The following is a 56,583-nucleotide window of genomic DNA, read 5'->3' on the forward strand; positions in this document are numbered from 1 at the left end:
ATTAAAAGGACAGCCACTTTTAAATTGCAAAATCCATCCCATTTTCCTATAATTACACTCAAGTTAACCTTTTAACCGGAGCCCAACCATGACCCGTGCCCGCCAACAGCTTATTTCATTATCCGACACGCCTTGGTATCATCTGGTGAACCGCTGTGTTCGTCGTGCGTTTTTGTGTGGGGTGGATTCGATTTCAGGGCAGAATTATGAGCATCGCCGTGAATGGATCGAGCAGACGATGTTGAAGCTGGCCTCCGTGTTTGCGGTGGATATTGCCGCCTTTGCCGTGATGAGCAACCATTATCATTTGGTGGTGCGGATTGATCAAAAGCGCGCCCAGGCCTGGTCCGATGACGAAGTGCTTGAACGTTGGACACAGTTGTTTAGCGGGCCGGTGTATTTACAGCGTTATTTAGCCGATAAAGACCAAGCCGAACCGGCTATCGTCAAACAAGTCCAACAACTCGCCCAAACCTATCGTGAACGCCTGTATGATCTATCCTGGTACATGCGCGTGCTCAATGAAACCATTGCCCGTATGGCGAACAAAGAAGACGGTGTAAAAGGGCATTTCTGGGAAGGGCGGTTTAAAAGCCAAGCGTTATTGGATGAACAAGCGATTTTATCGGTGATGGCTTATGTTGATTTAAACCCAGTGCGCGCCAATATCGCCAACGATTTGTCAGATTCAGAATTTACCTCGATTCAACGCCGCATCGAACAAACCCAAGGCATTGAAAAACAACCCATCTCCATGCGAACCAGCCCGTTGTTTGATACCCTTGGTGAAGAAGCGCAACAGTTTCTCACCAAGCTTGATGCCTTGCCTCATGCCAAACTGATGGCATTTGATCCCCTCGAGCACAGTCAAAAAACCCAACCCGTGATTGCCTTCGCGTGGAAAGATTACCTTGAGTTCGTTGATTATCTCGGTCGTGCGGTGCATCCCAATAAATCCGGCTTTATAAACAGCGCACAGCACGCACAACCCGTACAACCCGTTCAACCAAAGCTGATGCAGCAACTCCAGCTCAGTGAGGACTTAGTCGATAGCTTCTGCCAAGGCAAACTACTCAAAAGCTTTGGTCACGCCATCGGCAACACAACCGACCTCAACCAATACAAGCAAGCACACAACCAACAACGCCAACGTGGCCAATACACCGCCATGCGACTATTTGCGTGAAGCTAAAAACGCACGGTGAAAAAACCAGTCTGTGATAAACTAAAACCCTACAAATGAAACACAGCAGGGCCAGCGCATGAAAGAAAAATACCTCAACCTGTTCACCGACTACGGCTTCAAACGCCTATTTGGCGAAGAAGACTCAAAAGAAAACCTGATCGCGTTTCTCAATACCCTGTTGCCGCAGAAACACCAAATCCAAGCACTCAACTTCACCCATAACGAAAAACTCGGCGCCACCCAGCTGGATCGCCGCGCGGTGTTTGATCTGAATTGCACCAGCCCATCCGGTGAACACTTCATCGTTGAAATCCAAAAAGCCAAACAAAAGTTCTTTAAAGACCGCAGTGTCTACTACGCCAGCTTCCCGATTCAACAACAAGCCGAACGCGGTAACGACTGGGATTTTGAACTCGATGCGGTCTATACCATCGGCATCTTAGACTTTGAATTCGACGAAGACAAATCCGCTGGCAACAAAGATGTGGTGCATACCGTACAACTGAAAAACCAACACAACCAAGTCTTTTATGACAAATGCATGTTCATTTACCTCACTATGCCCAACTTCACCAAAACCGAAGACGAACTCGACACCGATCAGGACAAATGGCTATTCCTATTCAAAAACCTACACAAACTGCACGACATCCCACGCCGACTACAACAACAAATTTTCCTACGCATCTTCGAAAAAGCCAGCATCGCCAAGTTCACGCCCGTAGAGCGCCAAACTTACGAAGCCAGCCTAAAATACTACCGCGACATGAAAAACGTGATTGATACCCATGTTGAGGAGGCTGAAATCCGCGGCGAGGAGCGTGGGATTGAAAAAGGCATTGGTATAGGCATCGAAAAAGGTCGTGAAGAAGGTGGATTAGAAAAAGCCCTTGAAATCGCAACCAACTTGCTTGATGTGCTGGATAATCAGACCATTGCACTTAAAACCGGTTTGTCCGTTGACCAAATCCAAGCCCTACGCAAATGAAATAAACTGGTTATTGTGCGTCAGCGACGCGGCAATCTCCAGCCAACCGCACACCCCTCGAATGTTAAAAGCAATGTTAAAAGGACAGCCACTTTAAATTGTGTGATTGCCTTCGCGTGGGAAGATTACCTTGAGTTCGTTGATTATCTCGGTCGTGCGGTGCATCCCAATAAATCCGGCTTTATAAACAGCACCATTAAAAGGACAGCCACTTTTTAAGCCCTTTTAAAGAATGAAAGAAATAAAAATCGGCAACATAACCAGGCCTGCTTTATTCCTCGGTGTAATTAAAAGGACAGCCACTTTTAAATTGCAAGATCCATCCCATTTTCTTATAATTACACCCAAGTTAACCTTTTAACCGGAGCTCAGCTATGACCCGTGCCCGCCAACAGCTTATTTCATTATCCGACACGCCTTGGTATCACTTGGTGAACCGTTGTGTTCGCCGCGCGTTTTTGTGTGGCGTGGATTCGATTTCCGGGCAAAGTTATGAGCATCGCCGTGAATGGATAGAGCAGATGATGTTGAAGCTGGCCTCCGTGTTTGCAGTCGATATTGCCGCCTTCGCGGTGATGAGCAACCATTATCATTTGGTGGTGCGGGTTGATAAAGACCGCGCCCAGGCCTGGTCGGATGACGAAGTGCTGGAACGCTGGACACAGTTGTTTAGCGGGCCGGTGTATTTACAGCGTTATGTAGCCGATAAAGACCAAGCCGAACCGGCTATCGTCAAACAAGTCCAACAACTCGTACAACAATAATCAATGAAACCATTGCCCGTATGGCGAACAAGGAAGACGGTGTAAAAGGGCATTTCTGGGAAGGGCGGTTCAAAAGCCAAGCGTTATTGGATGAACAAGCGATTTTATCGGTGATGGCCTATGTTGATTTAAACCCGGTGCGCGCTAATATCGCCAACGATTTGTCCGATTCAGAATTTACCTCGATTCAACGCCGCATCGAACAAACCCAAGGCATTGAAAAACAACCCATCTCCATGCGAACCAGCCCGTTGTTTGATACCCTTGGTGAAGAAGCGCAACAGTTTCTCACCAAGCTTGATGCCTTGCCTCATGCCAAACTGATGGCATTTGATCCCCTCGAGCACAGTCAAAAAACCCAACCCGTGATTGCCTTCGCGTGGGAAGATTACCTTGAGTTCGTTGATTATCTCGGTCGTGCGGTGCATCCCAATAAATCCGGCTTTATAAACAGCGCACAACCCACACAACCCTCACCACCAAAGCTGATGCAGCAGCTCCAGCTCAGTGAGGACTTAGTCGATAGTTTCTGCCAAGGCAAGCTACTCAAAAGCTTTGGTCACGCCATCGGCAACACAACCGACCTCAACCAATACAAGCAAGCACACAACCAACAGCGCCAGCGCGGTCAACACACGGCCAAGCGACTATTTGCGTGAACTTAAAATGCGCCGTGCAAAACCAGTCTGTGTGCGTGTCAAGTAGCACATCATTAAGCATTTTGTGGCATAATACGCCAACAACTTGGAGGTTAAAATGCAACTGACACCGCAACTAGAAAAAGTGATTGCAAGCAAGGTAGGTTTGAGCATAGAGCAGTTAAGGCAAGCCAACCCTGTTGATATTGCCAAACGCATTGAGCAACGCACCCATAAAAAACTCACGTTTAGTAGCCAGTTTCCATTTATTGGGCGTGGCAATGTATTACCTGATGGCGTGATGGCGTGATGGCGTGATGACGACCGAACAAATCAACAAGGACATCGACAGGCTACTAGAAGGTGGACTGGGCAAAAAACCAAACCTTTAAATGGCTAACAAAGACCTAATCAAAGGCTTTGTGGTCGGTATATTTTCAGGCGCAATATCATCCTATTTGATTTGGTGGCTAACAAACTAATGCAAACTTATAACAAAGTATAAGGCTCTGGCCTAAATGCCCTAAGGGTTATGCCATGTTACAAACTTTAGAAGCGGTTATTACGCAAAGCGGGTGGGTGAAGTTTAATGAACTGTTCACACTAGATCATTCGGTGAAGGCTTATGTCACGATTTTGCCAAATACGACCGATGAGTCGCCTGAGTCGTCATCGGGCCAAAATTTGTTGCAACTATTAGAGTCAGCGCCTTTTGGGGAAAGCGATAGCATGGAAAAGCACATTCAAACCAACCGTAACGCTTGGAATGACTAAATCCGATAGATTTTCGTGTGCAGGGTTTAAAAACACCGGATGCGATTCATGTGGCATGTGCACAGCACCTTGAATGTGATCAGTTTTGGACAAATGATAATCGGCTGGTGAATTAAATGCCTGGCTGGACAGTCAATGTTTGTTAAACCGACGCTTGAAGTGTTTAAAGTCGTGGTTTAGACCCCTACTTCAATGGCGGTATTTTGGTAGCCTCGATACAAAAGACACCATCCTCGCCAAAGAAATCAAAACCTGCAACATAACCAGGCCTGCTTTATTCTTCGGCGATAGCAAATACAATTACTAAGCCTCCCAAACCGCAGGCTAGACTTTATCTTCCGAACCCAATGGACAGAGAAGTAAAAGACCACCAGGCCTGGTGCAAAGATTTAGGTTTGGATGTTGAGTTAAGTTTAATGTCGCTGGCGTAGATTCTCTAGGGTTTTATTTAAGGTTTTGTCATGTCTATTGATCGCGTTCTACAAATGGCGCTGCGTTCATTGTTTAACGCTTATGCCCATCGTTTATCCACCCGCACCTTGATTATTTTGATTGTTGCGGTGTTGGTTTTGTTGTTTTTTGGTGCGTATTTGTTGGAATTTTTGCCATTTTCAATCGTGATGAAGTAGGTTGTAGGTATGTCAATGCAAGCTGTTTTATTTTTAAGAGGGTTGGTTGTTTGAAAATTTACGCTCATCGTGGTGGTGCTGGTTTTTTTGTTGAGAACTCGCTTGCGGCATTTGAGTTTGCGCTTGATCTAGGCTGTGATGGCGCTGAGTTAGATGTTCATTTGACGAAAGATAATCAGGTGGTGGTGCATCATAATGCTAGGCTGAATCATTTTTATACCTGCAATTTGGATGGTTCATGGCTTACTAAGGCTGATGAGCAGCCCATTTCTTGCTTGATGCTTGATGAGTTGCAGTCTTTTCGTATAGGTAAGCCAAATCCGCACACTACTTATGCTGAGAAGTTTTCTAAGCTACAAGCTGTCGAAAGCCAATCGATTCCTACTTTAGCTGAGGTGGTTCGTTTAGCTAAGCAAAAGTCTGACTCTTTTAGGCTGCTTATTGAAATTAAAACGGATATTTTTTCTGATAATAACCAGGCCTGGTTGGCTTTGGTTGAAGCTGTATTGGCTTTGGTTGAGCAGGAAGGATTTGTAGATCGTGCGGAGTATTGTAGTTTTGATTGGCGCGCTTTGATGGAGATAAAGGCGCGTCAGCCTAGTGTGAAAACTTGGTTTACAACGCATCCGTTGGATTGGCTGGTTGATTACGGTAATGAAGATTTGTCGTTGCCTTGCACGAAGGGGCGTTTGAGCAAGTTGCGTAAGGCTTTCGCAAGTGGATCTGCTCCCTGGTATGGTGGTTTCCAGCCCTTGTCTATTGATGATTTTGCTGAAAAGATTAGGCTGGCTGGGGGTGATGCGTGGTTTGGTTATTGGTTGAGTTTTTCAGCGGAAACCATCTCGCGTGGCCATCAGGCCGGTATTGAGGTAGCGGGATGGACGAATAACTTGAACAAGGCGGCAGACTATGTTGCGCTTAATACATTATCCTTGGATGCGCAGTGTGTTGATTATCCGTTTGATGATTTTTTAAAGGATTGAATTTGTTTTTATTTTCGGGGGAAGTCATTTGAGAATTTCAGTTTTGGGTGCAGGTGCGTTTGGGTCGGCATTCGCGTCGCGTTTGGCGATGAATAAACGTTTGGATGTTACGTTGTTTGCGCGTGATGAAAAGGTGGTTGATGAGGTAAATAAGAAGAACAGTAATAAGAAGTATTTGTCTAATTTGGTGTTGTCTAAAAAGTTGCGTGCTTCTATTGATTTGCGTGAGATGGCTGAATCTGATTTGGTATTTCTATCTATTCCTTCTTCACAGATGCAACCGTTTTTTTCAGACGTGGAACGCTTGGCTTTAGTGGCAAGTTGTGCACATGTTTGCAACCTTTCTAAAGGTTTTATTGGTAATGATGGGCATGTGTTGATAACGGATTTTTTGCAGTGTATCTTACCTGAAGGTGTAATTTTGTCGTCTGCTAAGGGTCCTACGTTTTCTAATGAGTTGTTGACTTCGCCGCATTCGGCTTTTTCTATTGCGTCATCTGATGGTAGGGGGGTAAAGGATTTAGGTCGTGTTTTGAAAAAGGCCAAGTTGGTGTTTGATGTTAATCATTCGTTGGCTGAAATTGAGCTGTTGAGTGTGTTAAAAAATATTTATGCGATTGCGATTGCGGTGGTGGATGGGCGGTTTAAAAATCCGAATTTAACGTCTTTGGTTTTTTCAAATGCGTTGTTGGAGATGCAGCGTTTATCCATGTTGTTGTTAGGGCGAGAAATTAATGTGGGTTGTTATGCGGGTGTTGGGGATTTGTTGTTGACATCCATGAATGATCAGAGCCGTAACCGTACTTTAGGCTTGATGTTAGGAAAACGATTTTTATCACCTAGCAATCAGTTAAGCGGGGTTGTGCTCGAAGGGGTGCGATCGATTAATTATATTGATTTATTATTACAAAGCAAAACAGATAAGTCAGAGCTTGCAATCAAACGTATGGCGAAGGACTTTAAAATCTTATTTTCGTTATCGGCATTTTTAAAAAGCGAGTTGGATTTGGATAGGTTTATTCGAAAGATTGTTTAGGGGAGTGTTTAAAGGTGTTGGAATTTAAAATAAGTTTAAATGTAACTATTCAGCCACTACATGTGGTCCCAATAATGTATTTTTGACACTACCTGTTGTAAAAACATCTTCAAGAAAGCATCGAAAAATAGATTTTTTGGTGATTTTTTTGATTGAAAAAAACATAAGTCACTGTTTTCAATGGTTTATATTTCCAAGAAACGTGCTGAATAGTTACGTTTAAATTTGCTTTTCAATTTTAAAAGCGCGCCAGGCAAAAATCAGTCTGTGATAAACTCAGTTTATAGATCGTAGCATTTATTACCCCAACTTCTCAATCCAACAGCAACTAACATACTGTGAATACGTTAAGTTCACGGCGGGGAGGATGTCAAGTCACTTTTTTGTTTAGAGCAAGTAATATCGTAGATTTATAATTTTAATGGAGAGTTGGTTTCTTGAATTGTTTTTTTTATTATTACACTTGGTTGCGTTGGAATAAGTCCAAGAATTTTTTTCGTCAGTTAAGTATGTGCGGGTCGTGCAAGCGAATTTACTCACTTAAGGAAGCCTTGGATTTAGGCCTTAAATCCGGTGATACCGTATTTTTTTGGGGCAAAAAGCAGGATGCCGCGTTGTTAAATTGGGCAAGAGACCATGATGTCAACGTAAGGTTTGTTGAGGATGGGTTTATTCGTTCTTTGGGTTTGGGTTCTGCGCTGTCTAAGCCTATTTCCTTGGTTATGGATTCTCGTGGGATTTATTTTGATCCTACTGGTTCCAGTGACCTTGAGCATATTTTAAAAACCACTGACTTTACGGATAAGGATCTGTCCGAGGCGGCGGCGCTGATTAGCTATATTAATACGGCTAATTTGACCAAGTATAATCATTTGGCGGATGTGCGTGATTTGGATATTGACCCTAAGCCTGGTCAAAAAATTATTCTGGTACCGGGCCAGGTGGATGATGATATGTCGGTTAAGTTTGGGGCATTTGGGTTAAATAATTTGTCGTTGCTGGAAAAAGTGAGGGCGTTAAGGCCTGATGATTTTATTATTTATAAACCTCATCCTGATGTGTTGTCGAAAAACAGGGTGGGCTTGATGCCCGATGAAGAGATATTGCGTTTTGCCGATAAGGTTGTAAAAAAGGTCGGGATTGGTTCGGTTTTAGCGCATGTTGATGAGGTGCATACTATGACGTCTTTAGTGGGGTTTGATGCCTTGTTGCGCGGTAAACGGGTGTTTACGTATGGTTTACCCTTTTATGCTGGATGGGGGTTAACGCAAGATAGCCATGTTTCAGAGCGGCGCGGACGGGCTTTAACTTTAAACGAGCTGGTGGTTGGGGCGCTTATTTTATACCCTTTGTATTTAAACCCAAAAACGCAATCTTTTTGTTCTGCCAGCGAGGCGCTGGAGTATATGGCTGAACAAAAAGCGCAGCTTAATAAGAACATTTTAAAGCGCGCTATGTTAAGTTTTTATGGCTATCTTTTTCCTAGAATTCGAAACGGTATAAAGAAGATAATCGGCAAATCCTAATTTACCGGAGTTTATATTCAATCGGAACACTGTGTGTCCAGCGGTCGCGGGTGATTTCGGCGGGGAAGGGTAGGAATTGTTGTTGCATGCGCTCGATAAAGATGCTGATGGCGGCATCATCCAGCATTTTTCGTCCTGACGAATCGGTGATTTCAATGTCGATGATGCGGCCATCACGCAGTAGGGTAAAGCTGACGATCACTTGGCCTTGCCAGCCTCGGCGTTGTGCCATCCTCGGATAGCTGTCTTGAGCATGGCGAATGAGCGTGCTTGAGAGTTCATTCAGGTAACGTTGTTCGGCGGCTTGGATTTGCGCTTGACTTATTTGCGGTTCAAGCGGCATCGGCTCGGGTTCAATTTGTGGCTCTTGAATGACAGGCTCTGCCGCTGCTTCAGTAGCCGCTTGTTCTGCAACAGGCTCCGGAATCGGCTCAGGCTCTGGCATCGGTTCAGGCTCTGGCATCGGCTCAGGCTCCGGAATCGGCTCAGGCTCCGGAATCGGCTCAGGTTCTGGAACCGGCTCAGGTTCTTGCATCGGTTCAGGCTCTGGTATCGGCTCAGGTTCTGGCATCGGTTCAGGCTCTGGAATTGGTTCAGGCTCTGGAATTGGCTCAGGTTCAGGGATTGGTTTAGGAGTCGGTTGAGGCGGTGGGGCAAACATGGCTAGGGTAACAGGGACGGTGCGTTCATTTGAAACGGGTGGTTCAGGAGTGCGTTGCCAAAACCATGCCGCGATGGCGAGCGCGACAGATATATAAATAACCAGTGCTAATACAAAGCCCTTGGAGGAGTCAGAACGCCACATTAACTTTTGCGTTCCGTCAGAATGCTGATATTGTCATGTTGGTGTTTTTTAACAATATCCATCAGGGTAACGAAAAAATGGAACTCCACGGCTTGGTCGACCCGAAGCTGAATCAAGGTGTTGCGATCGAGTTGCGCTATTTTTTGGTTCAAGTCATTCGTTTGAATCGCTTCACCATCCCAATACATCTGGCCGGAACTATCGAGCGAGAGGTTAAGCTTTACCCTGTCTTCAGGGTTAAAACTGGTGGTGTTTTCCGTTTTAGGTAATTGGATATCAATTTTGTCATGCACAATAAACGAGGCGGTGAGCAACACGATGGCTAATAAAACCAGCATCACGTCAATCAGCGGAATTACATTCATCGAATCAAAGCGTTTCATGGTTTAATCCTTGATAGCTGTCTGGGCTTTGGGCGATAGGTCCTGATAAACGCGGTACTTGGCTTGAAGTTCTTCGACTTTACGCAAGAGTCCGTTATAAAACATTAGGGCGGGGATGGCAACCGCGATACCGGCGGCGGTGAGTTTAAGCGCCAAAGCGAGACCCGTCATAATCACCGAGGTTTCAAGGCTGTCATTCATTCCAATTTCATAAAACGTAATTAAGATACCAATAACCGTGCCCAATAGACCGACATAAGGTGCGTTTGCACCTATCGTAGACAGAGTGGTCAAGTTGCGAGTGATGTCGATATTGAGCAATTCAATATGCGCATAGTCTTCAATATTAATCCGTTTGAATAAGAATAGCCGTTCAAAGGTAATCCATAGCGCGATGAACATCATTAGGCCTAAAATGCTAAAAAAGGTAAGGTCTAGGTAAAGTTGAATATTTTCCATGTATTATTTGGTCTCTTAATGATAATCATTTTAAAATTAATAAGACGCATTATGAATAGCTGAGATGCCAATGTCAAGGGAGCGGTTTTAAAGTTTGCGGTTTAAAAAAAGCAACCAGGCCTGTTCGTTGTGGAAGATGAAGTAGGCCTGGTTTTAATTACTTTAGTTGCGCTGAATCAATGAGCGCTTAAATAGGTTTAACCAGCTGTCGTTCATTTCAGCTTGGTGTAGAACCTTTACGGATGCTTGTTCGCCATTCGCTTGTAGCGCGACTTGGTGGATGAGCATCATGCCATCGTTCGGGTTAATGGTGAGCGCAAACATATTTTGTTTGGCGCTGAGGTAGGCTTTGATCGCGGCATCTTCCGCTGCGATTTTTTCTAGCATTTTGGGTGCCCAGACGGCCACGTGGTAAAAAATAGCGCCTTCGTAATTGGCTTTAGCCAGTTCAGAAAGGGTGGCTTTGGCTAGCGCATAGTTTTGTGGAGCCGGTGTTTGACCACCAAATACAAGTGCCACAGCGTCTTTGTCCATCATGCGGGTCGCCTGTTTGGCTGCATCAGCTGGTTCGTTTAGGGCTATTGACAGGTAAACATTATTATTTCGGTTGTGGGCAACAGCTTCTGCGCCAATCGCGGCGGCCAATGAGGTACAGATAGAGCTGGTGTTTTGCACTATATTGAGGCTTTTGATATCGAGTTGATTGGTTAGCGCTAGGCCGACTGCTTGACCCGTGTAGGTGCGCAACGCAAAGTGTTCACCCAAGTTTAGCGGCTGTTCAATGAGGTTGGCATAGGGGTCTGGACTGATTTCAGTTGTGGGTTTATCGCCCATGGCAAAAGCGATGGAAGAAGTTAGAGTGAAGCCAGAGACGAGTAAAGCTTGTTTGAGTGTTGTATTCATTATATTGCTCCAAATGTGAGTAATGTCATTAGTTTATTTAATGCCCGCATTAAGGATACCTATTTTATAGATCTTTGCAAGTGTCAAATGTGAAGCTATTGTTGTGTTTGGTTGCAGTTTTGTGAACCAGCGAGTAATATTGCAATGTAATAGTTTAACAAGCTTATAAGAGAGGATAGCTTATTATGATGAAAAGACGTGATCTATTTAAAACGGCTCTGAGCGCGACAGCGGGTTTAGCCAGTTTTTCGGTGTTAAAGCCGCTGTATGCGGCGGATGATTTTGTGTTTCGTGGGCCAGATGTGCCTAATGTACCTGTGACTAAGATAGCCGATCGTACTTTTTATTTTCTAGCGGTCGATCCGGAGCCTGCGCCAAGTAATTTTGGTTTCTTTAGCAACCCAGGTTTTGTGGTGACTTCTGAGGGCGTGGTGGTGGTCGATACCGGTGGTTCGGTGCAAATTGGTGAAATGCTGATTCGTCAAATTAAAACCGTGACCAATAAACCTGTTGTGGCGATTTTTAATACCCATATCCATGGTGATCATTGGCTGGGTAATCATGCCTTTGTGGATGCCTATCCGAATGTCAAAATTTATGCACACCCTAAGGTGATGGAGCATGTTAAAAATGGCGCGGGCGCGGTTTGGAATGGCTTTATGAGCCGTAACACCAATGATGCGAATGCGGGCACTGTGATTACGCCACCGACGCTTGAGGTGCAAGGTGGTGATGTTATCAAGGTGGGTGATGTTGATTTTAAAGTTCATTATATGGGCAAAGTACATTCAGATTCAGACATAGCTATCGAAGCGGTGCAGGAAAAGGTGATGTTTGTCGGTGATATGGCGATGCGTCGGGTTGCGAACATGGCAGATGGAAATTTTGCGAATTCGATTGTGGCGATGGAAAACTTTGAAGCCATGTCGCATATTAAGTATTTTGTGCCGGGACATGGTGAGTTTGATGATGTGTCGATGATTCGTGATCAAAAGCAGTTCTTTGAAATTATTTATAAGACTATTGAACAGTATTATGATGATGGCTTGTCGGATTTTGAAATTCGACCCAAAATTACGGAAACCGAATTTATGCAAAAAGTGGCTAAAGATTGGCCAGGATTTGACTCAACCATTGGACGCTTTGTAAGTGAGGCCTACCAAGAGTTTGAGGCAAGTTTGTTCTAAAAAATCATCATTATTTTTAGTAAGAAGCTCAGTCTCATGCTTTGTGTGAGTCTGGGCTTTTTTGTTTTAAGGAGCGATAAAATGAAAAAAATGACACGAAAACTTTCGGCATTGGCCTTAGCCGTTGCATTATCGGCAGGCGCCGCGCAGGCGGAGCGCAATTTTAATCTAGCGACACCGGTGGTGGTGTTAATGCCGCATGTGATGCCGAATGCGATGCTGCTGGAGATTACGCCTGATCAAGCGCCCCGTATTCGGCAAATTGCGAATGTGATGACCGCTGAGCGGGAGTCTAACGAGATTATGACTCAAGAATTGCGCCGTGAGTTGTGGGAGCTGACATCAGGTTATCAACCCGACCCTAAAGCGCAGATAGAGTTGATTAACTTGATTAGCGAAGCAGAGCGCCGTCGTATTGAAATGAGTGTCGAGTGTGCGGCGCAATTGCGTGAAGTTTTAAGTCCAGATCAATGGGATTTGCTTATTGAGCTGGCCGCAGATGTGCAGTGATTATTAATCTCGTTCCTGCTGAAAAATTAAGTCAACCGAGCTGCGATCACCTCGGTTGTCACTCTTAAGCAACCAACGCGGTGTAAGTTGATAGAAAATTTGCACCGCATTGTTTTGTCCACCGGAAAGATCATGCGCGTAACGAATATATATGTCATTGGTGAGCGCTCTGCCTAGCAGCAGGCTACTGACTTGCTGATCTTGCACGTCAAAATAAATATCTTCAACGCCGAGTGTGCGTGTCAGGCGATTTAAAACGGGGGTGTTGTTTTGAATCCCCAGTTTGTAAAAAGCGGTCAGTATTTGTGATTGATAGTTCGGTTCATTTTCTAAATCGCCTGCGCGCCCGAAAATGAGTAGATTGATAATGCGTGCTTGTGATTGAGCGGGGTTGGCGTAGAACACAAATTGAGGCTGGGTAGAGGTGCCTGTAATGTTGAGTCTTGCCGTGGTACGATCAACGTGCCGAAATAAATTGACATTCAGGCGTGGGTTGTCCAAGTTACCGGTAAAGCTGAAGCTGGAGGGGTCAAAGTTTATTCGATTGCGTCGGTCTAATTCGACATAGCCGCTTTCAATACGCACTTCGCCGAGTGCTTGAATGTCTTCCATCTCTGGCGTTTGTGCTAGCGTGAGTGCGCCGCCGAGATAGGCTTGCGCTTCACGTACATTAAGCCGTACGTTGTCGCCAAGCGTTAAAGTAAGGCTGTAATCGAGTGGGAATCCCAGTCCTTTTTCGTGACGCACTTCCTCACCTTCGCGGGTAATAATAATTTCATCTGTGTTCACGCTGGTACGCTGGTGCAGCGGCATTTTATCTAAATCAAGATAACTGTCATGAATCCGTGCTTCGCCACGTAAGACGGCGCCCGCTTGATCAAGTTGCAGTTGCATATCGGCACCGAGAAAAAGGTGTGCAAATGGGGTTCTAACGATTTCCATTGACTCGGTTGATATGTCAAGCTTAAGTTTGGCTTGGGTGTTTAAGGGGGCGGCTTGAAGGTGAATGCGCGCTTCTCGCGGGTTTGTGCTAAGCCCCTGTTGACGCCAAAGCCCAAAGGCATGCAGTGATTCGTTGGCAATATCGGCTTGCAGTGATAGATTCTGGTTTTTAAGTTCAAGTAGCGCAAGGTTAAAGTCGATATCGACTAATGCACGGCTATTGTGTTGAATGTCGTTAAGTGAACCCATGACTAAGGTTTGCCAATCAAGCTGGGTGCGTGTTAATTCAAATTGGCGAGTCAGTTGTTCGCTCAGCATCCATTCGTTGAGTTGAAGTCGAACATAGCCATCGATTTCGGCCTGGCGCCAGCCGCCCTCAACCGGAAAGAGTTGAATATTGGCACCTAAATGCCCTGTGTCGTTAATACTGGCTTGCGACTCAATACGTGCTTCAGTTGGCTGCCAGTTGAAGGTGGTTTGCCAGTTGCGTAATTTGACTGGCCACTCATAACCTTGTTCAGTGACACGCAAGTCTAGCTGTTTAAATAAAATTTGCTGTTGAATTTTGAGGTCTTGTTGCCAGTTTATAAAACCTTGTGCGTTAAGTTGTGTGTCGATGTCCACATGGTCTGGAATAAATTCAGCGGCCCATTCCAGGATGGGTAACTGGTGAAGTACCCAGTTAAGCTGGTGGTCTTGCGCATCAAGGCATATTTGGCTGTTTGGGTGACTCACTAACCCTAAACAGCTTTGACTGAGCTTAAGTTGATCGCTTGCGTTCCAGCGCAGTGTGCTAGGCTGATTTAATAGCCAAATACCGGTTTGGGGTTGCGTAATGCGTAGGCGCTCTAGATCGAATACCCAGTGTGTTAAGTTGGGTTGGCGCTCAAGGCTGGCCATCTCAATTTGAGCACTGGGGTGATGAAGGCTTATTTCGTTGCGCATACCATCGGCTTGCACAGTACGTTTGAGGTGCAGTGCGGCGCTAACCACCTCTTCGCCTTGGGTGATTTTGGCGAGCTGTGCATTGAGTTGTCCCCAGGCGGGTTGGTGAAGTGGGATATCGGCATCGAGTTGCAGGGTGTGGAAAAGGATGTCATCCCATTGCAACTGATCACTTGTTGCTTGAACTTGTAGCCAGGCCTGGTCGATATGTGTCCAATCTGTGTTAACCGAACCTTGAGTTTGCAAGTTGAGATGGGCTTGACCAGCCACGCCCCAGGGGCTGAGCAGCTCGCTAAGTTGGTTGAGTGCCGCGTCTAATTCAAACTGATAGCTTTGCTGATTCAGTACCCCGTTTAGCGAAAGTTGGTTATCCGCTTGGCTGAATGAGAGTTGATGGAGTGTTATACCATCAAGTGTTTTAGCGAGCTGGGCATCAAGTCGAACCGTCAAGGCAAGCTGGTCGTAATGAATCGCCTCTAGTTGTCCTTCAAGATGATAGTCATGATGGTCATCGAGGCGCGTGCTAATCTGGCCTTGCGTTGATAGGGGGTGAGTGAGCCCATGGAGGGTTAGCTGATGGATGTCCAGGTGGCTTTGTCGCTTTTGGAGGTCACTTAGGTGAAAGTGAAGTTGGCTGTCAATTTGGTAATCCCAGTCTTGGTGAAGCGCGGATAGGTTAAGCTGTGCTGTTTGCAGAGCTAGGTGCAGGGTGTGAGGTTGGCGCCAATCAAATACTGGATTGATCCAATCTATTTCAAATTGGGTGCTTAGCTCTCCATATTGTGGGGTGAGCAGTGTCATTTCGCCAGTGAGTTGTTGGTCAGCGCGATGTAGCCCGATAACGTTAAGTCCGAGTTGCAGTTTACCCGCGGGCCAGTCAGCGAGTTGACCCGCTAATGTGGTTTGAAGTTGAAGCTGCGCATCGGCAAATTGGTAGCGAATATGGGTTTGACTCGGTTGGATGTTGAGATGGCCTAGGTCAAGTAACTGGCCTTTTATTTTGGTCCAGTCTGAGCTAAGTGTTAGCTGTTCGGGGCTGAGCGACCAGTGGTGTTGTGCTTGCATTTCAATAGGGCTGTGGGTGTTTAGATTTAACTTGAGTTCGGTGAGTTGGCCTTCCCAGTGCGCATCGAGGTGTAGCGGAGCCTGTTCGGGTGGACCTGCATAGGCGAGGCGCAAGTCACCTTCAAATGCATCGGCGTTTTTGAAAAATACCCGTGCCGATAACCAGGCCTGGTGCGTTTGTTGTTGAAATGTGAGTTGGGTATTGAAATCATTCAGTTCAAGTTGGTTGGCTTGCCAGCGCAACTGGGTATCGAGGCGTTGAACTTGAATTAGGGGAGTACCCGCTTGTGACAGTGTAATATCCGATAGCTGGATCTGTTCAAGATGGATATCAACGGGAAGCAGGTAAATAAAACGAAACGGCTGTTGTAGTAAGGCGTAAAGTTCATTCAGCGCAAACGTTGAATCTGACGGAGGTGATTGCGTGGTATTCGCAAGATCTAGGTGCAGCTGGCTAATGCTGAGTTGGTTTAGTTGGTAGGGCCCCCTGAGCCAGGCCAAGGGTGACCATTGCCATTGAATTTTTTGTGCATGCAGTTTTATGTCAGCGTCCTGGTAGGCAAGGTCATACAGCGTCAAACCGCTATACAGTGTACCGGTTGAGTGGCCGATATGGATACGCTTGTCTGTCCAGTCATTCAGATAGGGCCAAAGCTGGTTGGGGAGCTTAGTTGAAAACGTCAGGCTGAGGATGCCCACGAGCATAGCAACGAGGGCCATCGCGACAAACCACAGGCTCCAGCGAAACAGGCGTGTGATGAGTTTGAATATTAACATCATAGATCTAGACCTATTGAAAAATGAATCCGCCAGTTTTGATTGTAGCCCGCTTCAGAGATCGGCCAAGCCATATCGAGTTTAGCCGTACCCACAGGTGTAAAGCCGCGCAAACCGAATCCCGCACCCACCTTGAGTTGGTCTGGGAGCCCTGATGTGCTCACTTGTCCTGCATCACTAAATAGGCCCAAACCGAAGAACTGACTAAATCGAAAATCGGTTTCTAGCGAGACTAGGAACATATTGCGGCCGCCTATAAATTGATTATCCTGGCTGTCGATACCAATCGATTCAAACTTGTAACCGCGTAGGTTTTCACCACCGAGCAAATAGCGATAGGTGGACGGGATGACTTGATCTTGGTGTGCCAGTGTAAAACCAATATGTGAGCGCGCAATAAAACGCCAAAAGGGTAAGGGGGCGATCACGGCGCGACTGGCTAGTTCAAATTGCATAAATTCGCTTTCAGATAGACTGTTTTGCGCCGAGAGTCGGAAGGTGGCATTATGACGATAGCCCGCCGTTGGGTAGGCTTCATTATTGAGCCAGCGCTTTTGAATGCCACTACCCACCAGCAGTAGTTGGTTGGTTTCCGCACTTTGGCCTAGATATTCGAATTCTTCATATTCTAGCGACGAGAAAAAATTAACTTGCCAAGTATCATCAAGCTTAACTAAAAAGCTAGGCGAAATGGCGGTGCGTTGGCGTTCAAGACTGTCTGATTGTGTGGCGTCCCAGTTGAATCCTAAATTCCACTGCTGTCTAAGTGGGCGGTGCCCTGGAATGCGGTAGTTTGCATTGAAAGATTGCGCGCGTTCACCGATTAAGCTATCGAGTTGATAGCTATGGCCTTGGCGGTTAAACAATCTGTCCTCAAAGCCGAGTAAAATGCGTGCGCCGGTATCGGTACCAAAGCCTGCGCCGACCTTATAAGCTTGGCGTTGATTGTCTTCTAATTCAATATCGATCGGAATGAGTCGATGTTTTTCTTCAGTGTACTGAGGGTTTATACGCACCATGCCAAAATAGCCACTATCAATGAGCGCGCGCTGTAGTTGCGTCATCGCGTGTTGCGTGTAAGCTGTGCCGGGCTCTATTTCAACATAGCGATGGAGCAGGCTTGAGGGAACTCTTTGATGACCACTAAAGCGGACATCACCAAATAAATAACCTTGTTGGGTATCTAGATGAATATGCACATCAGCCGCAAACTCGTCTGGGTAAACACGAAATTCTCTTTTTAAAAATTGCGCATCGAGATAGCCTTCGTTGAGTGCTATATTACGTAAGTCGGTTAGCGTGCGCGAATAGGTGGCATGATTGAGTTGCTCGCCACGCCGAAGTTTAAGTTCAAATTGACGATAATTTTGCCATTCTAAAAGATCCTTGCCATCGCCACTGATTTGAATAATGATCTGGCGTAAAACAATCGGCTGTCCTAGCACGATGTCAAATGTAATCTGAGTGAGCGCCGGGGTGCGTTCTAGTTGTTTGGTGACCGTTAGGTGATAAAACCCTTGCGCACGTAACGAATTACGGATTTCTTGTTCGGTGCGCTCAAATAAAAAGTTGGTTTGGGCCGGGAATTCGTCTACTTTTAATTGTGTAAGCGTTAAATCAGTGCGTAATTGGTCAACTAGTGCAGTGCGCTGGTCGCACTGGCTGTTATCTTGGCAAGTGATCGATAGGTTGAGTACAAGCTTGGCAGTTGGCGGATTAGCGAAAGCACTGCCTAAAAACGCGATGCTGACCAGTGTAATAAAGAGCCATACCTGTGTGTAGATCAAGCTTGCGGGCATGCTAAGAGGGTGAATCAGTGGGCGCATTGGCGGTATCGGGCGCATGGGTGAGGGCATCCAGTTGATGCTCGAGTTTTTCAATGTAGTCGAGTGTGTCATTTTTCATTTGCAAATAATCATAACAAATGTTGAGTGCCACCATTAATACCTTGTGCTCACCTTTTAAATGAGGGACTTGATCCAACTTGGCATTGAGCATCGCGGCAGCAGCGTGTAACTTATCTTGTTCGTCCGCTTCACAGGGTACTTCAAAATGGTAGTTTAGCAACCGAAGGTTGAGCGTTTGCATAGTGTGTCCTTTAATTCAAACGGTGTTATGGTATTATCAGCACATTGTATCAAAATAGAGTAAAAAGAAGCGGGATATGGAAACCAAGTTAGCATTTGAAGAGTTGGCGCAAGCCTTGGCGCCTTATGGACAGTTGGAGTCGGCCTCGTTTGTGCAGGGAATGTTGGTGGGGCAGCTGTCGGCCGCACCGGATACCACTGAAGCCATGTGGATAAAGCAGATTGTCGATGAGGGCGGTATTAGCAAAATAAAAGAATCGTTTTTGATTTTGTTGCACCAGCTTTATACCGAGACTCTCGCGGGGCTAAATAGTGCTGATTGCGATTTGACTTTGTTGATGCCGGATGATGAGGCGCCTTTGGCACGGCGTGTGGATCATTTATCAGACTGGTGTGAAGGGTTTTTATACGGTATGGGGCTGGGCCAGCTAGGTGAGGTATCGCGCGAGGTGACAGAGGTATTAAGTGATTTTGGTGATATTGCGATGTTGGCTGTGCCGGATACCGAGGATGAACAACTGAATGCCAGTTTTATTGAGGTCACCGAGTTTGTGCGGATGGCGGCCATTATGGTGTATGACGAGCAAAACCCGGTAGCGAAACCGAAAATCGATTTGCCCGATGACCAAGACGCGTTTAGCCTGCTTGGCGCGACAACCAAACCCACCTTGCATTAAATGATTTGAATATGATGATACCCACCGATGTGTTTCAAGCGCGACGTGCGCAATTATTCGCTAAGATGCTTCCAGGGAGTGTCGCATTGATTGCCTCAGGTTCAGAGCAAATTCGTAATCGTGATGTTGAGCAGGGTTTTCGTGCTGACAGTGATTTTTGGTATTTGACGGGGTTTACTGAGCCCGATTCGGTGCTGGTTTTAATTCGTTCGCCGGTATTAGAAAATCTGTCGCAATACCAAGCGGCGGAAGCACAAACTCAACCGAGCCGTCGGATAACCAATAAGCCTGTTGATAACCAGGCCTGGTTATTTTTGCGCGCGAAAGACCCTGAGAAAGAAACTTGGCAAGGTCGGCGTTTAGGTGTGGATGCGGCTCCAGCTTTGTTGGCCGTCGACTTGGCGTTTGATATTGACGAGTTGGATGCCCAGCTATTGGATTTATTGGGGCATGCACAAACCGTTTATTTTAGCTTTGAGCAGATGGCTGATTGGGGCTTGCGCCTAGCAGATTGGCTAGCCGAACTGAAGTCGAAAGCACGCAAAGGCATCCAGTCACCTAGCCAGTTGTTTGATTTGGATGAGGTGTTACATGAGCAGCGTTTGATTAAATCTGCGATTGAAATTGAGTGGATGCGTCAAGCAGCACAAATCAGTGTGCAAGGTCATTTAGCCGCGATGCGCGCGGCACAAGTGGGGGGCTACGAATACCAAATTCATGCGGCCGTTGAGCAGGCGTTTCGTTATCACGGTTCACCACGCATCGCATTTAATACCATTGTGGCCGCCGGCGACAATGCCTGCATTCTGCATTACACCGAAAACAATGCCCCGCTTAAAGACGGTGATTTAGTGCTGGTTGATGCAGGGGCGGAGTGGAAGGGGTATGCGGGTGATATCAGTCATACTTTTCCTATCAATGGACGTTTTACCTCGCCACAAGCACAGCTTTACAACTTGGTGTTGGCGGCACAACAAGCGGCGATTGCACAGATAAAGCCGGGAAATCGCTATGATCAAATGCACCAAGCGAGTACACGTGTATTGACTGAAGGGCTTTTGGCGTTGGGTTTGCTGCGCGGTGAGCTGGAGAGTTTGCTTGAAAAACAGGCCGTCAAAAAGTATTTTATGCATGGCACCGGTCACTGGCTGGGCATGGATGTGCATGATGTTGGGCGTTATAAGATTAACGGTGAATGGCGCGTGTTTGAGCCAGGTATGGTGGTCACGGTTGAGCCAGGCTTGTATATTTTGCCTGATGATACCGATGTTGAGCCTCAGTGGCGAGGTATCGGTATTCGGATTGAAGATGATGTTTGGGTTACGGAACACGGGTGTGACCTATTGACCCAAGGATTACCCAGAACACCAGAGGAGATAGCGCAGTGGATGCAACAGACGCAGATGTCTTAATTGTCGGCGGCGGGCCGGTCGGTTTATGTTTGGCATTAGGCTTAGCGCAAAAAAATGCCCGCGTGACCTTGGTGGAAGCGCAAGAGCCTATTGAGGGTGCGACCCAGTCGTTTGATGGTCGAGTGTTGGCCTTGTCGCAAGGATCGAAGCACATTTTAACGCAATTAAATGTTTGGCAGGATCTGGAACCCTTCACGACAGATATTTTGCATGTGCATGTATCGCAACAAGGTTATTTTGGCTTAACGTTGATGCATGCCGAAGAAATGGGGGTTGAGGCCTTGGGTTATGCCATAAAAGCCTCTGACTTGGGCCGTGTTTTGTGGCGAAAAGTCCACTCGCAGTCTGGGGTTGAACAGGTTTGTCCCGCAACGCTGGATGGTTTTACCCAAACAGCGCAGGAGGTGACCGCCCACCTATCAACTCGCGATGGGATGAAAACGCTTAGGGCAGGCTTAATTGTGGGTGCGGATGGTACCCACTCACAGGTTCGAAAAACGCTAGGCCTCGCATTGGAGCAGAAAAGTTATGACGCTTGGGCCATTTTAGCCCAGGTTGAGACACAAAAGCCCCATCAAAACTGGGCGTTTGAGCGCTTTACTCAAGAAGGGCCTGTGGCCTTGTTACCGCTCAATACGCATTCACATAAACTGGTTTATGTCGCATCGAGCGAGCGGTATCAGGCCTTGTTAGATTTGTCTGATAGCGCGTTTATCGCGGCTTTTCGCGCTAAGATGGGTGAGCGTTTTGGTCCTTATACCACAATCAGTCCGCGTGTGGCTTATCCGTTAAAAGAAACCTATGTTAATAAGGTGGTTGTGGGGCGCGCGGTATTAATGGGTAATGCGTCCCACACCCAGCATCCGGTGGCAGCACAGGGTTTAAATTTAGGCCTGCGAGATGTGTCTGCATTTTTAGCGGGTGTTGATGACTTAACGGCTTTGGATAATCGTGTTCGCCTAGCGGCTTATGAACAACAGCGCCAGCAAGACCACCGAAAGGTGATGCGGCTGACGGACGGACTGACGCAAGTATTTGAGCACCCTTCACCCTTGGTGGGGCACGCAAGGGGCTTGGCCATGCTAGGGCTGCAGGTGATGCCAAACCTAAAAAAACGTTTGGCTAGATTTTCAATGCAAGGAGCAAACGTATTATGAGTCAAATGGGCGAGGTAGATGTCGCTGTTGTGGGGGGCGGAATGGTGGGCGCGGCCACAGCCTTAGGCTTGGCGCAAGCGGGCTTTAAGGTCGCGATGATTGAGCGCCAGCCGCCTAGCACTTTGTGGTTTTGTGCTTGTGATTATAGTCCGCGAGTGAGTGCACTGACGCGCGCTTCTGAAATGATTTTGCGCAATCTTGGCGCTTGGCAAGGTGTCGAAATGCGACGGATTCACCCATTCCAATCCATGCGTATCTGGGAGGAAAGTGGCGATGCGGAGTTGGTGTTTGATGCGGCTTCAGTCAAACAGCCTAATTTGGGCTATGTGGTTGAAAATAATGTAGTTCAGTCAGCCCTGTGGGAGCAGCTTGAACACCACGCTGTGCAGCTTATTTGTGGCTATGAGTTGGCGTCGATTCAGTTTGATTCAGCAAGCAACCAGGCCTGCTTGGCCTTAACCGATTTTGGGCAGTTGAGTGCGCAATTGGTCATAGGGGCAGATGGTGCGTTTTCTCAGGTTCGCCAGATGGCCGGTATTGGTCTTGATCAACATGATTACGCACAATGTGCCGTGGTCGGTTGTGTGCGTACGCAAGCCTCACATCAAGATACCTGTTGGCAGCGCTATCGCGCAGAAGGGCCTTTTGCATTTTTAGCGATGCCAGATAATATTAGCTCGATTGCGTGGTATTTGCCGGTCGAAAAAATGGCTTGGGCGCTCGGTCTATCCGATGAGGATTACCGTGAACAAATTTACCAGGCATCTGACGGCCGTTTGGGTGCGGTGGTGGAAACCTGGGAGCGCGCGGCGTTTCCACTCACGCGGCGTCATGCGCAGCATTATGTCAAGCCAGGCTTAGTGCTAGTGGGTGATGCGGCGCATACTATTCATCCGCAAGCCGGCCAGGGGGTTAACCTCGGGTTGCTTGATGCGGCGGTGTTGATAGATGTATTAACCCAGGCGAAAGCGCAAAATGAAGCCTATGCCAGTTATCCGGTATTACGCCGTTATGAACGCTGGCGTCGTGGTGATAATGCCTTGGTACAACGCTCGATGGAAGGCTTTGATTGGCTGTTTAAATCGGATAAGGGTGTGAAAGATGCGATGCGTAATCCATTTTTATCCTTGGCGAATCTGGCGGGTCCGATAAAGAATTTACTCATTAAGCAAGCCTTGTTTGGGCGCGAGCCCTTGCCAAATAGTGCAAAAACGCTGCATTATTTACCTTAAAGTTAAATTAATCAAAAGATAATTTTGACAATTGCGCTATAAACCCCTATATTTTAATGATAAATTTAGCTTATGATATTTGATTCTCCATCTTATTTAACGCAAGGGCAACATAATGGCCGATAGACGTCTACAAGTATTTCACACTGTAGCCAAAGTGATGAGTTTTACCAAAGCCGCTGAAACATTACACATGACCCAGCCGGCTGTTACTTTCCAAGTGAAGCAGCTTGAGGATTTTTTCAATACCCGCTTATTTGATCGCACGCATAATAAAATCACGCTAACTGAAGCCGGTCGCGTCGTTTATGATTTCTCTGATCATATTTTAGAACTCTATGAGAAGATGAATTCTGAAGTGCGTGACCTCACCGGTGAGGTATCAGGCAGCTTGGTGATTGGTGCAAGTACTACGATTGCGGAGTATATGTTACCCTGTTTACTGGGCGCCTTTAAAAAACAGTACCCCGATGTCAATATTCGCTTGCAAGTAGGCAATACAGACGCGATTGTCTCAATGGTTGAAAATAATATGATTGATTTGGGCTTAGTAGAAGCGCCGGTTAATAATAAAAACCTTGAGGTTGAAGTCTGCCGTATTGATGAAATGCAGCTCATTTGTGCGCCGGATCACCCGTTAGCTAAGCGCGATGAAATCTCGATTGAGGAAGCCTGTAAATATCCGTTTGTCGTGCGTGAGGAGGGGTCGGGTTCGCGTTCAGTGATAGATACCTATATTCGCGAGCAAGGACTCAGTCCAAGCGACTTTAACGTTGTGATGGAGCTCGGCGCCCCGGAGTCGGTGAAGATGGCGGCTGAAGCCGATGTCGGCTTGGCGATTGTTTCGCGCTCTACCTTAATGAAGGAGTTAAAGTTGGGTACGCTCAAAGCGATTCCACTGAACCCGCCTTTACGCCGTCCGTTTTCACATGTCAGACAAAAGCAAAAGTTCCGCCATCGTGCTGTCGGTGAGCTACTTGATTTCGCTGTAAACTATTGCAAGGAAAAGGCGGTTGAGTTTGGTTTTGAGGTCCCTAACTTTGATGACAAGAAGCGCTACTCTAGTCATTATGACTAGCGGTTGAAGCGCGATAAGCTGAGAGTACTATTGATGCCATTTTCAAACCAAATTCGATTTTTAGGTGCGCATGGCAGCAAGGCAGGGTCGCAGGCGACAACCTGTATTCAGCTATCTGAAAAAACGCTTATCGATGCGGGCAATATTATGGCTTCGCTTGGCGAAGAGGCGCTTGCGATTGAGTCAATTTTTTTAACCCATTCACACCTTGATCACATTCTGGATATTGGTTTTTTTATTGATCATTTCTTTGCTAAGTTAAGCAAACCGTTAAAAATATACGGCTTGCCCCATACCTTAGCATCGCTTCAACGTCATATTTTAAATGATGACATTTGGCCAGATTTTTCTAATATTAAACTACTCGACTCACCGCATTTTGCGATAAACTTTATTCCTATTCAGCTCAACCAAGCCTACCATCCTGAGCCTAATCTGACGCTTACGCCTATTAAAGCTCACCATACTGTTGATTGCTGTGGTTATCTAATTGAACGAAACGGGTCGGCTTTGGTGTTTTCGGGTGATACCTATTTAAATGCCGACTTATGGCCTTTGCTTAACCAACGAACACAGATCAAGTCGCTCGTGCTCGATGTCTCTTTTCCAAATCGGTTAGCGGCGATTGCTAAGGCCAGTTTGCATTTAACGCCGAGTTTGTTAGCACAGGAGTTAACCCAGCTGCAGCGGGATGACCTGCATATTTATGTATTTCACCTCAAACCGGCTTATCAAGATGAAATTAAATCAGAGCTACTTGCCTTAGGGCTAGATGCACAACATATTCTTGAAGAAATGGATGTGATTAACGTAGATGATGGACGACTTGCGCCACGCGAAGCCGATGAGCCGTTTGATCGTATCAAACGTTTGAACTCAATCGGTGAGGCGTTATCTGCTGAGCATAATATTGATAAATTGCTCGAAATGATTGTGACTGAGGCAAAAAAAATTACCTTTGCAGACGGTGGAACACTGTATTTGCTTAAAGAGAATGCATTGCACTTTACGGTGGCACAGACAGATTCTTTAGGCATTGCGATGGGTGGAACCGCCGCACCCATTAGCTGGCCCCCTTTGCCGCTTTATTTAAAGGACGGCACGCAAAATAAAATGATGGTAGCGGCAACCTGTGCGCTTGAAGATAGGGTGGTTAATATTCCTGATATTTATCAAACGGTAGATTTCTCATTTGAAGGGGCCAAGCGTTTTGATGAAGCGAATGGCTACCGTTCTCGGTCAATGTTAGTCATTCCGCTGCGTAACCATGAATGCAACGTCATTGGCGTGCTACAACTTTTAAATAAGCAAAACCCTTTGGGAACAACTTGTGGTTTTAGTATTGAAGATGAATCGATAGCCCTGTCCGTGGCATCGCAAGCGGCTGTTGCCATCACGAATGCACGATTAATTGATGATCTCGAAGCCTTATTGGAAGCGTTTTTAAACAGCATTATTTATATGATGGGTCGAAAATCCCCCTATACCGCCGGCCACATTAATCGGATGGTGGCGCTAAGCGAAATGATCGTGCGCGCGGTGCATAAAGACACTGGCCTCTATCGAGATAAATCCTACAGCCCTGAGCAGGCAAAACAAATCAAGCTGTCCGCACTGATGCATGACATGGGCAAGTTAGCGACACCGGAAACGGTCATGGACAAGGCCACAAAGCTAGATGGGCATTTTGATCGTATCGAACTGATTCGTTTACGTGCCAAGCATATCCAGGCCGAAATGGAAAAGGCGGCGTTATCGCAGAAATTGACTGATTCTGATCAGGCCGATGTCATTGAGCAAACGTTAACAGCCCAGTTGGCCGTGCTTGAGCATGCGATGGCACTGGTTGAAAAAAGCAATACCGGGGGAGAGTTTTTGCCGGCGGATCAAGTGGATGCGATTGAGTCGCTCGTTCAGCATCCGTTTGTCGTCGCAGGACAAACGATGCCTTTAATCACGCCAGAAGAAGCCTATGCGCTAAAAGTACAAAAGGGTACGTTAACGGCTGAGGAACGTGAGGTGATTAATCAGCACGCGGAAATTGGTTTGCGTGTGTTAGAAGGGTTACCTTTTCCCGAAAAGTACAAAGCTATTCCTCATATTGCAGGCGCACACCATGAAAAGATTAATGGAAAAGGCTATCCTTTAGGTCTTAAAGGTGAGGAGATCTCTTTTGACGCACGTATTCTAGCTGTAGCGGATGTGTTTGAAGCCCTCACTGCACATGACCGTCCTTATAAAAAACCCAATCCGTTATCTATCGCAATGAAAATTTTGTACTTTATGGCCAAAGACGATGAACTAGACCGCCAGTTAGTGAAGTTTTTTTATGATTCCGGTTTGTATTTAGACTATGCTAAGCGATTCTTGCCTGCCGCTTTGATTGACGAAGTGCAGGTGGATTTTTCCACCCTGTAAACCGACTATTTGGCTGTGCACTTTAGGTCGCGCGCGTTCGCAACAAACAACCAGGCCGGGTAGTACCTAACATATGTACCTTTCTTTTTCTCGCTCCGTTGTGTCCTCATTCCTTAACTTAATGGCCGTGAGGCACAGCATGGGCCGGTAGGACGGCGTTATTTGTAATCTAGGGATTGATTCGCTTGGCGTACCTGGTCTATTAACTGACATAACGACGCCAGCCCGTCAATTAAGCGTGCGGTTGGGCGCTGGTATTGGTCAGCATTTAAGCTGGTGATATGTTGGTTTTGACTGGCTTGTAAAAAAGGTATTGCTTGCCAATGACCTAGCCAGGCCTGCTGCATATCCCCCATGCCGCCTAACAGAATTAAGTTTGGGTTGGCTTTAATTACCGCTTCACGACTCACTTGTGGCGCCAGTGCGGCTTGATCGGCAAAGATATTGACCCCGCCGCATAACCGAATCGCTTGACCAATAAACTGTTCGCCATTGACGGTGATTAAGGGCTGATGCCATACCTGATAAAACACACGAATAGGTGAGGCGTGTTGATAGTCTTGACTAAGTTGAGAGAGTTGATCCTTTAAACGCTGCGCTTCGGCATTCGCTGTGTAGCTGTTGCCCGTTAGGTGGCCGATTTCTGCAATCAGCCTGGGAATGTCGGCCAGTTTTTGGGTGTCGCGCACCAGTACCTTAAAGCCCATGTGTTGCAAACGCGCAATATCTTGTGGCTTATTCCCCGACGCCCAAGCGAGAATTAAATCGGGATTTAACTCAATAATGCGCTCAAAATTCAGCGCATTGTAGCGGCCAATGCGCGGTTTATTCAGCGCGTCTTCAGGGTAGTCCGAGTAATGAACCACGCCGACTAATTGTGCGCCGGCACCGGCTGAATACACCAGTTCGGTTAGACTCGGCGCCAGCGAGATGATGCGTTGCGCCGTTTCAATCGGTTGCGCTTGCAGCGTTTGTGAAAACAGTGCTAGGCTGATAATGAGCCAAAAACGGCGTTGAAACCTCGGTAGCAATAGCAATCCTCCCATTTTATGTAAATCGTCAGATCAAAGATCAATGCCTTTTTGTGCTTGAATTCCCGCTTTATAAGCGTGTTTTTCATCTTTTATTTCAGAAACGGTATCCGCGAGTTCACGCAATGGCGCAATCGCCGAACGCCCCGTGACGACCACATGTTGCATCTCAGGCTTCTGGCTCAGGCCGTTTAAGACCTCGTCTTTATCTAAATAATCGTAGCTGAGTAGATAAGTCAGTTCATCCAGTACCACCAGATCATAACTTGGATCGCTAAGCATCTTCATTGCCACTTGCCAAGCGGCTCTTGAGGTGGCTATGTCCTGTTCGCGATTTTGTGTATCCCAGGTAAAGCCATCACCGAGAACATGCCATTCGCAGTTAGCGAATTGGCTAAAAAAGGCTTCTTCACCGGTATCGGTACGGCTTTTAATAAACTGACACACGCCGACTTTCATGCCATGACCTAGCGCACGCCCCACCATACCAAATGCAGAGGTGGATTTACCTTTTCCGTTGCCGGTAATCACCAATAGCAGCCCTTTTTTCTGATCGGCGCGGGCAATCGCGGCATCAATTTGTGCTTTTTTACGTGCCATACGGATATTGTGGTATTCAGTTTTTTTATCAACTTCGCTCATTTTTTTGGCATCCTTAAAAAATAAAACAAACAGTTTACCGATTTTTAGCGAATCTAAGGTGAATAAATCTACCGATTTGGCAAAAAGCTCTATAATTCATCTATTATTTTAACTCCTTCGTAAATTGAGAAAACCATGAAAAAAACCTTTGCACTAACCCATGAAAAAAAAGCCACCGCTCGACTTGTTGATGCGATCAAAAATGAGATCAAAAAATACCTAAAACGTGAGCGCGCTAAAACCCTGCCAAATGATGTGGATTTTTGGGATTTCGATTGCCGTTTTGGTGCCGATGCCGCTAGCGCAAAAAAACTGCATATTGCCGAAATGAACGCCGCCTTAGATCAAGCTGAGGTCGATAAATTAACCAGCTGCTATATTGAAATTATTGCGAAGCCGGGTTATAGAACACCTAAAGAATAATAGGCTGTATTTCAAAGGCTAATCGCAGGGCAAGCGCATCTAAATAATACAAAAAAATCATAGCAATCGGCATGGTCAACTTCGTTCCCATGCTGTGCATCACTGCCATTAAGTTAAGGAATGAGTGACAACACGGAGCGAACCAACTTGCGTCATTGCGAGGCCGAAGGCCGTGGCAATCTCTGGCAGATTGCGCACGCCCTTGAGAGATTGCCGCGTCGCTGCGCTCCTCGCAATGACCGTTTTTTTCTTAACTTAATGGCAGTGATGCTGTGCATGGAAACGCGCTTAAGGCTAAATGTTGTGCTTGCTTTTAACGAAACGTAATGGCGTGTTTCGGTTAGAATAACGCGCATTAAAAATTGTGATTTTAAGGGTGATAGGCATGGCGGGATCGTTATTTGATCAGTTAAAAAAATCAGGTTTGGTGAATGAGCACAAGGCCAAACAGATAAAAAAAGAGAAGTACCAGCAAAGCAAACAACTAAAAAATAAAAAAGACGTGGAGGCCGAAAATGACGCCGCTAAGCGGGTTGCTGAAGCGGCACGTTTAAAAGCAGAAAAAGACCGTCTACTCAATCTCGAACGTCAACAGCAGCAAGCTGAGCGCGCCAAACAAGCCGAGTTAAAGCAAATTTTGCAATCCAATCAGCTAAAAGGGTTTGGCGGTGAAATAACCTTTCATTTTGCGGACGGCAAACAGGTAAAAACGCTACAAGTGAACCCCACGACGCATCAGCGTTTAGTGTCAGGCAAGGTCCGTATCGCACGTTTGGACGGCGCGTATATGCTGATACCTGATACAGCGGTTGAAAAAGTCGAACGGCGAGACCCTCGTATACTGATTCCGTTTGCCGATAAAGACAATTCGATCTCGCAAGAGGAACAGGATTATTACGCCAAATTTGAAATCCCGGATGATTTGATCTGGTAGCTACGGTTATTTTCTTCTAGGAGCCTGTCGGATTAAACCGGTCGAAGCGAAAAAAAGTCTGGCTTTAGTCCGACAGGCTCCTAGAAAGCGTGGCTTTAAATATGGTTTAATGAACGTTTTAATTAAGGTGTAAACAAAATGATAGAAACCTATGAAGATTTATATGCCATAGTAAATCAAGCGATGGCTGAAAACCCTTCAGATGTTGTGACCATGACCATTGCCGATAATCAAGCATGTCATTTAGTGCATACCCCTAGTGGTCGAAAAGTGGTGTTAATGCTTGCGCGCTTAGATGAAGAGTTCCGCATTGGATTCGCTTACTTTGCGCCGAGAAAACGTCAAGCGGATTGGATTGATGATGTGATTGCACATGGCGTGAGCAGTGCCTTTATACATCAACTTATTGAAGACAATCTGTTAAATGCGCCGAGCTATTGAGACGCTAGTAGAGATCTGTCGGATTAAACTGGGTGAAGCGAGAAATGGTCAAATCCAGCTTTTTGCAGCCGATTGGTTTAGTCTGACAGGCGCCTAGGGTTTAGCTGTAGGATTTTGGGGTGGATGGCAAGCAAAATGGAAATTAAACGGTTTGAGTTAAATCATTATGCTCGATTTGAGTCACTTTGTGTGGAGTTGGCGCCGACGGCGAATGTGCACTCGAATGTTACGGTTTTTGTTGGCAATAATGGCTCGGGCAAAACATCGATATTACAAGCCCTAGCCACTTCTTTGAGCTGGTTGGTCGCGCGTATTAAGTCAGAAAAAGGCATTGGCAGTCCGATTTCAGAGTTACAAATTCACAACCAAGCCCACGCCGCGTCGATTTCGGTTTCTGTGCTGGATCAGCAAAACGTATCTGATGCAGAATCTCATGATTCATCGTTGAACTATGATTGGGTCTGCGCTAAACCAAAAAAAGGCAAAAAGTCACCCTTTACGAGTCAATATTCTGGGGCAACGAGTTTGGCGAATATTTATCGTGCCAGACTGACTGATGATAGTTTGGCTAGTTTACCGGTGATTGCTTTTTATCCCGTAGAACGTGCTGTGCTCGACATTCCGATGAAGATAAAGTCTAAGCATACGTTTGAGCAAATTGATGGTTACGATAATGCACTCAATCAAGGTGTCGATTTTAGACGTTTTTTTGAGTGGTTTCGGGAGCGAGAAGATGCAGAAAACGAAAGCGGTGTTTCGGATGAGGTTTTAGCGCAATTAAGTCAACTGGTAAACGCTGATGAGTACAATTTGCTATGGGAGCGTTTAGCACAGTTAAACGTTTCTTCTCGTGATAAGCAACTCACGGCGGTCAGAACGGCTATAACTCGTTTTATGCCAGAGTTCGAGAATTTAAGAGTTAGGCGCAAACCGCGACTGCATATGTCCGTTGATAAAAAGGGCGAAACCTTAAACGTATTGCAACTGTCGCAAGGTGAAAAATCACTGATTGCGTTAGTTGGGGATATTGCCCGACGTTTAGCCATGATGAACCCAGGTTTGGCTAATCCCTTAGACGGTGATGGTATTGTGATGATTGATGAAGTTGATATGCATCTTCATCCAAAATGGCAGCGAACCATTATTCAACGACTGGTTGATGCCTTCCCAAATTGTCAGTTTGTACTTACCACGCATTCACCACTGGTAATTAGTGATTACAAGGATGTGTTAGTTTATTCACTTGATGATGGGGCTTTAACAGAGATTTCATCTCAATTTGGACAAGATGTCAACACACTGAGAACTCCGAAAAACTATTCTGATATACCGGCATACAGCTGCATTTCAGAATAAAGTGCGTCAGAGATACCGTGTTGCGCTCTAAACTGAGTAACACTATCGGCCTCAAAAGTAACTTCAATCCTTCAAAAAAATAGTGCCGAGTGACCTTTCCCTTACCACCACCTAAATCACAAATCACTTTGTTTTTTTAGGTGCTGCTTTAGAATCACATCGGTGTTGATCACGCACGCCTCTTCTATTTTTTGTGCAATTTGGCCTTTTATTACCGGGTTCTATTAGGCGACAATTATCTTGTCTTTTCGATAATCATCTAGCTGCGCATTCTTGATGAAGTCAGCGTCTTTATTGCTAAAAACACTGATGTTGGACAAGGTGAGGTTTTTTTGCGCTCATCTAAAATCACGCTGTTGAGTGTCGTATAACCGTTGATAATCTTGCCAGCGAGTGTTCGCAGATTGCCTTGATTGGCTTGTTTTGAGGCATGGGGCTTTCGAATGTCACAGTGATCACTAAAAATATAGAGTCGTTTGTTATGACATAGCTTTTCAACGCTATGCTCAATCAGCGCATTGGCTATTTTTTGTCATCTAAAACAGACTTTAAGGTGTTATCTATCAACTTTTTATGCCTTTCAAATTCACGCTTATCATCACTGATTTGCCATAGCTTTAAGGTCTTGTTTTCTACAATTTTTGTAAAAGGGTATGGTTTTTTCGATCACTCTTTTGTCTTTAAATTCGTGAGTGACTCTGCGGGTATAATCGGCTAGTTTCATGCTTATCTCCTGTTTTGCGCCTTTTGATCTTAGACCTAAAGTATAGCAAAATTATCGTTTTTCGGCGTTTTTAGCACCTTGCCAATGCTGATCCGCCCAGTAACCGGCGGGGTAATTGCCAGACCTTTAATCATGGCGTTCTCCTATTGTAAATTTTGGGTATAAAAAAGCCCGAACAAGTCGGGCTGGTATGTGTTGTGGTAAATTGCTACAATAAATAAACTATATTGCAGGAGGTTAAATATGGCAACAGCGAGTATTCGAATTGATCAAACACTGTTTGAGAAAGCCAGTATTACGGCAAAAGCGGCTAGTCGCTCAATACCAAAGCAAATTGAGCACTGGGCTAAAATCGGTGAAATCATGGAAGACAATCCCGATTTGTCTTATGAGTTCGTAAAACAAGCGATGATGGCTAAAGCTGAAAAAGACGCTGGAAAGCTTGAGCCCTATGAGTTTGGTTAAAACTGTATTACAGGCACCAAACTTCAAAAAAGCTGCTAAGAAGTTGCACAAGAATCAAAAAGCTGATCTCGATCAAGCTATCAGTTTTCTGGTTGAACAACCCTTAAGCGGTGAGCAGAAAAAAGGTGATCTTGCATATCTACGTGTTTATAAGTTCAAGATGGTAAATCAAGAAACGCTTCTCGGCTATAGCTATGAAGAAAACCAACTTATCCTTGAGCTATTAGCACTCGGAAGTCATGAAAACTTTTACCGAGATTTAAAAAGCTAGAGCCTAGGAGCTTGTCGGACTAAAAGCCTTGTTTATCGAATCCCGCGTAAACATGCTTTTGTCAGTTTGTTGCTGATTAATCAAATTACACTTAGCAATGAGGATGCTGATCTTGTGGATGATGACACACTCGATTGCTAGCCCTTCAGCATCGGCTATGCGATATGTTTTATTTTTTTGTTTTAATATTTTGATAGCTGTATCAGTTAACGCCATTGTGAGTAACGCTCCAAGTTAGTGGGGAGTTGAAGTCTTGTTACTCAGAATGTTGCTCATATTTGTTTGGGATGTAAAGGGTTCACATGAAACGCTAAAAAGCTTAATTATTAAATAAGTTGTTGATTTATATATGCTGAGGGTAATAAAAAACCGCTAAGAAGCGGCTTGATATTGTGTTTTGGTGGAGCTGGGCGGGGTCGAACCGCCGTCCGGAAAGCCTCCATTTAGGAGTCTACATGTTTATTTAGTCTATTGGTTTAATCTTGATGTTGCCCGACTAGCAGGGACCACATAAGACGAGTTTGTCTGGTTTAGTATTTACCTACCCAAACACGCGGTAAATACGATTCCGTGTAAGTCGATACGGCGTCAGGCGCCACGAACAACTGCCCTGAGCCGCACCAGCGGGATTAAGCCGCTAGAGCGTAGTTATCGTCGTTTGCAACTATAACAATTTGAACTAAGATTTACGTGCATCATTCAGGCACGACATGCGTCTTAAACTTCGTTCTCCCCGTCGAAACCAATGCAGCCCCGATATGGATGACTTGTCATTATATAGTTTTTTGGAAGGGTAGGGGTGCTTTTGTAGGCTAAAAGAGAAAAATATTGGCTTAAGGCTTGTTTTAGCGGGCCGTTTCGATTGTCCCTGCTAGAAACTTGCTGTTCCGCTTATTGAGCTTGGTAGATTGACAAGTCGGGGTGATGCTGTGTTTAGCGGCTTGATTTTAAGATGCGATGTTTATCGCGGTTCCAGTCGCGTTGTTTTTCGGTTTCACGCTTGTCATGTAGTTTTTTACCTTTTGCCAGACCAATTTCTACTTTTACTTTGCCTTTGCTCCAATAGAGGTTGAGGGCCACGATAGTGAAGCCTTTTTGGTCAACTTGCCCCATGAGTCGATCAATTTCACGTCGGTGCAGGAGAAGTTTGCGAGTGCGTAACGGATCATGCTCTGTATGGGTTGAGGCCGTGATAAGCGGGTGAATGTGTGCCCCAAACAACCAAGCCTCATTGTTTTTGAGTAGAATATAACTTTCGGTAATCCGCCCTTTTCCAGCACGGAGACTTTTTATTTCCCAGCCTTCGAGCACGAGGCCCGCTTCGATACGTTGTTCGATAAAATAGTCGAAATGCGCTTTTTTATTGTCGGCGATTCGATTGGAGTTGTTTTGTTTGTTTGATTTTTTTGCCATAATGCCGCTATTATAACGGAAATTATTAAGATTGGATAAGCCATAGATGAAGAAAATTTCGCGAACTGCTTTACTTAATTACTCGGCGCGTCAAATGTATCAAGTTGTAAATGATGTGGCGCTGTATCCGACGTTTTTACCTTGGTGTAGTGACGCACAGGTTCATCGTGAGACGGATGCTGAAATGCAGGCGAGTATTACCATTTCAAAACTAGGTATTAATAAAACTTTTAGCACGTCGAATCACTTGACACCGAATGAACGCATTGAGATGCGCTTAGTTGATGGACCATTTTCTTTTTTGCAGGGTGAGTGGGTGTTTAAGGCGCTCGGAGACCAGGCGTGTAAAATTAGTTTTGAAATCGAGTTTGAGGTGAGTAGTGGCTTAATGGGCAGTGTGTTGGGCGGGGTGTTTGAACAGATTGCGGGCACACTTGTCGAGAGTTTTGTTGCACGTGCAACAAACCTGTATGGGGGCGCGCAATGAGTACGTCCTTCATCAAGGTTGAGGTGGCTTATGCGTTACCGGAGCAGCAGTATTTGTTTGAAGTTTTAGTGCCTGAAGGCACGACAGCTGAGCAAGCTATTCAGGCATCCCCGTTGTTAAAAATTATGCCTGATATCAATTTGAGTAAAGTGGGTATTTTTAGTCGCCCGGTTGATTTAATTAGCGTTTTACGCGAAGGCGATCGGGTCGAGGTGTATCGGCCTCTTAAGGCCGACCCGCGTGAACGTCGTCGTAAACAGGTGGAGCATGAAAGAGCCGATAGCGCTTAGTTGATTAAACGCTTAGAGGGTTATTTTAGGCGTAACCATTCGGTTAGATAGCCGTCTTGATCAAATTTGACAAGGATGTGTTTAACTGCGTCTTGGTGTAAATCCGTGCGCGCGCTGGTATAGATAAACTCCCAGTGTTGTGGGTTAAAGGGGTTCGCGCCATAGTTTGGACCCAGTAGCTGTCTAACTTGGCTTTGGTGTAAACCGGGCTGCAGATCAGCAAGCATCTCTTCTGTAATGACGGTGCCTTGCATCATGGGTGCTTTATAGGGGGTGATGCCACCACAAGCTTGAAGTAGACCTAGAGTAAGTAATAATGCCGCGGATTTTAAGATTTGTGTTTTCATAAATATTTTTTGGGACTTATTAGTTGAATTTTATTGGTTAGGTAATGGATTTTAATTGGCTTAAGCCTATTGTTTTGGTTTATTATAACCGATACAAATTGATCTGATAGCGCTTATATCCTCGTCGTGTAGTTTGTGAGGATATATCCCTGCGCTTAACCCCTGGGTGCGGCCAGGCGCGTCCGTCGTAAGTGGCGGGTAGGTGTCAAGAACTCAAAATAACAGCAAGACAAATTAAAACGGAGTCATTATGAGCGGTGCTGAATTAAAAAAAGTTGGATTAAAAGTTACATTACCACGGCTTAAAATTTTGGAGATTTTGGAGGGCGCGGGTGATCAGCATCACCTCACCGCGGAAGATGTTTATAAGATGTTGTTGGAGCAGGGTGAAGAGGTTGGTTTGGCGACGGTTTATAGGGTATTGACGCAGTTTGAGCAGGCGGGTATTGTGCGTCGATTGAACTTTGAAAATAATATTTCTATTTTTGAGTTAGATACCGGTGACAACCATGATCATTTGGTGTGTGTTAAAACAGGGCACGTGAAAGAATTTGTGGATCCTGTAATTGAAGAGCGTATTCGTGAGATCGCTAAGGAAAATGGCTATAGCTTGTCAGGTCACAGCTTGGTCATTTACGGTGCTTTAGACGCCCATTAAATGAAGGTAGGTTAAATCTTAGCCTATATTTTAACTAGATTTTATCGAAAAAGCGCGTAATCCCCCCGTCGTTCAGGGCCTAACCTATGCACACTGCTTTTCTCATTCCCACCCACAGCATGGGCGAGGTATAGTTATCTGTGCATAGGTTAAGCTCACGGCGGGGAGGGTTAAGAGGCTTCGGATTGTGCGCGTTGAATTAGGTCTTTGGCGTGGTTGCGTGTTTGTGTTGTAATCTCTAATCCCCCTACCATTCTGGCGATTTCTTCAATTCTTGCGGCATCGTCTAGCTCAGTGACTTTTGTGAGTGTTTTGTTTTTCTGGTTGTGTTTGCTGACATTGAGATGTTGGTTGCCGTAGGCGGCAACTTGCCCAAGGTGTGTAATTGAGAGTACTTGACGATGCTGTCCTAGTTGTCGCATTTTTTGACCGATGACTTCTGCTGTGCCCCCTCCAATGCCGACGTCCACCTCATCAAAGATTAAGGTGGGTATCTGGGCAACTTCTGCGCTGGCGACTTGAATAGCGAGGCTAATCCGAGAGAGTTCACCGCCTGAAGCGACTTTATTGAGTGCTTTAGCGGGTTGCCCTAGGTTGGCTGATACCAAGAATTGGGCTTTATCCAGGCCTGAGGATGTTGGTTTTTCAACGGGTGTTAACTCTATATTGAATACACCTTTTTCCATGCCAAGTGTTTGCATGCTTTTGGTGACTACGCTGGCTAGTTTTTTGCTGGTAGCTTGGCGCAGTTTGCGTAAATGGCGTGCGTTATGCTCATAGTCTAACCAGGCCTGGTTAATTTGATGTTTTAAATCATTTATTGAGCTAAAATCTGCTTCCATTTGTGTGAGGCTCTCTGCCAGCTGCTGATGTTTTTGTGTGAGTTGTTCTGGATTTAGGTGGTATTTTTTTGCAAGGGCGTAGAGCTGTCCTAGTCGGTTGTCCACTTGCTCAAGTCGTTCGGGGTCTAACTCTACGGCGTCGGTAAAGTGGTGAATGTCGTTGGCGGCCTCTTGAATTTCAATTAGCGCACTTTGTAGTTGGATCAGCGGGTTATTGAGTGCGGGCGTATAGTCGGCCAGTTGTTCTATTTGGTGAATGGCTTCATTGATGAGACAGGTCGCGCCTTGTTCACCGTCTAGCGCTTCATGGCTGATAAAGCCGGCACGTTTAATTTCACTGGCATGCGCAAGGGTGTTTTGTTCTTCTGAAAGCTGTGTAAACTCGTCCGCGCTAGGTTGGATTTTATTAAATTCGTTAAGTTGAAACTCAAGTAATTCACGTTTGGATTGATACTCGGCTTGGTTGGATTCGAGTTGTTGCAGTTTGTGTATTAAGTGCTGCCAGTTTTTAAAACGGGTCTTCACCTCGTCCAGTTGTGTCTTGTGCCCACCATAAGCATCCACCAGTTCAAGTTGGCTTTGGTTTGATAATAAGGATTGATGTTCATGTTGACCATGAATGTCAATTAATAGATTGCCGAGTTGTTTCAAGCTACTAGCTGGAACCGGGCGGCTGTTAATGAACGCCTTGGATCCAGTGTCTGCGTTTACTATCCGACGTAAAATACATAGATTGTCATCATCGAGCGCTTGTTCGGCCAACCAGGCCTGGACGTGGGGGAGTGCGTGGATGTCAAACTCCGCGTTGACTTCGGCGCGCTTTTCACCGTGGCGAACGAGTCCAGAGTCGGCGCGTTCGCCTAATACCAAACCTAATCCATCAAGCAGGATCGATTTACCAGCACCGGTTTCGCCAGTGAGGGCACAGAACCCTTTTTTTAGGTGTAAGTGAAGTGTTTCAATCAGTGCTAAGTTTTGAATTTGGAGTTGTAGCAGCATTAGAGTTTTTCGCCCCAGTGTAATTTTGCGCGTAAAAGTTGGAAGTAATCGTGGCCGCAAGGGTGAATGAGTTTTATAAAGTGTGGATGACGTTTAACGTGTGTGCGATGTTTCGCATTGATTTCAAATGTTATTTGTCCATCACAGGTGATGCGCGCTATGCCGTTACAGTTTTCATGTGCGCGTAATTCTATTTCACTGTCACCATCAATGACAAAGGGACGGTTGCTCATGCTGTGAGGGTTAATCGAAACCAGTGTAATCACATTAAGGCTAGGGTGAACAATTGGCCCGCCGGCGGATAAGGCATAGGCGGTTGACCCGGTTGGGGTGGAAATAATCATACCATCAGAGCGCTGGCTTTTTAAAAAACGTTGATTGATAAAGGTTTCAAACTCAATCATTTTGGGTGCATCAGGTTTGTGAATAACGACATCGTTAAAGGCAAGGTGTTTGAATACCAGTTGGTCATGCTCGTAAATTTCAACGTGCAGCAGGTTTCGTTCCTCACAGTCAAAGGTGCCGTTGAGTAGGTCATCCATTGTGCTGAGCATCGTGTCGGGAGAGACGTCGGCTAAAAAGCCTAAGCGACCGAGGTTAACACCAAGAATTGGGATTTGTTGATCAACGACATAGCGTGCGACATCTAGGAATGTACCGTCACCGCCTACGACAATGGCGACATCAATTTTTCCATGCATTTGTTCACGGCTTAGTAGCTCAACACCGTAGCGCTCAATTGGGAAGTCGGCACAAGAGGTTTGGTCAAGGTAAACGACACGTTCGCGCTCTTGAAAAAAACCAATCAGTTTGTCGATGCCTTTCCATGAGTGAAAGCCATTGTACTTGCCAAAAACACCTATGCTATTAAACATAATTTTCCTACTGGTTTAATGATTTTTCAAAATTATACTCGAAAGAATAGGCAAAAAGAGTGGTGAGTGTGAAATTGTTGTACGACACCCGAGGTGACTCGTGAGTCGTACAAGAAGGGTTAATTGATGAGCGCTAGCACATTAGCACGATCTTGGTTGCCTTGCGCCTGCATCATGATACCGGCTTGCAGTAAAACATCTTCACGTGCTTTTTCGGTTGAGGCACGAGCGTAATCGGTGTCCATTATTTGACTAAAGCTTGCTAAGCTATTTTGTCGGCTTGTTGACATTTCAGCGGCTGCGCTAAGTAAACCGTTCTGCTGTGCACCAAACTCGGCTTGGGTTGTGGATAGAAGTGATCCGGCTTTTTGTAGCGATTCTAACGCGAGATTCGCATTGGCAGGATTAGATAGGTCTAAGCCGGCTAGGCCTAAGCTATTTAAGCTGAGCTCTGGTAGGCTTAAACGTGACGCGCTATCACCGAGGGCAATGCTGAGATCGGCATTTTCACCGTTTAATAAATTCATGCCATTGAATTTAGTGTTTTGGCTGGTTTGGTCAATCGCCTGCATCATTTGTTGAAATTCGGTGTTAAGCGCATTGCGCTGTGCGGGGTTAGTGGTACCGTTCATCGCTTGAAGGGATAGCTCTTGCATACGAAGGATGTTTTCTGTCATCGAGCGCGATGCGCCATCGGCTGTTTGCAGTAATGAGATACCACTGTTTGCATTACTCATGCCGACGGCTTCGCGCATCGCCGCTTGTTGAAAACCATTGGCTACGGCTAACCCGGCAGGATTATCAGCGGCACGATTAATTTGTTGTCCACTGGTCATGCTGGCGCTAGATGGGCTATAGCTAGCAAAGGGTGAACCGATTGTATTGATTGCGTCAATGCTCATGGCAAGCCTCCTAAAAAATTTAAGTCTTATCGTTGAAGTCTTAGTGTTTATAATACGCGAAGTTGAAGTTTTTTTAAAGGATTGTGTGATGTCTTGCTGTGGCAAAGGTTTTTGTACGTTTTCATTTCCTGATGGTGCGCCCTTGACCGATTATTCTGTGTCAAATTTGAATGCAAACTATTTATTTCTTCCTTATGGTACCCTTCTTTCAGAGGGCGAGGTAGTTCGGATTTGGATGGAGTCTGGACAGGCTAAAGAGGTGTTTTTAGAGGCAAAGTGGCCGGTTGTGTTTGATGCTCAGGGGGCGCATGCGCAAGGGCGTGACCAGGATTTGCCATGGCAATTGGTTGCCATCGATACCGGATTTGAGTATGACGATATTATGGATTGGCCCAATCATGACTTGGCCAACCCCTATGCTCAGCCTGTGGTGTTGGAGTTTAAGCATCCGATTGAGGTCAAACCCAGTTTAAAAATGCGATTTTTAGAACTGCTTTATAAAATACGCAATTTGTGAAAATGCGGCTTTTACCAGCCGTTGTAAATGTTTTTTAGCCATTCAATTTTGTCAGGTTGACCTGTAATACAAAGGCTGTCAAAGCGCATCGCGGCTTGTTGAAATTGGCGATGCTTGAGTAGAAAAACTTGGGCGCAGCGGTAAAGTCGTTGAAGTTTTTTTGTGTTAATAAATTCACTCGCTTCACCATGCTGATTGGTTTGTCGGTATTTTACCTCAATAAAAACCAGTGTTTGTTGCTCGAGTGCCACTAGATCTATTTCACCGCCTTTGCAAAAGAAGTTTTGTGCAATAATTTGTAGGCCGTGCTGCGTGAGATACTGGGCAGCTATCTGTTCGTAATGCTGGCCTCGTTGTCTATTCGTTGGCATGGCGTTCAAAAAATTCAAATTGAATAATCTCATCGAGTAGTTGTTGGCGAATAATCGCGGGGTCGGACTGGGTGCGAGTGTGTTGTGGCGGTTGTGACCAATAAAAATTGTTTGTTGGTGGCTGTTGTAAGCTCATTAATTCGCCGTTCGCTTGGTAGTGCGCCCAGCTCAACTGGGTTCTGATGTGGTTGGTCTCTCCTACGGTGTGCTGGCCAAGACTACCGTGAATAAACATGCCCTCTTTAACTTTATTTAGTTGATTGGCAAGCAATAAGCCATCCCAACCCAGTGCCTCAAGTGTATTGGTGAGCGGGGATGGGATGTAACTGGCAGGGTGCGTAGGAAATTGAATGTTTTTTAAATCTCGGTTACGTGGTGCACGAGCAAGTTGATTGGGGGTGAGGAGTGAGGAGCCAATTAACGGCATAGTGAGCTGAAAAAAATCCATTTGAGGCTGTAGCACGGCGGTACGTTGTTCATCGCCAATAAGTATTAATGCATCTAGGTCTTGGCGGCTTCGGGGTTCGTGTTCTAAAGGTGTGCCAATGATTCGGCTTAAAAACCCCGCACGGCTTTGGCTGTGTTGTAGGTTTAAGACTTGACTCATCTCACGACGTAAACTGTTCGTGTTATGTGGATAGCTGTGGTGGATGAGTTTAAACGGTTGGCGTGCTGACCAGGCCGTATGTAATGCATTGGCCATGTCACTGTCGATGCCTAGATTTGAGTTAAGCAGGGCAACATGTTGATAGCCGCTACGCTCAAGGTGTTCGATGATTTGCTCGGCTTCGTTAAAGGGGCGTAAGCTGAGTTGAAAAAAATCCGTAGACCGATTCAGTGTGTTCAGCGCAATGAGCTCCTTGCCGGCTACTGTGCTGAGTTTTTCAATGTCATCTCGGCTAATCGGGCCAATGACCTTATTCGCGCCATCCGCTAGCGCGCGTTTATATAGTGTCACAATATTGTCTGACTGATGGGTGTCATAAAAACGCAATTTAGCTTGGCTTTGGCTGTGCCAGTGATGTTTTAAAATCCCCGCTCTAATCTGTTTGCCTACAAGGTCTAAACGGCCAGATAAGGGTAGCAAGACGGCAATTTGCTCTGGTGGCTGGAGGTTTTGTTGAATATCGGCGATAAAACGCTCAATCAGCTGGGGGGTGAAGGATAGGTCTGGAGTGAGTTGACGGAGGTCCTCAAGTTCGCGCTTTAAGTGTAGATCTGTTTTGTGTTGTGTCTGGATTAACCATGCCCAAGCTTGAAGTGCGTGATCGGGGGTTTGCGCGAATTGTTCGATGCGTTCAGCGGGCTGATCTGCGAGTTTTGCAAAGGTATCTTCAAGTAATGCGATTTGCTGGTGTTCATCATAAGACGGCCAAAGCAGTTCGGTGAGCATGATAAAGCGAGACCAGTTTTGAGTAAGATAAGATTGTTGGCGCTCTTGCTCTAAATCAATCTGTATCTCGCTTTGTTGTGTTCTATCCTGTGTGTCTAATGTGCGGTGGAGTGGGCTAGGCTCTTTATCTTCTATTGAAGAACGTTTTTCAGGTACGTGCGGACTTGTGCACGCGCTAATGAAAATGAGTAAGCAGAGAAGGAAAATGTTTTTTAGCATGGTGGCTGACTTTATAATCACATCAAAATTAATTAAAAGGTTAATTATATATGCAAACTATTGAAAAAGGGGTGCTTTACATTGTTGCCACGCCAATTGGCAATTTAGGGGATATCACGCAGCGCGCTATAGATGTGCTTAAGCAGGTCGACTGGGTGGCGGCGGAAGACACCCGCCACTCGGCAAAGTTATTGCAGCATCTGGGTGTGAGTAATCGTTTAATGAGTCTACATGATCATAATGAGCAGTCGCGTATTGCGTCCTTGCTTCAAGCCTTGTGTGCCGGTGAATCTGGTGCATTGATTTCTGACGCAGGTACGCCTCTCATTAGTGATCCAGGTTACCATTTGGTGAAGAGCTTGCGCGAAGCAGGGGTTGAAGTTCGACCTGTTCCAGGTGCGTCGGCCTTGATTGCCGCTTTGAGTGTGGCGGGTATGGCGACGGATCGTTTTTGTTTTGAAGGCTTTTTGCCGGCTAAATCATTAAAGCGCCAGCACGCATTGGCGGCGTTGGCGCAAGAAACCCGCACATTGGTGTTCTATGAGTCGCCACATCGCTTGTTGGCGTGCTTGGTCGCTATGTCTGAGGTGCTGGGTGCGCATCGTAAAGTTTTTATTGCGCGTGAGATTACCAAGCAATTTGAGCAGTTTGTTTTCATGGCGTTGTCGCAAGCGATTGACTATTTTCAAGAAAATAACGACAAGGTGCGGGGGGAGTTTGTGTTAGTGGTGGCAGGGGCACCGCTGCAACCGCATTTGCCGCAAGATTGGGATGCGCTTATTCATGTATTATTAGATCAGTCCTTGCCGGTTAAGCAAATTGCTGAGATTGTGGCGCGTTATTTTTCGGCGAAGAAAAATACAGTTTATTCACGTGTTTTAGCGTTAAAGCACGATTAATTTTGCATCCTGACTAGACAGTGGCGTGTAATTACGCTATCTTGCATCGCCAAGTGGGTCGGGTAATCGCGGAGTAGGTAACTACTCGGAGGAAAGTCCGGGCACCTTAGAGCAGGATGCCAGTTAACGGCTGGGCGGTGAGAGCCGACGGAAAGTGCAACAGAGAATAGACCGCCGATGGCGCTTTTGAGCGCACAGGTAAGGCTGAAACGGTGAGGTAAGAGCTCACCGCGCATCTGGTAACAGAGTGTGGCTAGGTAAACCCCATCCGGTGCAAGACCAAATAGGGAAACACGTCATTCGTGACAAAACGCTGCTCGCGTTTGTTTTCGGGTAGGTTGCTTGAGGGACATAGTGATATGCGCTCCAGATGAATGGTTACCGCCTGTTTGCATGGCAAGCAGGAACAGAACCCGGCTTATAGACCCACTTCATTTAATTCTTTTCAAAATCTGCTTTTATAATTAACGCGCCGTGCCTATTCTTTGCTTTAAGCGCCTCTCTTGATTCATTTAGTTGGTCTCTGTCGGTTTTGGTGCGATAGAGGGGGCGGTTTTTGATGTCAGATTTTGGCTGTTTTTTTGCTGTATTTTAGTTTTTTTTGTCAATTTTCATTATTTTTTGTGGAGTTGGCTTTATTGTTGCTTTACACTGTTTACATGTGGCAATATGTGTCGATTGCGCTCACTGAGGGTGAGTCTTTTGTGGTGATAGCTCCCTGTTTTTTGGCACTCACGCATGGTTGTAATTAAATAGGCGTTAAATGTGATTTAATGTTTCAATGCGCCTAAAGCGTGAATATAGATGCGTTATGCATTGAGTGGGGATGGTCATGGATGTAGTATCACATTTTTCAGTATTGTTGAGTGAGTCTGTTCAAGGGCTTGCGATTAAACCTAATGGTGTTTATATTGATGGCACTTTTGGGCGCGGAGGTCATAGCCGAGCGATACTGGCACAGCTGGACTCCAGCGCAAGGTTGATTGCTATTGATCAAGATCCGGCCGCGATTGCGCATGCAAAGGTACATTTTGCGGATAAAAATTTTGAAATAGTGCATGCTAGTTTTGAACAATTGGAACAGATTTGCCGGCAACGTGATTTGGTTGGCAAGGTTGATGGTATTTTGTTAGATCTTGGCGTGTCCTCGCCGCAGCTTGATGAAGCGGCGCGTGGTTTTAGTTTTATGCGTGATGGCCCGCTCGATATGCGTATGAACCCCACCGAAGGTGTGAGCGCAAAAGATTGGCTAATGGATGTGGATGAAAAAACCTTGGCTTTAGTGTTAAAAAATTACGGTGAAGAGCGTTTTGCCTTTAAAATTGCACGGGCCGTTTGTCATGATGCGCGCTTAGGTTTAATTAACACAACGCGTGACTTAGCCGACTTAATTGAGCGGGTTGTGCCAAAAAAAGATAAGCATAAGCACCCTGCCACACGCAGTTTTCAAGCGATACGTATTTATATTAATCGTGAGCTTGATGTGCTGAAAACCGTATTGGAAGCCAGTGTAAACGTATTGGCACCCGCAGGGCGCTTGAGTGTGATTAGTTTTCATTCGCTTGAAGATAGAATTGTAAAGCATTTTATGCGCGACCAGTCGCGGGTAAAAGATTTGTTTCCAGGCACACCTATGTTGATAGCCGAAACAAAGCCCGTTTTAAAGGTGTTGGGTAAGCCCTGCTTTCCCTCTGAACAAGAGTGTAGCGAAAACCCAAGATCACGCAGCGCTGTTTTGCGTGTTGCACAAAGAATTTAACAGAATTTAGTAGTGTAGATTTTTATTTTAATTTTGTATTTAAAGCTTGCTGACGAAAGGGAAGGTGACCATGAGTACCATGAAATTTGATCTGAAAGAGGCGAAGGTTTCGCGCCAACCAGGATTGCCAGTGATCAAGGTTATTGGTTTAGGGGGCGGCGGAAGTAACGCTGTTGATTATATGGTGCGCACAAAAGTTGAGGGCGTTGACTTTTTGTGTGCCAATACCGATGCACAAGCACTAGCACACTCGAATGTGCCTGTGCGTATTCAAATCGGTAGTAACGGTTTGGGTGCGGGGGCGAATCCTGAGCGTGGTCGCGAAGCCGCAGAGCAAGATATTGATGAAATCAAAGAGCATATTCGTGATGCGGATATGCTGTTTATTACTGCCGGTATGGGCGGGGGCACTGGAACAGGTGCTGCACCGGTGGTCGCGCGCGTCGCGCGGGAGATGGGTATCTTAACGGTAGGCGTGGTCAGCAAGCCATTTAGTTTTGAACGCCGCACCAAGGTGGCAGAAGCGGGTATTGAAGCTTTGGCTGAACAGGTTGATTCATTGATTAGCATTCCAAATGACAAGTTGGTTGAGGTTTTGGGTAAAGACTTTATGTTTGCTAAAGCCTTTGATCATGCAAACGAAATTTTACATGGTGCGGTGCAAGGTATTTCAGAAATGGTGACCTGTCCCGGTTTGATTAACGTTGACTTTGAAGATTTACGTACTGTGATGTCTGAGCGTGGATTAGGTATGATGGGTGTGGGTACAGCATCTGGCGAAGATCGCGCGCGTAAAGCAACTGAAAAAGCGATTGCGAATCCATTGTTGAACGATATTGCGGTATCGGGCGCACGCGGTATTTTGGTTAATATTACCGGTGGTGCAGACTTTAGTATTGGTGAGTACAATGTGATTGGTGATGTGGTTAACAGTTTTGCTGATGAAGATGCCAAGGTTATTATTGGTACATCGATTGATGACAGCTTACAAGATGAAATTCGTGTGACAGTTGTTGCAACAGGTTTGGCGGGCTCGCACGCTGCTTCCGCAAAAAAGCCGGAGATGGTAAAGCCTAATTTGCAAGCGGTGCAAGCACGCCAAGAAGCCGAACGTGATCAGCCGCATGAAATGATTGAAAAGCCAGCTGCCATGCAGCATATTGAACAAGAAGTGGTGCGTCCTAAAATGGCGGTTAATGCGGGTATTCAGCCTGTTGGATCTAATAGTAATTACCTCGACATTCCTGCTTTTTTACGTCGTCAAGCTGATTAATTTCATCTTCGGTTACGAGCATGCAAGTTCAAAAGCCCATTCGAGAGCAAGCCTCTACAGCGCATGGGCTTTTTGCATTTCTGCTGTTGTGCCTATTGTCGGCGCTGATCGGTATCACTATTTTGTTGCAACATCATATTCGACACCTCGAAACCCAAATATTTAACGCCACACAAGCCAAGGCACAGTTAGATGAAGAATGGGGGCGCTTGATGTTAGAAAAAAGCCATTTGAGCGCACCCGGTCGTGTTGAATCCATGGCGCGTGATAAGCTAGGTATGCAAGCCTCAAAGCCGACTACTATTCTTGTTTTACCCCATCAACAGAAGTCAGAATAATGCGTTTTTCTCGTGATCGATTAATGTTGTTGTTGTTGATGTTGATATTTGGCGCATTGGCCGTCAAGGCGTTTTATATTCAAATATTGCAAGCGGATTTTTTGGAGTCGGAAGCCAACAAACGCCAGTTTAGAACGTTGGATGTAGCGGTGCCGCGAGGTCAAATACTAGACCGTCATGGTCATTTATTGGCGCTTAGTACACCGATTGCGTCGGTCTGGGTGGACCCTAAAACCCTGATTGATTATCCTGAAGCGATTGTTCAGCTCGCTCGCACATTGAATATCTCTCAACAGGGGCTCGCGCAACGTATACATTCCAACCCTAATCGACGTTTTTTATATGTACAGCGTTCTATCTTGCCTGAACTGGCCGAGCAGGTTGAGCGCTTGCGTTTACCGGGTGTTCAAGTTAAACAGGCGTTTAAACGCTACTATCCAACCGCAGACGTGACAGCCCATATTCTCGGTTATACCAATATTGATGATATAGGTCAGGATGGGGTTGAATCGATTTATAACGATTGGTTAGCCGGCCGTGCTGGGCGTCAGCAAATTATTAAAGACTTAGAAGGGCGCGTGGTTCAGTTTGTCAATCATCTTGAGCAGGCCGAGCCGGGTAAGTCGCTCACCTTGACGATTGATAAAGATATTCAGTTTTTTGCCCATCGTGCGCTTAAAGAAGTGATGGCAAAGCATCAGGCCAAAGGCGCAACGGCGGTCGTGTTGGATGCCAAAACTGGCGAGATTTTAGCACTGGTGAATCAGCCAGGTTATAACCCGAACAATCGTAGTCAGCTGCAGGGTGAAGCGATTCGTAACAGAGCGATTTCGACCTTAATTGAGCCCGGTTCGACGGTGAAACCTTTTGTGGTGGCGAAGGCGTTGGATTTGGGGCTGATCAAGGCAGATGAAGTGATCAATACCTCACCGGGTTATATTCGGGTACAAGGCCATATGATTAGCGATGCGGTGAATTATGGCCGACTGAGCATTAGTGAAGTGATTCAAAAATCGAGCAATGTGGCGACGGCCAATATCGTGCGCCGAATGAGCGCTCAGCAGCAGTGGCAGTTCTATTCGGATTTAGGTTTTGGTCAGGATTTGGGCTTGTTTTTGCCGGGTGAGCAATTAGGGCAATTGCGTCACCATCGTGAGTGGCAAGTGGTGGATCAGGTATCGAGTTCATTTGGTTATGGTTTTAGCGTTAATTTGCTCCAGCTGGCGCAGGGTTATTTGATTTTTGCCAATCAAGGACAGTTGCCGCCTTTGTCTTTAATCAAGCGCGATACGCCACCGATGATGAAGCAGGTTTTATCGGCAGAAGCGGTTGGGCAGACGTTAAAAATGATGGAAACCGTGACGCATCAAGGTGGAACGGGCACCGAAGCCCGGATTGAGGGATATCGTGTCGCGGGTAAAACCGGCACGGTCTTAAAGGCCGGCGTGGGCGGCTACCAAGAGGCCAAGTATATGGCGATGTTTGTTGGGCTGGTGCCCGCCTCACGGCCTGATATGATTATGGCGATTATGGTCGATGAACCTTCTCGGGGTGTTTATGGCGGCGGCAGTGTGGCCGCGCCGGTTTTTCAAGAGGTCATGCGCCATGCGTTGCGTTTACGAAATGTGGATCCGGATGGAGCTTTATAAATGAAAAGCCTAGAGTCTATCGCACAGTTTTTTGCGCTAAAAAGCGCGATTTTACAACCAGGCCTGGTTGTAAAAGGCTTGAGTTTAGATAGTCGTCAAATCCAGCCGGGTTGGGTTTTTGTTGCGCTAGCAGGAGAGAATCAGCACGGAGCCGATTATTGGCAACAAGCCAAGTCACTGGGCGCGGTAGGCATTGTGTCTGATAGGTCGATTGGCGAGTCGGATTTGCCGGTGTTCGTTATTAAGGATTTAAACACGCGGTTGGCAGATTTTGCCGCTTGGTTTTATGATCATCCAAGTCAAAAGCTACAGCTGATTGGCATTACCGGCACCAATGGCAAAACATCCACAACTCAATACATTGCGCAACTGCTTGAAGCTCAGGGGTTGGCTTGCGGGGTTTTAGGCACGCTGGGTAATGGACGACTCAATCAATTAGAGCCTAGCGCCAATACAACGATGGATGTGGTGGCGTTGAACGGTTGGTTGCACTGCTTTGTTCAGCAGGGCTATCCTTATGCCGTGCTGGAAGTGTCGTCGCACGCGATTGCGTTGGGTCGTATTGCGGGTTTGCGATTTGCCTGCGTGGGTTTGACCCAGGTCAGCCGCGATCATTTGGATTTTCATCGGGATTTATTGGATTATCAGGCTACTAAAAAGCGGTTGTTTAGCGATTTTCCGAGCCAGCATAAGGTGGTGAACCTTGATGATAGCATTGGTTTAGAGATTGCTGAATCACAACCAGGTCGGGTTGTAACCTACAGCCAACAAAACCCTTTGGCGGATTTATATTTAAGTGATGTAACGCTTAGCGCAAACGGCATGGCGGGTTGCTTGCAGTACCGGTATCAAGAGTATGGGTTTAACACCGGTTTAATCGGGCGCTTTAATTTAGAGAATAGCTTGTGTGCGCTGAGTTGTTTGTTGGCCGTGGGCTTGAGTGTCAAAAAAATGACAGAGAATTTAGCGCTGCTTCGCGCTATTGTTGGGCGAATGGAAAAAGTGGTTTGTCATAATTCGGCGCGTAATGTGGCGCTTAATGTGTTGGTTGATTTTGCCCACACGCCAGATGCACTTGAGCAGGTTTTACTCAGTATCCGTGCACACCTCACCACAGAGAAGCTATGGCTGGTTTTTGGCTGTGGTGGCAACCGAGATGCCGGTAAACGTCCGCTGATGGCGCAAGTGGCCGAGCGTTTGGCTGATAAAATTATTTTAACCAATGACAATCCACGTTTTGAAGACCCGAAAGTGATTATCGAGGATATCTGCCAAGGTTTGAGCGAGGATTCACGCGCTAAGGTGCATATTGAATATGACCGTCAGGCAGCGATTGAGTATGCGCTCGACAATGCACAGGCGGGTGATTGGGTATTGTTGGCCGGTAAAGGGCATGAAAACTATCAAGATATTGGCGGCGTGAAAACGCCCTTTAGTGATCAACAGGTGATAACAGCATGGCAACAATGACATGGGATGGCAAAACGCTAACCGATTGGGCGCAGGGCAAATGGTTGAGTGACTTGAATCCGAGTTTGGTGAAGGTTCAGGGGTTTAGTACAGATTCTCGACGCATTCAAAAAAATGAAGCTTATATCGCTATTCAAGGCCAGCACTTTGATGGCCATGTCTTTGTCGAGCAAGCGATTGAGGCGGGCGCACAGTTGTTGATCGTCAGCCAAAAACAAGATGTCGCCATTCCACAAATTTTAGTTAAGGATACACGTTTAGCGCTGGGTCAGATCGCTGAACAGCACCGATTAGCGCAGGATAACCTAACTTTAATTGCGGTAACGGGAAGCAATGGCAAAACCACGGTTAAAACGCTTCTCGCACACTGTTTGTCGCAGGTGGCGCCAACTTGGGCCACGCCGGGTAACCTTAATAATGATTTTGGTGTGCCGCGTACCCTATTGCAAATTGAGCCGGATCATCGATATGCGGTGATTGAAATGGGCGCAAACCATCGCGGTGAGATTGGCTATTTAACCCGTTTGGCGCATCCGAATATGGCGCTGATTACGTTAGCGGCGGACGCACATTTAGAAGGCTTTGGAAGTCTGCAAGGGGTGATAGATACCAAGGGTGAGATTTTTCATGGTTTAACGCCTCAGGGTTTGGGGTTGATTAATACCGACTCGCCTGGCTTTATGCAATGGCAGCAATCCTTGGCGAACAAGCACTGCCAAACCTTTGGCACCGCTGAAGAGGCCGATGTGCGTGTCACCCAAGTGAGCCAAGATGCACAAACCCTTGCTTTTACGCTTGAGTTTGAATATCAAGGCGCGCATCAAGCACTGCCCATAAAAATGGCAATCTTAGGTCAACATAATGCGATGAATGCCGCCGCCGTGGCCAGTGTCTGTTTAGCGCTGGGCTTAACGCCACAACAGATTCAAGCAGGATTAGAAAGTTTTAACGGTGTCGCGGGGCGACTGCAGACTCATCAGCAGGGACGAGTGACCTTGATTAATGACAGCTATAACGCCAACCCTGGCTCGGTGAAGGCGGCAATCGATACACTGGCCAGCCTGCCGGGCAAACGTATTTTGTGTTTAGGAGATATGGCTGAACTCGGCGCGGTGGCCTCACAGGCGCACGCTGAAATCGGTGAATATGCCGCACAACAAGGCATAGATGAATTATACGCTTATGGTGAGCTAAGCGCGCATACCCTCAACGCATTTACACAATCACTCTCCAGACCGGCACGCCAACCGCTCAGCCATGGCGAATTAGCCGAACAGCTGATGAGTGAGGTGTTGTGTGAGAAGTGGAGCGCTAAGCATCCCTGTTATGTATTAGTAAAAGGCTCGCGGTCAGCGCGTATGGAACAGGTTGTAAACCTATTATTAGAAAGGATGGCGCATGCTGATTTATCTTAGTCAATATTTAACCCAGTTTCATACCGGGTTTGGGGTATTTAACTACATTACGGTGCGTGCGATTATGGCGGTGCTTACGGCCTTAATTATCTCGTTTTTAATCGGCCCGATGGTGATTCGTTGGTTAACGCGCTTAAAAGTAGGGCAAAGTATTCGTTTAGATGGTCCACAAACCCACTTGATTAAAGCCGGCACACCCACAATGGGTGGCACGATGATTTTGTTTGCCGTGGGTATTGCGCTGTTGCTCTGGGGCGATTTAACCAATAAATATCTGTTGCTAGTGAGTTTTACGATGTTTGGTTTTGGGGTGATTGGCTTTTTTGATGACTTTAAAAAAGTGGTCTACCGCGACCCAAATGGCATGCGGTCGCGCACCAAGTTTTTGTGGCAAAGTATTATTGGTCTGATTGCCGCCTATGGTTTTTATGCCATGGCGAGCGTGCCAGCTGAAACCCAGTTGCTTATTCCTTATATGAAAGACACCTTTATCTATCTTGGCGCCTGGGTGATGGTGGTGACCTATTTGGTGATAGTGGGTACCTCGAACGCAGTGAATTTAACCGATGGATTAGATGGATTGGCGATTATGCCCACCGTGATGGTCGCCGCGGCGCTTGGCGTGTTTGCCTATTTGTCGGGACATGCGGTATTTGCCGGCTATTTGGATATTCCCTATATCCCGGGGGTGGGGGAGCTGACGGTTTTGATGGCGGCCCTAGTAGGCGCTGGCTTAGGTTTTTTATGGTTTAACACCCATCCGGCACAAGTATTTATGGGCGATGTCGGTTCCTTAGCACTCGGTGCGGCACTCGGTGCGACAGCGGTCGCCGTGCGCCAAGAAATCGTGTTGTTTATTATGGGCGGTATATTTGTGATTGAAACCCTGTCGGTTATCTTGCAGGTCGGTTCGTACAAAATGCGCGGCAAACGGGTGTTTTTGATGGCACCGCTACATCATCATTTTGAGCAAAAAAAATGGCCGGAAGCCCAAATTATCGTGCGGTTTTGGATTATCACCATTATTTTGGTGTTGATAGGTTTAGCCAGTTTAAAATTAAGGTAATTAACATTGAATTTAGTCGTAGGTCTGGGATTGACCGGACAATCTGTAATGCGTTATTTAGTCTCGATGGATGAGCCGATGCTGGCGTTGGATACCCGTGCGGATTTCGATCTGTCGCCGCTTGAGTCGCAATTTGCTGAAGTAAACTTTGCCGCTGGCTCGTTACCAAAATCATGGAAAAAAAACATAACAAGGATAGTTTTAAGTCCTGGAATTGCACGCTCAGAACCTTGGATTCGTGAATTGGAAGAACAGGGTATTGAGGTAATTGGTGATATTGAATTGTTTGCTCGCGCGGCGAGCCAACCGATTATTTCGATCACCGGCTCAAACGGCAAAAGCACCGTTACAACGCTAACCGCCGAGTTTTTAGCTCAAGCGGGCTATCAGGTCGGAATGGGGGGCAATATTGGTTGCCCGGCGTTAGATTTATTGTTAGATGAAAAGGACTACGATGTCTATGTGTTAGAGCTCTCCAGCTTTCAACTCGAAACCACCTATTCACTGCATAGTGCCTCATCCGTGGTGCTCAATATTAGCGAAGACCACATGGATCGCTACCCGAGTTTGGATGCTTATTTACAGGCCAAGCTTAAAATTTATGATGATACCGAACTTGCGGTGATTCCTTATGCCGAGCGTTCTGAAAGCTGGGTCAGCACAAAAACCAAAAAAACCGGCTTTGATTTAACACCTCCAAGAACCCCAAAAGACTATGGCATTATCGAAATTGACCACCAGGCCTGGCTAGCACTGGGTGAAAAACCCTTGGTTAAGCTGGCGGATATGCGATTGAATGCGCCGCACTCTCAACTGAATGCCTTGGCGGCGATGGCGTTGTGTCAAGATTTTGACATAGCGCCATCCGTGTTTAGTCAGGTGTTGGAAGGGTTTAATGGCTTGGCGCATCGCACCCAGCGGGTGGTCGAGCATCAGGGAGTGCGCTGGATTGATGATTCCAAAGGCACGAATGTCGGTGCCACGCTCACCGCGATTCATAGTCTAGGTCAGCAAGCGCAACAACAAGAGGGCAAGCTGATCCTATTGCTGGGGGGCGTCGGCAAGGAAGCGGATTTTTCACCGCTGGCACCCGCGATTAATCAATATGTGAAACAGGTGGTACTGTTTGGGCGTGATCAAACTTTGATTTGTCAGGCTATTGCGCCTGCGCTGCGCTTAGCGATTAAACTCGATTGTGTAGATAATTTGCAGCAGGCTATCGCTATCAGTAAACAGGGCGCTAAACCGGGTGATGTTGTGTTGTTTTCGCCCGCCTGTGCCAGTTTTGATCAGTTTGCAAATTATCATGATCGGGGTGAGAAGTTTAATTTGTGGGTGCATCAGGCGTTGGGGATAGCATGCGCATCCGTATAAAAAACGTATTTGACACGCCCGAACAACGCGCTTGGCCGTTTGACTATTGGTTGGTCGGGGCGGTATTGGTGCTCATCTTTTTGGGGCTGACGATGGTGTTATCGAGTTCGGTCGCGATCAGTGAACATCGTTTTGGCAGCGCGACACACTATTTTGTTCGCCAAGCGATTGCGCTGGGTTTAGGGCTGGTGCTGGCATTGGCCGCCTTTAAAGTGCCGATTCACTTTTGGCAAACGCATCGCGGCAAGTTGTTTATTTTTGGTTTAATCTTGTTGTTGCTTGTATTGATATTTGGTCGTGAAATCGGTGGTGCGAAGCGTTGGCTGAATCTGGTGGTAATTAATTTTCAGCCTGCTGAATTGATTAAAATTGCCGCGATTATCTTTGTGGCCGGTTATTTACATCGCCATCTTAGCGCAGTCAAAGAAGACTTTAATGCCATTATGCGTTTATCGCTGCCATTTGGTTTAATGGCGTTATTGCTGCTGTTGCAGCCTGACTATGGCACAACCTTGTTGATCGCGGCGGTGGTAACAGGGATGTTAATAATATCCGGTGCGCCCTGGCGATATTTTGTGCTAACCGTGGTGCCGGTTGTCGGTCTGTTGGCGGCGTTGGTGTTGTACTCGCCCTATCGTTTAGCGAGGGTGTTGAGTTTTATGGACCCTTGGCAAGATCCATTTGGTACCGGTTATCAACTTATTCAAGCCTTGATTGCCTCTGGCTCTGGCGGTTTTACTGGGCAGGGTTTGGGTGCAAGTATTCAAAAGCTGCTTTATTTACCCGATGCTCACACGGACTTTTTGTTTTCTATTTTTGCCGAAGAGTTTGGTTTTATCGGCGTGTTGGGGTTAATTGCGCTCTTTGCGTTTGTGGTTTGGCGGATGTTTGTGATTGCCACCTTTGCCAAACAACAAAACTACGGCTTTGGTAGTTTGATGGTGTATGGCATCGCCATTTGGATTGCGATGCAGGCGATGATTAATATGGGCGTCAACCTTGGGCTGTTTCCGACTAAAGGGTTAACCCTGCCGTTTATGAGTTATGGCGGTTCCAGTTTAATGATGCTGTGTGTGGCGGTGGCCTTGGTATTGCGGGTTGACTACGAAGCACGTCTAAAGCCCAATCCACATACCGAACAGGAACAGGAGCAGGATAATGAGCCAGATGAAGAACCTATCAAAGCCTAAGCTCAAAAAAGTCATGATCATGGCCGGAGGAACCGGTGGGCATGTTTTCCCCGGTATCGCGCTTGCCAAGGCTTTTGCACATCACGGGATAGATACCCACTGGTTGGGTACGGAAGGTGGATTAGAAGCACAATGGGTCAAGCAGGCAGGGATCCCCTTTTCTGCGATTGCGATTCAGGGGTTGCGCGGTAATGGGCTAAAAGGTTGGTTATTCGCGCCTTTTAAAATCAGCCAGGCCTGGTGGCAGGCGCGTCAAATTATTAAACAGGTGAAGCCCGATATTGTGATTGGCATGGGTGGGTTTGTCTGTGGCCCAGGTGGGCTAGCCGCTTGGTCGAGCGGGCTTAAACTCTATTTGCACGAACAAAACGCCGTAGCTGGGCTAACGAATCGCTTGCTAGCCGGGTTTGCGCAGCGTATTTTTTGTGGCTTCCCGCCGAGTAATTTAAAATCGCCAAGGCTTATGGTGATGGGCAATCCTGTGCGCGCTGAAATTGAAGCGATCGGTGCATTAACCCCAGCGCAGCTCAGTGAACCGAATAAAAAACAGCTGCTCGTGATCGGCGGTAGCCGAGGCGCGCGCGCGCTCAACCAAGCCTTGCCTCAAGCCTTGGCATTGATACCCTTGGAACAGCGTCCTGAAGTGGTTCACCAAACAGGGAAGCTAGATTATGAAGCCACCCAATCCGCCTATCAGCAAGCGGGCGTTGTCGCCAAGGTACAGCCGTTTATAGATGATATGGCCACTGCGTATCAACAAGCACACCTGGTGGTGGCGCGAGCGGGTGCGCTAACCGTGAGCGAGTTAATGTCAGCGGCACGCCCAGCAATCTTAATTCCTTTTCCTTATGCTGTCGATGACCATCAAACCGCCAATGCGCAGTTTATGGCGGCTACCGGCGCGGCGCAGGGGGGTCAGGAGTCTGAGTTGACATCAAGCGGTCTAAAAGACAGGATGCTTAAGGGGTTGGAAACGCCTTCTCTGTTGAAAAACTCAGCGTATCTCGCTCAGGTTGCAAAATTAAATGCCACAAACGAAATAGTAGAACATATAATAGAATGGAATAATTAGACTAATTTTACTTAATTTAAATAAGATGGTCCGCTCACCAGGACTCGAACCTGGAGTTGCCGCTTAGGAGGCAGCCGTTTTATCCTGTTAAACTATGAGCGGAGAAATATGAAACAGCCACCTATTTTAACAAGATTGGCCAACAAATGAAAAAAATTCTTGTCATAGAAGATCAAAAATCCATGGCTTTGCTGTTAAAGCAAACCATCGAGCGTCATTTCAAGCTTGACGTATTAGTCGCTTATAGTCTACAAGAAACACGTGATTATCTTGCCAAGCATCAAGATATTACGCTTGCCTTGAGTGATTTAAATTTGCCGGATGCACCTCACGGCGAGTCAATTAGTTTGTTACGTGAGGCACACATTACAACGGTGGTGTTAACCGCAAGCTTAGATGACTCTTTGCGCCAACGCATCATGCAAGAGCGCGTAGCCGACTTTATTGTTAAAGATGGCCCCGCTGCGATTAATTATCTTGTTAGAGTGTTAGATTTGCTGTTAAGCAATGATCAGCGTGAAATTTGGTTGGCCAACCTATCGGATCCCTTGTCAAGAAAGCTGATCGGCCTATTATCTATTCATCGTTTTAAAATACGTGTTTTTGATCAGGACTCTGTTCTGCTTAAAACGCTCAAGCGTTCCTTTCCTAGCTTGTTAATTGTCGGTGATAAAAACACTGAACAACGTTGGTTTCAGCAATTGTCGGCGGTCAGAAGTCATTTTGAATTTTATCAACTGCCGATACTGGCCTGTATTGAAGGGGAGCAGGGCACATCGTTAGCATTAAAGTATATGAAGTATGGTGCAACCGATTATATTGTCGCGCCTTTTGGTGCTGATGAGCTTTATGCTCGGGTAAACCAGAGTATTGATTTGCAGCGTACGTACCAAGAAATTCAACTTCTCTCACAAACA

At 46.2% G+C, this 56,583-nt stretch carries 56 protein-coding genes, 1 tRNA gene and 2 other RNA genes (1 of these 59 only partly in view); 41 read left to right on the forward strand and 18 right to left on the reverse strand.

Annotated features, from left to right (window positions below; all coding sequences use genetic code 11):
• Nucleotides 1-88: 88 nt before the first annotated feature.
• The 10 genes from NA59_RS01670 to NA59_RS01705 all read left to right on the forward strand — a co-directional run bounded on the left by NA59_RS01670 (nt 89) and on the right by NA59_RS01705 (nt 8,524).
• Nucleotides 89-1,186 carry a transposase gene (locus tag NA59_RS01670; RefSeq protein WP_052501381.1) on the forward strand — a complete coding sequence of 366 codons (1,098 nt, stop codon included), beginning with the start codon at nt 89-91 and terminating at the stop codon, nt 1,184-1,186.
• Nucleotides 1,187-1,262: 76 nt separating this feature from the next.
• Nucleotides 1,263-2,174: an Rpn family recombination-promoting nuclease/putative transposase gene (locus NA59_RS01675; RefSeq protein ID WP_044406947.1), complete on the forward strand. Its 912-nt coding sequence runs from the start codon at nt 1,263-1,265 to the stop codon at nt 2,172-2,174.
• Nucleotides 2,175-2,548: 374 nt separating this feature from the next.
• Nucleotides 2,549-2,938, forward strand: a complete 390-nt coding sequence (locus tag NA59_RS15455; RefSeq protein WP_052501382.1) for a transposase — start codon at nt 2,549-2,551, stop codon at nt 2,936-2,938.
• 20 nt (nt 2,939-2,958) lie between these two features.
• Entirely contained in the window at nt 2,959-3,597 is a 639-nt protein-coding gene (locus tag NA59_RS15460; RefSeq protein WP_052501383.1) for a hypothetical protein, read from the forward strand.
• A gap of 97 nt (nt 3,598-3,694) precedes the next feature.
• The gene (locus NA59_RS01685; protein WP_044406951.1) at nt 3,695-3,886 is read left to right on the forward strand and encodes a hypothetical protein; all 192 of its coding nucleotides are present in this window, start codon (nt 3,695-3,697) and stop codon (nt 3,884-3,886) included.
• 227 nt (nt 3,887-4,113) lie between these two features.
• Nucleotides 4,114-4,350, forward strand: coding sequence for a hypothetical protein (locus NA59_RS01690; protein WP_044406955.1), 237 nt, complete (start codon nt 4,114-4,116; stop codon nt 4,348-4,350).
• A gap of 461 nt (nt 4,351-4,811) precedes the next feature.
• On the forward strand, nt 4,812-4,979 hold the full coding sequence (locus NA59_RS15005; protein ID WP_157792529.1) for a hypothetical protein: 168 nt from the start codon (nt 4,812-4,814) through the stop codon (nt 4,977-4,979).
• Nucleotides 4,980-5,029: 50 nt separating this feature from the next.
• Nucleotides 5,030-5,962 (forward strand): glycerophosphodiester phosphodiesterase family protein, encoded by a 933-nt coding sequence (locus NA59_RS01695; RefSeq protein WP_044406958.1) that lies wholly within the window; start codon nt 5,030-5,032, stop codon nt 5,960-5,962.
• A gap of 28 nt (nt 5,963-5,990) precedes the next feature.
• Complete coding sequence (locus NA59_RS01700) at nt 5,991-6,998, forward strand: NAD(P)H-dependent glycerol-3-phosphate dehydrogenase (RefSeq protein ID WP_044406961.1); 1,008 nt, start codon at nt 5,991-5,993, stop codon at nt 6,996-6,998.
• 551 nt (nt 6,999-7,549) lie between these two features.
• Nucleotides 7,550-8,524, forward strand: coding sequence for a capsular polysaccharide export protein, LipB/KpsS family (locus tag NA59_RS01705; RefSeq protein WP_052501384.1), 975 nt, complete (start codon nt 7,550-7,552; stop codon nt 8,522-8,524).
• 1 nt (nt 8,525) lies between these two features.
• Here the strand turns inward: NA59_RS01705 and NA59_RS01710 are convergent, their stop codons facing one another.
• From NA59_RS01710 to NA59_RS01725, 4 genes are all read right to left on the reverse strand, one after another.
• Entirely contained in the window at nt 8,526-9,329 is an 804-nt protein-coding gene (locus tag NA59_RS01710; RefSeq protein ID WP_044406963.1) for an energy transducer TonB, read from the reverse strand.
• A complete protein-coding gene (locus NA59_RS01715; protein WP_044406966.1) occupies nt 9,329-9,712 on the reverse strand; it encodes a biopolymer transporter ExbD in 384 nt (127 codons plus the stop codon). The genes NA59_RS01710 and NA59_RS01715 overlap by 1 nt, the downstream gene beginning before the upstream one ends.
• A 3-nt stretch (nt 9,713-9,715) precedes the next feature.
• Complete coding sequence (exbB, locus tag NA59_RS01720) at nt 9,716-10,171, reverse strand: TonB-system energizer ExbB (RefSeq protein WP_044406969.1); 456 nt, start codon at nt 10,169-10,171, stop codon at nt 9,716-9,718.
• Nucleotides 10,172-10,333: 162 nt separating this feature from the next.
• Complete coding sequence (locus NA59_RS01725) at nt 10,334-11,074, reverse strand: hypothetical protein (RefSeq protein WP_052501385.1); 741 nt, start codon at nt 11,072-11,074, stop codon at nt 10,334-10,336.
• Between the two features lie 185 nt (nt 11,075-11,259).
• On the opposite strand from NA59_RS01725, the gene NA59_RS01730 reads away from it, so the two are divergent.
• Together NA59_RS01730 and NA59_RS01735 are read left to right on the forward strand one after the other, a co-directional pair.
• The gene (locus NA59_RS01730) at nt 11,260-12,261 is read left to right on the forward strand and encodes an MBL fold metallo-hydrolase (RefSeq protein WP_044406971.1); all 1,002 of its coding nucleotides are present in this window, start codon (nt 11,260-11,262) and stop codon (nt 12,259-12,261) included.
• Nucleotides 12,262-12,342: 81 nt separating this feature from the next.
• Nucleotides 12,343-12,771 (forward strand): hypothetical protein, encoded by a 429-nt coding sequence (locus tag NA59_RS01735; protein WP_083944849.1) that lies wholly within the window; start codon nt 12,343-12,345, stop codon nt 12,769-12,771.
• A 3-nt stretch (nt 12,772-12,774) separates the two neighbouring features.
• Here NA59_RS01735 and NA59_RS01740 read toward each other — a convergent pair whose 3' ends face one another.
• The 3 genes from NA59_RS01740 to NA59_RS01750 all read right to left on the reverse strand — a co-directional run bounded on the left by NA59_RS01740 (nt 12,775) and on the right by NA59_RS01750 (nt 18,588).
• Nucleotides 12,775-15,723 carry a translocation/assembly module TamB domain-containing protein gene (locus NA59_RS01740; RefSeq protein WP_407701046.1) on the reverse strand — a complete coding sequence of 983 codons (2,949 nt, stop codon included), beginning with the start codon at nt 15,721-15,723 and terminating at the stop codon, nt 12,775-12,777.
• 776 nt (nt 15,724-16,499) lie between these two features.
• Nucleotides 16,500-18,344: an autotransporter assembly complex protein TamA gene (locus tag NA59_RS01745; protein WP_198401029.1), complete on the reverse strand. Its 1,845-nt coding sequence runs from the start codon at nt 18,342-18,344 to the stop codon at nt 16,500-16,502.
• Complete coding sequence (locus NA59_RS01750) at nt 18,301-18,588, reverse strand: cell division protein ZapA (RefSeq protein ID WP_044406982.1); 288 nt, start codon at nt 18,586-18,588, stop codon at nt 18,301-18,303. The genes NA59_RS01745 and NA59_RS01750 overlap by 44 nt, the downstream gene beginning before the upstream one ends.
• Before the next feature lie 76 nt (nt 18,589-18,664).
• Here NA59_RS01750 and NA59_RS01755 point away from each other — a divergent pair, with 76 nt between their 5' ends.
• The 6 genes from NA59_RS01755 to NA59_RS15660 all read left to right on the forward strand — a co-directional run bounded on the left by NA59_RS01755 (nt 18,665) and on the right by NA59_RS15660 (nt 26,561).
• Entirely contained in the window at nt 18,665-19,264 is a 600-nt protein-coding gene (locus NA59_RS01755; RefSeq protein ID WP_052501386.1) for a UPF0149 family protein, read from the forward strand.
• 11 nt (nt 19,265-19,275) lie between these two features.
• A complete protein-coding gene (locus NA59_RS01760) occupies nt 19,276-20,676 on the forward strand; it encodes an aminopeptidase P N-terminal domain-containing protein (RefSeq protein WP_044406984.1) in 1,401 nt (466 codons plus the stop codon).
• Nucleotides 20,649-21,833, forward strand: a complete 1,185-nt coding sequence (locus NA59_RS01765) for an FAD-dependent oxidoreductase (protein ID WP_044406987.1) — start codon at nt 20,649-20,651, stop codon at nt 21,831-21,833. Before NA59_RS01760 ends, NA59_RS01765 begins: the two co-directional genes overlap by 28 nt.
• Nucleotides 21,830-23,065, forward strand: coding sequence for an FAD-dependent oxidoreductase (locus NA59_RS01770; protein ID WP_044406990.1), 1,236 nt, complete (start codon nt 21,830-21,832; stop codon nt 23,063-23,065). The genes NA59_RS01765 and NA59_RS01770 overlap by 4 nt, the downstream gene beginning before the upstream one ends.
• A 115-nt stretch (nt 23,066-23,180) precedes the next feature.
• Nucleotides 23,181-24,143, forward strand: coding sequence for a LysR family transcriptional regulator (locus NA59_RS01775; RefSeq protein WP_044406993.1), 963 nt, complete (start codon nt 23,181-23,183; stop codon nt 24,141-24,143).
• A gap of 33 nt (nt 24,144-24,176) precedes the next feature.
• Entirely contained in the window at nt 24,177-26,561 is a 2,385-nt protein-coding gene (locus tag NA59_RS15660; RefSeq protein ID WP_044406995.1) for an HD domain-containing phosphohydrolase, read from the forward strand.
• Between the two features lie 158 nt (nt 26,562-26,719).
• Here the strand turns inward: NA59_RS15660 and NA59_RS01785 are convergent, their stop codons facing one another.
• The gene (locus NA59_RS01785; protein ID WP_232504012.1) at nt 26,720-27,592 is read right to left on the reverse strand and encodes a cobalamin-binding protein; all 873 of its coding nucleotides are present in this window, start codon (nt 27,590-27,592) and stop codon (nt 26,720-26,722) included.
• Between the two features lie 33 nt (nt 27,593-27,625).
• A complete protein-coding gene (cobO, locus tag NA59_RS01790; RefSeq protein WP_044407001.1) occupies nt 27,626-28,234 on the reverse strand; it encodes a cob(I)yrinic acid a,c-diamide adenosyltransferase in 609 nt (202 codons plus the stop codon).
• 135 nt (nt 28,235-28,369) lie between these two features.
• On the opposite strand from cobO, the gene NA59_RS01795 reads away from it, so the two are divergent.
• From NA59_RS01795 to NA59_RS01825, 6 genes are all read left to right on the forward strand, one after another.
• Complete coding sequence (locus NA59_RS01795; RefSeq protein WP_044407004.1) at nt 28,370-28,657, forward strand: DUF6172 family protein; 288 nt, start codon at nt 28,370-28,372, stop codon at nt 28,655-28,657.
• Between the two features lie 385 nt (nt 28,658-29,042).
• On the forward strand, nt 29,043-29,591 hold the full coding sequence (locus tag NA59_RS01805) for a DUF2058 domain-containing protein (protein WP_044407010.1): 549 nt from the start codon (nt 29,043-29,045) through the stop codon (nt 29,589-29,591).
• Between the two features lie 138 nt (nt 29,592-29,729).
• Nucleotides 29,730-30,032, forward strand: a complete 303-nt coding sequence (locus tag NA59_RS01810) for a hypothetical protein (RefSeq protein WP_044407013.1) — start codon at nt 29,730-29,732, stop codon at nt 30,030-30,032.
• 123 nt (nt 30,033-30,155) lie between these two features.
• Nucleotides 30,156-31,388 (forward strand): AAA family ATPase, encoded by a 1,233-nt coding sequence (locus NA59_RS01815; RefSeq protein ID WP_052501388.1) that lies wholly within the window; start codon nt 30,156-30,158, stop codon nt 31,386-31,388.
• 967 nt (nt 31,389-32,355) lie between these two features.
• On the forward strand, nt 32,356-32,577 hold the full coding sequence (locus NA59_RS01820; RefSeq protein ID WP_044407016.1) for a TA system antitoxin ParD family protein: 222 nt from the start codon (nt 32,356-32,358) through the stop codon (nt 32,575-32,577).
• Nucleotides 32,564-32,848 (forward strand): type II toxin-antitoxin system RelE/ParE family toxin, encoded by a 285-nt coding sequence (locus NA59_RS01825; RefSeq protein WP_044407019.1) that lies wholly within the window; start codon nt 32,564-32,566, stop codon nt 32,846-32,848. The genes NA59_RS01820 and NA59_RS01825 overlap by 14 nt, the downstream gene beginning before the upstream one ends.
• Nucleotides 32,849-33,246: 398 nt before the next feature.
• On the opposite strand, the gene ssrA is transcribed toward NA59_RS01825, so the two are convergent.
• Together ssrA and smpB are read right to left on the reverse strand one after the other, a co-directional pair.
• Nucleotides 33,247-33,603: a transfer-messenger RNA gene (gene ssrA / locus NA59_RS14685) on the reverse strand.
• A gap of 178 nt (nt 33,604-33,781) precedes the next feature.
• Entirely contained in the window at nt 33,782-34,261 is a 480-nt protein-coding gene (gene smpB, locus NA59_RS01835) for an SsrA-binding protein SmpB (protein ID WP_044407024.1), read from the reverse strand.
• A gap of 46 nt (nt 34,262-34,307) precedes the next feature.
• Between smpB and NA59_RS01840 the strand changes: the two genes are divergently transcribed.
• Together NA59_RS01840 and NA59_RS01845 are read left to right on the forward strand one after the other, a co-directional pair.
• Nucleotides 34,308-34,748, forward strand: a complete 441-nt coding sequence (locus tag NA59_RS01840; RefSeq protein ID WP_044407026.1) for a type II toxin-antitoxin system RatA family toxin — start codon at nt 34,308-34,310, stop codon at nt 34,746-34,748.
• Entirely contained in the window at nt 34,745-35,038 is a 294-nt protein-coding gene (locus tag NA59_RS01845; protein ID WP_044407029.1) for an RnfH family protein, read from the forward strand. The genes NA59_RS01840 and NA59_RS01845 overlap by 4 nt, the downstream gene beginning before the upstream one ends.
• 20 nt (nt 35,039-35,058) lie before the next feature.
• Here NA59_RS01845 and NA59_RS01850 read toward each other — a convergent pair whose 3' ends face one another.
• Nucleotides 35,059-35,385 carry an outer membrane protein assembly factor BamE gene (locus tag NA59_RS01850; protein WP_044407032.1) on the reverse strand — a complete coding sequence of 109 codons (327 nt, stop codon included), beginning with the start codon at nt 35,383-35,385 and terminating at the stop codon, nt 35,059-35,061.
• Nucleotides 35,386-35,635: 250 nt separating this feature from the next.
• On the opposite strand from NA59_RS01850, the gene fur reads away from it, so the two are divergent.
• The gene (gene fur / locus NA59_RS01855) at nt 35,636-36,043 is read left to right on the forward strand and encodes a ferric iron uptake transcriptional regulator (RefSeq protein WP_044407035.1); all 408 of its coding nucleotides are present in this window, start codon (nt 35,636-35,638) and stop codon (nt 36,041-36,043) included.
• A gap of 170 nt (nt 36,044-36,213) precedes the next feature.
• Here the strand turns inward: fur and recN are convergent, their stop codons facing one another.
• From recN to NA59_RS01870, 3 genes are all read right to left on the reverse strand, one after another.
• On the reverse strand, nt 36,214-37,884 hold the full coding sequence (recN, locus tag NA59_RS01860) for a DNA repair protein RecN (RefSeq protein ID WP_044407038.1): 1,671 nt from the start codon (nt 37,882-37,884) through the stop codon (nt 36,214-36,216).
• Complete coding sequence (locus NA59_RS01865; protein ID WP_044407041.1) at nt 37,884-38,759, reverse strand: NAD(+) kinase; 876 nt, start codon at nt 38,757-38,759, stop codon at nt 37,884-37,886. Before NA59_RS01865 ends, recN begins: the two co-directional genes overlap by 1 nt.
• Nucleotides 38,760-38,878: 119 nt before the next feature.
• A complete protein-coding gene (locus tag NA59_RS01870) occupies nt 38,879-39,661 on the reverse strand; it encodes a flagellin (protein ID WP_044407044.1) in 783 nt (260 codons plus the stop codon).
• 88 nt (nt 39,662-39,749) lie between these two features.
• Here NA59_RS01870 and NA59_RS01875 point away from each other — a divergent pair, with 88 nt between their 5' ends.
• Nucleotides 39,750-40,178, forward strand: a complete 429-nt coding sequence (locus NA59_RS01875; protein ID WP_044407170.1) for a hypothetical protein — start codon at nt 39,750-39,752, stop codon at nt 40,176-40,178.
• Nucleotides 40,179-40,189: 11 nt separating this feature from the next.
• Here the strand turns inward: NA59_RS01875 and NA59_RS01880 are convergent, their stop codons facing one another.
• Nucleotides 40,190-40,549, reverse strand: a complete 360-nt coding sequence (locus tag NA59_RS01880) for a YraN family protein (RefSeq protein ID WP_044407047.1) — start codon at nt 40,547-40,549, stop codon at nt 40,190-40,192.
• The gene (locus NA59_RS01885) at nt 40,536-42,161 is read right to left on the reverse strand and encodes a penicillin-binding protein activator (protein ID WP_044407050.1); all 1,626 of its coding nucleotides are present in this window, start codon (nt 42,159-42,161) and stop codon (nt 40,536-40,538) included. Before NA59_RS01885 ends, NA59_RS01880 begins: the two co-directional genes overlap by 14 nt.
• Before the next feature lie 50 nt (nt 42,162-42,211).
• Between NA59_RS01885 and rsmI the strand changes: the two genes are divergently transcribed.
• The 12 genes from rsmI to murG all read left to right on the forward strand — a co-directional run bounded on the left by rsmI (nt 42,212) and on the right by murG (nt 55,666).
• Nucleotides 42,212-43,060, forward strand: a complete 849-nt coding sequence (rsmI, locus tag NA59_RS01890) for a 16S rRNA (cytidine(1402)-2'-O)-methyltransferase (RefSeq protein WP_044407053.1) — start codon at nt 42,212-42,214, stop codon at nt 43,058-43,060.
• A gap of 50 nt (nt 43,061-43,110) precedes the next feature.
• Nucleotides 43,111-43,497, forward strand: an RNA gene (rnpB, locus tag NA59_RS14145) — RNase P RNA component class A.
• 395 nt (nt 43,498-43,892) lie between these two features.
• A complete protein-coding gene (gene rsmH, locus NA59_RS01900; protein WP_044407059.1) occupies nt 43,893-44,819 on the forward strand; it encodes a 16S rRNA (cytosine(1402)-N(4))-methyltransferase RsmH in 927 nt (308 codons plus the stop codon).
• Nucleotides 44,820-44,889: 70 nt separating this feature from the next.
• A complete protein-coding gene (gene ftsZ, locus NA59_RS01905) occupies nt 44,890-46,092 on the forward strand; it encodes a cell division protein FtsZ (RefSeq protein ID WP_083944855.1) in 1,203 nt (400 codons plus the stop codon).
• Nucleotides 46,093-46,112: 20 nt separating this feature from the next.
• Nucleotides 46,113-46,430 carry a cell division protein FtsL gene (gene ftsL / locus NA59_RS01910; RefSeq protein WP_044407062.1) on the forward strand — a complete coding sequence of 106 codons (318 nt, stop codon included), beginning with the start codon at nt 46,113-46,115 and terminating at the stop codon, nt 46,428-46,430.
• On the forward strand, nt 46,430-48,079 hold the full coding sequence (locus NA59_RS01915; protein ID WP_044407065.1) for a peptidoglycan D,D-transpeptidase FtsI family protein: 1,650 nt from the start codon (nt 46,430-46,432) through the stop codon (nt 48,077-48,079). Before ftsL ends, NA59_RS01915 begins: the two co-directional genes overlap by 1 nt.
• Entirely contained in the window at nt 48,080-49,549 is a 1,470-nt protein-coding gene (locus NA59_RS01920) for a UDP-N-acetylmuramoyl-L-alanyl-D-glutamate--2,6-diaminopimelate ligase (RefSeq protein WP_044407068.1), read from the forward strand. It begins immediately after the preceding gene.
• Nucleotides 49,537-50,964 carry a UDP-N-acetylmuramoyl-tripeptide--D-alanyl-D-alanine ligase gene (locus NA59_RS01925; protein ID WP_052501390.1) on the forward strand — a complete coding sequence of 476 codons (1,428 nt, stop codon included), beginning with the start codon at nt 49,537-49,539 and terminating at the stop codon, nt 50,962-50,964. The genes NA59_RS01920 and NA59_RS01925 overlap by 13 nt, the downstream gene beginning before the upstream one ends.
• Entirely contained in the window at nt 50,948-52,030 is a 1,083-nt protein-coding gene (gene mraY, locus NA59_RS01930) for a phospho-N-acetylmuramoyl-pentapeptide-transferase (protein WP_044407071.1), read from the forward strand. The genes NA59_RS01925 and mraY overlap by 17 nt, the downstream gene beginning before the upstream one ends.
• 6 nt (nt 52,031-52,036) lie before the next feature.
• Nucleotides 52,037-53,404, forward strand: a complete 1,368-nt coding sequence (gene murD, locus NA59_RS01935) for a UDP-N-acetylmuramoyl-L-alanine--D-glutamate ligase (protein ID WP_044407074.1) — start codon at nt 52,037-52,039, stop codon at nt 53,402-53,404.
• Nucleotides 53,389-54,594, forward strand: coding sequence for a putative lipid II flippase FtsW (gene ftsW / locus NA59_RS01940; protein WP_083944857.1), 1,206 nt, complete (start codon nt 53,389-53,391; stop codon nt 54,592-54,594). Before murD ends, ftsW begins: the two co-directional genes overlap by 16 nt.
• Nucleotides 54,563-55,666, forward strand: a complete 1,104-nt coding sequence (murG, locus tag NA59_RS01945; protein ID WP_232504013.1) for an undecaprenyldiphospho-muramoylpentapeptide beta-N-acetylglucosaminyltransferase — start codon at nt 54,563-54,565, stop codon at nt 55,664-55,666. The genes ftsW and murG overlap by 32 nt, the downstream gene beginning before the upstream one ends.
• Before the next feature lie 26 nt (nt 55,667-55,692).
• Here the strand turns inward: murG and NA59_RS01950 are convergent.
• A tRNA-Arg gene (locus NA59_RS01950) sits at nt 55,693-55,768 on the reverse strand.
• Nucleotides 55,769-55,812: 44 nt separating this feature from the next.
• Here NA59_RS01950 and NA59_RS01955 point away from each other — a divergent pair.
• Nucleotides 55,813-56,583, forward strand: the 5' portion of a protein-coding gene (locus NA59_RS01955; RefSeq protein ID WP_044407077.1) for a GGDEF domain-containing response regulator. 471 nt of this gene lie beyond the right edge of the window; only the first 771 of its 1,242 coding nucleotides appear in the window; the start codon lies at nt 55,813-55,815; its stop codon lies off the right edge, out of view.

Source organism: Thiomicrospira microaerophila (assembly GCF_000934765.1).
Classification (GTDB): Bacteria; Pseudomonadota; Gammaproteobacteria; order Thiomicrospirales; family Thiomicrospiraceae; genus Thiomicrospira; species Thiomicrospira microaerophila.

What these genes read in the sequence shown, in the direction of transcription:
- NA59_RS01685 (WP_044406951.1), top strand. Translation starts at nt 3,695, where the DNA reads ATGCAACTGACACCGCAACTAGAAAAAGTGATTGCAAGCAAGGTAGGT.
- NA59_RS01825 (WP_044407019.1), top strand. Translation starts at nt 32,564, where the DNA reads ATGAGTTTGGTTAAAACTGTATTACAGGCACCAAACTTCAAAAAAGCT.
- NA59_RS15460 (WP_052501383.1), top strand. Translation starts at nt 2,959, where the DNA reads ATGGCGAACAAGGAAGACGGTGTAAAAGGGCATTTCTGGGAAGGGCGG.
- ftsZ (WP_083944855.1), top strand. Translation starts at nt 44,890, where the DNA reads ATGAGTACCATGAAATTTGATCTGAAAGAGGCGAAGGTTTCGCGCCAA.
- NA59_RS01775 (WP_044406993.1), top strand. Translation starts at nt 23,181, where the DNA reads ATGGCCGATAGACGTCTACAAGTATTTCACACTGTAGCCAAAGTGATG.
- NA59_RS01715 (WP_044406966.1), bottom strand. Translation starts at nt 9,712, where the DNA reads ATGAAACGCTTTGATTCGATGAATGTAATTCCGCTGATTGACGTGATG.
- ftsL (WP_044407062.1), top strand. Translation starts at nt 46,113, where the DNA reads ATGCAAGTTCAAAAGCCCATTCGAGAGCAAGCCTCTACAGCGCATGGG.
- NA59_RS01675 (WP_044406947.1), top strand. Translation starts at nt 1,263, where the DNA reads ATGAAAGAAAAATACCTCAACCTGTTCACCGACTACGGCTTCAAACGC.
- NA59_RS01770 (WP_044406990.1), top strand. Translation starts at nt 21,830, where the DNA reads ATGAGTCAAATGGGCGAGGTAGATGTCGCTGTTGTGGGGGGCGGAATG.
- NA59_RS01870 (WP_044407044.1), bottom strand. Translation starts at nt 39,661, where the DNA reads ATGAGCATTGACGCAATCAATACAATCGGTTCACCCTTTGCTAGCTAT.
- NA59_RS01845 (WP_044407029.1), top strand. Translation starts at nt 34,745, where the DNA reads ATGAGTACGTCCTTCATCAAGGTTGAGGTGGCTTATGCGTTACCGGAG.
- smpB (WP_044407024.1), bottom strand. Translation starts at nt 34,261, where the DNA reads ATGGCAAAAAAATCAAACAAACAAAACAACTCCAATCGAATCGCCGAC.
- cobO (WP_044407001.1), bottom strand. Translation starts at nt 28,234, where the DNA reads ATGAGCGAAGTTGATAAAAAAACTGAATACCACAATATCCGTATGGCA.
- NA59_RS15660 (WP_044406995.1), top strand. Translation starts at nt 24,177, where the DNA reads ATGCCATTTTCAAACCAAATTCGATTTTTAGGTGCGCATGGCAGCAAG.
- NA59_RS01755 (WP_052501386.1), top strand. Translation starts at nt 18,665, where the DNA reads ATGGAAACCAAGTTAGCATTTGAAGAGTTGGCGCAAGCCTTGGCGCCT.
- NA59_RS01805 (WP_044407010.1), top strand. Translation starts at nt 29,043, where the DNA reads ATGGCGGGATCGTTATTTGATCAGTTAAAAAAATCAGGTTTGGTGAAT.
- NA59_RS01810 (WP_044407013.1), top strand. Translation starts at nt 29,730, where the DNA reads ATGATAGAAACCTATGAAGATTTATATGCCATAGTAAATCAAGCGATG.
- NA59_RS01670 (WP_052501381.1), top strand. Translation starts at nt 89, where the DNA reads ATGACCCGTGCCCGCCAACAGCTTATTTCATTATCCGACACGCCTTGG.
- NA59_RS01745 (WP_198401029.1), bottom strand. Translation starts at nt 18,344, where the DNA reads ATGCGCCCGATACCGCCAATGCGCCCACTGATTCACCCTCTTAGCATG.
- rsmH (WP_044407059.1), top strand. Translation starts at nt 43,893, where the DNA reads ATGGATGTAGTATCACATTTTTCAGTATTGTTGAGTGAGTCTGTTCAA.
- NA59_RS01740 (WP_407701046.1), bottom strand. Translation starts at nt 15,723, where the DNA reads ATGCAAGCACAACACCACTGGTCGCTCAGCCCCGAACAGCTAACACTT.
- exbB (WP_044406969.1), bottom strand. Translation starts at nt 10,171, where the DNA reads ATGGAAAATATTCAACTTTACCTAGACCTTACCTTTTTTAGCATTTTA.
- NA59_RS01730 (WP_044406971.1), top strand. Translation starts at nt 11,260, where the DNA reads ATGATGAAAAGACGTGATCTATTTAAAACGGCTCTGAGCGCGACAGCG.
- NA59_RS01915 (WP_044407065.1), top strand. Translation starts at nt 46,430, where the DNA reads ATGCGTTTTTCTCGTGATCGATTAATGTTGTTGTTGTTGATGTTGATA.
- NA59_RS01815 (WP_052501388.1), top strand. Translation starts at nt 30,156, where the DNA reads ATGGCAAGCAAAATGGAAATTAAACGGTTTGAGTTAAATCATTATGCT.
- NA59_RS01760 (WP_044406984.1), top strand. Translation starts at nt 19,276, where the DNA reads ATGATGATACCCACCGATGTGTTTCAAGCGCGACGTGCGCAATTATTC.
- NA59_RS01840 (WP_044407026.1), top strand. Translation starts at nt 34,308, where the DNA reads ATGAAGAAAATTTCGCGAACTGCTTTACTTAATTACTCGGCGCGTCAA.
- NA59_RS01820 (WP_044407016.1), top strand. Translation starts at nt 32,356, where the DNA reads ATGGCAACAGCGAGTATTCGAATTGATCAAACACTGTTTGAGAAAGCC.
- mraY (WP_044407071.1), top strand. Translation starts at nt 50,948, where the DNA reads ATGCTGATTTATCTTAGTCAATATTTAACCCAGTTTCATACCGGGTTT.
- NA59_RS01850 (WP_044407032.1), bottom strand. Translation starts at nt 35,385, where the DNA reads ATGAAAACACAAATCTTAAAATCCGCGGCATTATTACTTACTCTAGGT.
- NA59_RS01750 (WP_044406982.1), bottom strand. Translation starts at nt 18,588, where the DNA reads ATGCAAACGCTCAACCTTCGGTTGCTAAACTACCATTTTGAAGTACCC.
- ftsW (WP_083944857.1), top strand. Translation starts at nt 53,389, where the DNA reads ATGCGCATCCGTATAAAAAACGTATTTGACACGCCCGAACAACGCGCT.
- NA59_RS15455 (WP_052501382.1), top strand. Translation starts at nt 2,549, where the DNA reads ATGACCCGTGCCCGCCAACAGCTTATTTCATTATCCGACACGCCTTGG.
- NA59_RS01885 (WP_044407050.1), bottom strand. Translation starts at nt 42,161, where the DNA reads ATGCTAAAAAACATTTTCCTTCTCTGCTTACTCATTTTCATTAGCGCG.
- NA59_RS01690 (WP_044406955.1), top strand. Translation starts at nt 4,114, where the DNA reads ATGTTACAAACTTTAGAAGCGGTTATTACGCAAAGCGGGTGGGTGAAG.
- fur (WP_044407035.1), top strand. Translation starts at nt 35,636, where the DNA reads ATGAGCGGTGCTGAATTAAAAAAAGTTGGATTAAAAGTTACATTACCA.
- NA59_RS01795 (WP_044407004.1), top strand. Translation starts at nt 28,370, where the DNA reads ATGAAAAAAACCTTTGCACTAACCCATGAAAAAAAAGCCACCGCTCGA.
- NA59_RS15005 (WP_157792529.1), top strand. Translation starts at nt 4,812, where the DNA reads ATGTCTATTGATCGCGTTCTACAAATGGCGCTGCGTTCATTGTTTAAC.
- NA59_RS01925 (WP_052501390.1), top strand. Translation starts at nt 49,537, where the DNA reads ATGGCAACAATGACATGGGATGGCAAAACGCTAACCGATTGGGCGCAG.
- NA59_RS01710 (WP_044406963.1), bottom strand. Translation starts at nt 9,329, where the DNA reads ATGTGGCGTTCTGACTCCTCCAAGGGCTTTGTATTAGCACTGGTTATT.
- NA59_RS01920 (WP_044407068.1), top strand. Translation starts at nt 48,080, where the DNA reads ATGAAAAGCCTAGAGTCTATCGCACAGTTTTTTGCGCTAAAAAGCGCG.
- NA59_RS01875 (WP_044407170.1), top strand. Translation starts at nt 39,750, where the DNA reads ATGTCTTGCTGTGGCAAAGGTTTTTGTACGTTTTCATTTCCTGATGGT.
- NA59_RS01725 (WP_052501385.1), bottom strand. Translation starts at nt 11,074, where the DNA reads ATGAATACAACACTCAAACAAGCTTTACTCGTCTCTGGCTTCACTCTA.
- NA59_RS01880 (WP_044407047.1), bottom strand. Translation starts at nt 40,549, where the DNA reads ATGCCAACGAATAGACAACGAGGCCAGCATTACGAACAGATAGCTGCC.
- NA59_RS01735 (WP_083944849.1), top strand. Translation starts at nt 12,343, where the DNA reads ATGAAAAAAATGACACGAAAACTTTCGGCATTGGCCTTAGCCGTTGCA.
- recN (WP_044407038.1), bottom strand. Translation starts at nt 37,884, where the DNA reads ATGCTGCTACAACTCCAAATTCAAAACTTAGCACTGATTGAAACACTT.
- NA59_RS01865 (WP_044407041.1), bottom strand. Translation starts at nt 38,759, where the DNA reads ATGTTTAATAGCATAGGTGTTTTTGGCAAGTACAATGGCTTTCACTCA.
- rsmI (WP_044407053.1), top strand. Translation starts at nt 42,212, where the DNA reads ATGCAAACTATTGAAAAAGGGGTGCTTTACATTGTTGCCACGCCAATT.
- murG (WP_232504013.1), top strand. Translation starts at nt 54,563, where the DNA reads ATGAGCCAGATGAAGAACCTATCAAAGCCTAAGCTCAAAAAAGTCATG.